The organism is Nitratireductor alexandrii (assembly GCF_004000215.1).
Lineage (GTDB): Bacteria > Pseudomonadota > Alphaproteobacteria > Rhizobiales > Rhizobiaceae > Mangrovimarina > Mangrovimarina alexandrii.
Window position 1 is genome coordinate 166,914 of sequence record NZ_RBVY01000009.1, and the last position, 55,960, is coordinate 222,873.

56 protein-coding genes (2 of these 56 only partly in view) are annotated in these 55,960 nt (G+C 65.9%); 33 read left to right on the forward strand and 23 right to left on the reverse strand.

Annotated elements, in window-relative coordinates; translation table 11 throughout:
- Together EP380_RS19365 and EP380_RS19370 are read left to right on the forward strand one after the other, a co-directional pair.
- A protein-coding gene (locus tag EP380_RS19365) for a hypothetical protein (RefSeq protein ID WP_127600148.1) crosses the window boundary here: on the forward strand, positions 1-57 show its 3' portion. 555 nt of this gene lie to the left of the window's left edge; only the last 57 of its 612 coding nucleotides appear in the window; its start codon lies off the left edge, out of view; the stop codon is at positions 55-57.
- A gap of 154 nt (positions 58-211) precedes the next feature.
- Positions 212-421 (forward strand): DUF1858 domain-containing protein, encoded by a 210-nt coding sequence (locus EP380_RS19370; RefSeq protein ID WP_106572686.1) that lies wholly within the window; start codon positions 212-214, stop codon positions 419-421.
- Between the two features lie 36 nt (positions 422-457).
- On the opposite strand, the gene EP380_RS19375 is transcribed toward EP380_RS19370, so the two are convergent.
- The gene (locus tag EP380_RS19375) at positions 458-1,159 is read right to left on the reverse strand and encodes a Crp/Fnr family transcriptional regulator (protein ID WP_106572554.1); all 702 of its coding nucleotides are present in this window, start codon (positions 1,157-1,159) and stop codon (positions 458-460) included.
- A gap of 132 nt (positions 1,160-1,291) precedes the next feature.
- Here EP380_RS19375 and EP380_RS19380 point away from each other — a divergent pair, with 132 nt between their 5' ends.
- Positions 1,292-1,741 (forward strand): pseudoazurin, encoded by a 450-nt coding sequence (locus EP380_RS19380; RefSeq protein ID WP_127600150.1) that lies wholly within the window; start codon positions 1,292-1,294, stop codon positions 1,739-1,741.
- Positions 1,742-2,066: 325 nt separating this feature from the next.
- On the opposite strand, the gene EP380_RS19385 is transcribed toward EP380_RS19380, so the two are convergent.
- From EP380_RS19385 to nirK, 4 genes are all read right to left on the reverse strand, one after another.
- Positions 2,067-3,311, reverse strand: a complete 1,245-nt coding sequence (locus EP380_RS19385) for an NnrS family protein (protein ID WP_127600152.1) — start codon at positions 3,309-3,311, stop codon at positions 2,067-2,069.
- Positions 3,308-3,715 (reverse strand): hypothetical protein, encoded by a 408-nt coding sequence (locus tag EP380_RS19390; protein ID WP_127600154.1) that lies wholly within the window; start codon positions 3,713-3,715, stop codon positions 3,308-3,310. Before EP380_RS19390 ends, EP380_RS19385 begins: the two co-directional genes overlap by 4 nt.
- A gap of 69 nt (positions 3,716-3,784) precedes the next feature.
- Positions 3,785-4,660 (reverse strand): SUMF1/EgtB/PvdO family nonheme iron enzyme, encoded by an 876-nt coding sequence (locus EP380_RS19395; RefSeq protein ID WP_106572550.1) that lies wholly within the window; start codon positions 4,658-4,660, stop codon positions 3,785-3,787.
- Between the two features lie 73 nt (positions 4,661-4,733).
- The gene (gene nirK / locus EP380_RS19400; protein WP_127600156.1) at positions 4,734-5,843 is read right to left on the reverse strand and encodes a copper-containing nitrite reductase; all 1,110 of its coding nucleotides are present in this window, start codon (positions 5,841-5,843) and stop codon (positions 4,734-4,736) included.
- Between the two features lie 252 nt (positions 5,844-6,095).
- On the opposite strand from nirK, the gene EP380_RS19405 reads away from it, so the two are divergent.
- The 4 genes from EP380_RS19405 to olsA all read left to right on the forward strand — a co-directional run bounded on the left by EP380_RS19405 (position 6,096) and on the right by olsA (position 10,381).
- Positions 6,096-8,255: a malate synthase G gene (locus tag EP380_RS19405; RefSeq protein WP_127600158.1), complete on the forward strand. Its 2,160-nt coding sequence runs from the start codon at positions 6,096-6,098 to the stop codon at positions 8,253-8,255.
- Positions 8,256-8,342: 87 nt separating this feature from the next.
- Positions 8,343-9,026, forward strand: coding sequence for a tRNA (adenosine(37)-N6)-threonylcarbamoyltransferase complex dimerization subunit type 1 TsaB (tsaB, locus tag EP380_RS19410; protein ID WP_106572547.1), 684 nt, complete (start codon positions 8,343-8,345; stop codon positions 9,024-9,026).
- Complete coding sequence (locus EP380_RS19415; RefSeq protein WP_106572546.1) at positions 9,026-9,523, forward strand: GNAT family N-acetyltransferase; 498 nt, start codon at positions 9,026-9,028, stop codon at positions 9,521-9,523. Before tsaB ends, EP380_RS19415 begins: the two co-directional genes overlap by 1 nt.
- 36 nt (positions 9,524-9,559) lie before the next feature.
- Positions 9,560-10,381, forward strand: coding sequence for a lyso-ornithine lipid O-acyltransferase (olsA, locus tag EP380_RS19420; protein ID WP_127600160.1), 822 nt, complete (start codon positions 9,560-9,562; stop codon positions 10,379-10,381).
- Here olsA and EP380_RS19425 read toward each other — a convergent pair.
- The 3 genes from EP380_RS19425 to EP380_RS19435 form a co-directional block, all read right to left on the reverse strand.
- Entirely contained in the window at positions 10,345-12,213 is a 1,869-nt protein-coding gene (locus EP380_RS19425; protein WP_164749922.1) for a putative bifunctional diguanylate cyclase/phosphodiesterase, read from the reverse strand. The genes olsA and EP380_RS19425 overlap by 37 nt on opposite strands.
- A 267-nt stretch (positions 12,214-12,480) precedes the next feature.
- Entirely contained in the window at positions 12,481-12,846 is a 366-nt protein-coding gene (locus EP380_RS19430; RefSeq protein ID WP_106572543.1) for a VOC family protein, read from the reverse strand.
- A gap of 34 nt (positions 12,847-12,880) precedes the next feature.
- The gene (locus EP380_RS19435) at positions 12,881-13,714 is read right to left on the reverse strand and encodes an alpha/beta fold hydrolase (RefSeq protein ID WP_127600164.1); all 834 of its coding nucleotides are present in this window, start codon (positions 13,712-13,714) and stop codon (positions 12,881-12,883) included.
- 241 nt (positions 13,715-13,955) lie between these two features.
- Between EP380_RS19435 and EP380_RS19440 the strand changes: the two genes are divergently transcribed.
- The 9 genes from EP380_RS19440 (at position 13,956) to trmB (ending at position 23,273) form a co-directional block, all read left to right on the forward strand.
- Positions 13,956-14,624: a TetR/AcrR family transcriptional regulator gene (locus EP380_RS19440; RefSeq protein WP_127600166.1), complete on the forward strand. Its 669-nt coding sequence runs from the start codon at positions 13,956-13,958 to the stop codon at positions 14,622-14,624.
- A gap of 91 nt (positions 14,625-14,715) precedes the next feature.
- Positions 14,716-16,113 (forward strand): tRNA (N6-isopentenyl adenosine(37)-C2)-methylthiotransferase MiaB, encoded by a 1,398-nt coding sequence (gene miaB, locus EP380_RS19445; RefSeq protein WP_127600168.1) that lies wholly within the window; start codon positions 14,716-14,718, stop codon positions 16,111-16,113.
- Between the two features lie 80 nt (positions 16,114-16,193).
- Entirely contained in the window at positions 16,194-17,186 is a 993-nt protein-coding gene (locus tag EP380_RS19450; protein WP_106572684.1) for a PhoH family protein, read from the forward strand.
- Between the two features lie 8 nt (positions 17,187-17,194).
- Positions 17,195-17,710 (forward strand): rRNA maturation RNase YbeY, encoded by a 516-nt coding sequence (gene ybeY, locus EP380_RS19455; protein ID WP_127600169.1) that lies wholly within the window; start codon positions 17,195-17,197, stop codon positions 17,708-17,710.
- 9 nt (positions 17,711-17,719) lie between these two features.
- Positions 17,720-18,784 (forward strand): hemolysin family protein, encoded by a 1,065-nt coding sequence (locus EP380_RS19460; protein WP_106572540.1) that lies wholly within the window; start codon positions 17,720-17,722, stop codon positions 18,782-18,784.
- A 147-nt stretch (positions 18,785-18,931) separates the two neighbouring features.
- Positions 18,932-20,527: an apolipoprotein N-acyltransferase gene (gene lnt, locus EP380_RS19465; RefSeq protein ID WP_127600171.1), complete on the forward strand. Its 1,596-nt coding sequence runs from the start codon at positions 18,932-18,934 to the stop codon at positions 20,525-20,527.
- Positions 20,528-20,664: 137 nt separating this feature from the next.
- Entirely contained in the window at positions 20,665-21,081 is a 417-nt protein-coding gene (locus EP380_RS19470) for a helix-turn-helix domain-containing protein (protein ID WP_106572682.1), read from the forward strand.
- Between the two features lie 182 nt (positions 21,082-21,263).
- Positions 21,264-22,562 (forward strand): methionine adenosyltransferase, encoded by a 1,299-nt coding sequence (gene metK / locus EP380_RS19475; RefSeq protein WP_127600173.1) that lies wholly within the window; start codon positions 21,264-21,266, stop codon positions 22,560-22,562.
- Positions 22,563-22,574: 12 nt separating this feature from the next.
- Complete coding sequence (gene trmB / locus EP380_RS19480; protein WP_106572537.1) at positions 22,575-23,273, forward strand: tRNA (guanine(46)-N(7))-methyltransferase TrmB; 699 nt, start codon at positions 22,575-22,577, stop codon at positions 23,271-23,273.
- Between the two features lie 6 nt (positions 23,274-23,279).
- Here trmB and EP380_RS19485 read toward each other — a convergent pair whose 3' ends face one another.
- Positions 23,280-23,717: an Lrp/AsnC family transcriptional regulator gene (locus tag EP380_RS19485; protein WP_127600174.1), complete on the reverse strand. Its 438-nt coding sequence runs from the start codon at positions 23,715-23,717 to the stop codon at positions 23,280-23,282.
- 131 nt (positions 23,718-23,848) lie between these two features.
- Here EP380_RS19485 and rocF point away from each other — a divergent pair, with 131 nt between their 5' ends.
- The 15 genes from rocF (at position 23,849) to EP380_RS19560 (ending at position 39,831) form a co-directional block, all read left to right on the forward strand.
- Positions 23,849-24,769 (forward strand): arginase, encoded by a 921-nt coding sequence (gene rocF, locus EP380_RS19490; RefSeq protein WP_106572535.1) that lies wholly within the window; start codon positions 23,849-23,851, stop codon positions 24,767-24,769.
- Positions 24,770-24,771: 2 nt separating this feature from the next.
- The gene (locus tag EP380_RS19495; RefSeq protein ID WP_127600176.1) at positions 24,772-25,830 is read left to right on the forward strand and encodes an ornithine cyclodeaminase; all 1,059 of its coding nucleotides are present in this window, start codon (positions 24,772-24,774) and stop codon (positions 25,828-25,830) included.
- 160 nt (positions 25,831-25,990) lie between these two features.
- Positions 25,991-26,626, forward strand: coding sequence for a ribosome maturation factor RimP (rimP, locus tag EP380_RS19500; RefSeq protein ID WP_127600178.1), 636 nt, complete (start codon positions 25,991-25,993; stop codon positions 26,624-26,626).
- Positions 26,627-26,672: 46 nt separating this feature from the next.
- Entirely contained in the window at positions 26,673-28,292 is a 1,620-nt protein-coding gene (gene nusA, locus EP380_RS19505) for a transcription termination factor NusA (RefSeq protein WP_127600180.1), read from the forward strand.
- 43 nt (positions 28,293-28,335) lie between these two features.
- Positions 28,336-28,986: an RNA-binding protein gene (locus EP380_RS19510; protein WP_127600234.1), complete on the forward strand. Its 651-nt coding sequence runs from the start codon at positions 28,336-28,338 to the stop codon at positions 28,984-28,986.
- Positions 28,983-31,544, forward strand: a complete 2,562-nt coding sequence (gene infB / locus EP380_RS19515) for a translation initiation factor IF-2 (protein WP_127600182.1) — start codon at positions 28,983-28,985, stop codon at positions 31,542-31,544. Before EP380_RS19510 ends, infB begins: the two co-directional genes overlap by 4 nt.
- 78 nt (positions 31,545-31,622) lie before the next feature.
- The gene (locus tag EP380_RS19520; RefSeq protein WP_127600184.1) at positions 31,623-32,171 is read left to right on the forward strand and encodes a YcxB family protein; all 549 of its coding nucleotides are present in this window, start codon (positions 31,623-31,625) and stop codon (positions 32,169-32,171) included.
- Entirely contained in the window at positions 32,164-32,562 is a 399-nt protein-coding gene (gene rbfA, locus EP380_RS19525; RefSeq protein ID WP_106572528.1) for a 30S ribosome-binding factor RbfA, read from the forward strand. Before EP380_RS19520 ends, rbfA begins: the two co-directional genes overlap by 8 nt.
- A 50-nt stretch (positions 32,563-32,612) precedes the next feature.
- Complete coding sequence (truB, locus tag EP380_RS19530; RefSeq protein WP_127600186.1) at positions 32,613-33,599, forward strand: tRNA pseudouridine(55) synthase TruB; 987 nt, start codon at positions 32,613-32,615, stop codon at positions 33,597-33,599.
- Between the two features lie 80 nt (positions 33,600-33,679).
- Positions 33,680-34,765, forward strand: coding sequence for a magnesium/cobalt transporter CorA (gene corA, locus EP380_RS19535; RefSeq protein WP_127600188.1), 1,086 nt, complete (start codon positions 33,680-33,682; stop codon positions 34,763-34,765).
- 31 nt (positions 34,766-34,796) lie between these two features.
- Positions 34,797-35,321: an SH3 domain-containing protein gene (locus EP380_RS23805; RefSeq protein ID WP_238719937.1), complete on the forward strand. Its 525-nt coding sequence runs from the start codon at positions 34,797-34,799 to the stop codon at positions 35,319-35,321.
- A gap of 124 nt (positions 35,322-35,445) precedes the next feature.
- Positions 35,446-35,829 (forward strand): hypothetical protein, encoded by a 384-nt coding sequence (locus EP380_RS19545; RefSeq protein WP_127600190.1) that lies wholly within the window; start codon positions 35,446-35,448, stop codon positions 35,827-35,829.
- Between the two features lie 102 nt (positions 35,830-35,931).
- Positions 35,932-36,303 (forward strand): 30S ribosomal protein S15, encoded by a 372-nt coding sequence (gene rpsO, locus EP380_RS19550; RefSeq protein WP_275069017.1) that lies wholly within the window; start codon positions 35,932-35,934, stop codon positions 36,301-36,303.
- Positions 36,304-36,556: 253 nt separating this feature from the next.
- Entirely contained in the window at positions 36,557-38,707 is a 2,151-nt protein-coding gene (gene pnp / locus EP380_RS19555) for a polyribonucleotide nucleotidyltransferase (protein WP_106572523.1), read from the forward strand.
- Between the two features lie 98 nt (positions 38,708-38,805).
- Positions 38,806-39,831 carry a class I SAM-dependent methyltransferase gene (locus EP380_RS19560; RefSeq protein WP_127600192.1) on the forward strand — a complete coding sequence of 342 codons (1,026 nt, stop codon included), beginning with the start codon at positions 38,806-38,808 and terminating at the stop codon, positions 39,829-39,831.
- Between the two features lie 46 nt (positions 39,832-39,877).
- On the opposite strand, the gene EP380_RS19565 is transcribed toward EP380_RS19560, so the two are convergent.
- The 4 genes from EP380_RS19565 to fabA form a co-directional block, all read right to left on the reverse strand.
- Positions 39,878-41,404 carry a putative bifunctional diguanylate cyclase/phosphodiesterase gene (locus tag EP380_RS19565; RefSeq protein WP_127600194.1) on the reverse strand — a complete coding sequence of 509 codons (1,527 nt, stop codon included), beginning with the start codon at positions 41,402-41,404 and terminating at the stop codon, positions 39,878-39,880.
- A gap of 97 nt (positions 41,405-41,501) precedes the next feature.
- Positions 41,502-42,302 carry an enoyl-ACP reductase FabI gene (gene fabI / locus EP380_RS19570; protein ID WP_106572520.1) on the reverse strand — a complete coding sequence of 267 codons (801 nt, stop codon included), beginning with the start codon at positions 42,300-42,302 and terminating at the stop codon, positions 41,502-41,504.
- Between the two features lie 10 nt (positions 42,303-42,312).
- On the reverse strand, positions 42,313-43,533 hold the full coding sequence (gene fabB, locus EP380_RS19575; protein ID WP_127600196.1) for a beta-ketoacyl-ACP synthase I: 1,221 nt from the start codon (positions 43,531-43,533) through the stop codon (positions 42,313-42,315).
- A gap of 48 nt (positions 43,534-43,581) precedes the next feature.
- Complete coding sequence (gene fabA, locus EP380_RS19580; protein ID WP_106572518.1) at positions 43,582-44,094, reverse strand: 3-hydroxyacyl-[acyl-carrier-protein] dehydratase FabA; 513 nt, start codon at positions 44,092-44,094, stop codon at positions 43,582-43,584.
- 236 nt (positions 44,095-44,330) lie between these two features.
- Here fabA and irrA point away from each other — a divergent pair, with 236 nt between their 5' ends.
- Positions 44,331-44,750 (forward strand): iron response transcriptional regulator IrrA, encoded by a 420-nt coding sequence (gene irrA / locus EP380_RS19585; RefSeq protein WP_106572517.1) that lies wholly within the window; start codon positions 44,331-44,333, stop codon positions 44,748-44,750.
- 182 nt (positions 44,751-44,932) lie between these two features.
- Here the strand turns inward: irrA and EP380_RS19590 are convergent, their stop codons facing one another.
- On the reverse strand, positions 44,933-45,424 hold the full coding sequence (locus EP380_RS19590) for an SH3 domain-containing protein (protein WP_420845881.1): 492 nt from the start codon (positions 45,422-45,424) through the stop codon (positions 44,933-44,935).
- Positions 45,425-45,663: 239 nt separating this feature from the next.
- Between EP380_RS19590 and EP380_RS19595 the strand changes: the two genes are divergently transcribed.
- A complete protein-coding gene (locus tag EP380_RS19595) occupies positions 45,664-46,665 on the forward strand; it encodes a 2-hydroxyacid dehydrogenase (protein ID WP_127600198.1) in 1,002 nt (333 codons plus the stop codon).
- A 34-nt stretch (positions 46,666-46,699) separates the two neighbouring features.
- Here EP380_RS19595 and EP380_RS19600 read toward each other — a convergent pair whose 3' ends face one another.
- From EP380_RS19600 to mutM, 9 genes are all read right to left on the reverse strand, one after another.
- Positions 46,700-47,122, reverse strand: a complete 423-nt coding sequence (locus EP380_RS19600; RefSeq protein WP_127600236.1) for an aconitase X swivel domain-containing protein — start codon at positions 47,120-47,122, stop codon at positions 46,700-46,702.
- Between the two features lie 2 nt (positions 47,123-47,124).
- On the reverse strand, positions 47,125-48,378 hold the full coding sequence (locus EP380_RS19605) for an aconitase X (RefSeq protein WP_127600200.1): 1,254 nt from the start codon (positions 48,376-48,378) through the stop codon (positions 47,125-47,127).
- Positions 48,375-49,145, reverse strand: coding sequence for a molybdopterin-synthase adenylyltransferase MoeB (locus EP380_RS19610; RefSeq protein ID WP_127600202.1), 771 nt, complete (start codon positions 49,143-49,145; stop codon positions 48,375-48,377). Before EP380_RS19610 ends, EP380_RS19605 begins: the two co-directional genes overlap by 4 nt.
- A 101-nt stretch (positions 49,146-49,246) precedes the next feature.
- Positions 49,247-50,404: a DNA replication/repair protein RecF gene (recF, locus tag EP380_RS19615; RefSeq protein ID WP_238719939.1), complete on the reverse strand. Its 1,158-nt coding sequence runs from the start codon at positions 50,402-50,404 to the stop codon at positions 49,247-49,249.
- Between the two features lie 28 nt (positions 50,405-50,432).
- Complete coding sequence (gene dnaN / locus EP380_RS19620) at positions 50,433-51,551, reverse strand: DNA polymerase III subunit beta (RefSeq protein ID WP_127600204.1); 1,119 nt, start codon at positions 51,549-51,551, stop codon at positions 50,433-50,435.
- 200 nt (positions 51,552-51,751) lie between these two features.
- Complete coding sequence (gene dnaA / locus EP380_RS19625; protein ID WP_106572511.1) at positions 51,752-53,281, reverse strand: chromosomal replication initiator protein DnaA; 1,530 nt, start codon at positions 53,279-53,281, stop codon at positions 51,752-51,754.
- Between the two features lie 855 nt (positions 53,282-54,136).
- Entirely contained in the window at positions 54,137-54,403 is a 267-nt protein-coding gene (rpsT, locus tag EP380_RS19630) for a 30S ribosomal protein S20 (RefSeq protein WP_106572510.1), read from the reverse strand.
- A gap of 151 nt (positions 54,404-54,554) precedes the next feature.
- A complete protein-coding gene (locus EP380_RS19635) occupies positions 54,555-55,328 on the reverse strand; it encodes an enoyl-CoA hydratase (protein WP_106572509.1) in 774 nt (257 codons plus the stop codon).
- A 38-nt stretch (positions 55,329-55,366) separates the two neighbouring features.
- Positions 55,367-55,960, reverse strand: partial view of a bifunctional DNA-formamidopyrimidine glycosylase/DNA-(apurinic or apyrimidinic site) lyase gene (mutM, locus tag EP380_RS19640; protein WP_127600206.1) — the 3' portion only. The gene runs 303 nt beyond the window's last position; only the last 594 of its 897 coding nucleotides appear in the window; its start codon lies beyond the right edge, outside the window; the stop codon is at positions 55,367-55,369.

The following is a 55,960-nucleotide window of genomic DNA, read 5'->3' on the forward strand; positions in this document are numbered from 1 at the left end:
GAACAGCGCATGGCGACCCTGTTCTACCCGGTCAAGGTCGTCTGCCGGGCGCGCTGAGCGCGGCAGGCGCCCATGGCCGGCGCCTTTCGGCGCGCTGTTTGCGTCAGCGCAACGAGGCTTGCCGCGCGTCGTGCTCTGCTGCCTCATGGGAAGCCGTTCGCTGCGCCAGAGGCCGCGCGGCGGCGGCTTCGGCAGCAAACGGACGCGTAGAATGGCAAGACACCCGCAAATCGATCCCGACATGAGCGTCGACGAGATCATGCGCCGCTGGCCGTCGACGATCGCCGTGATGATCCGCCACGGCATGCTGTGCGTGGGCTGCCCGATCGGCGGCTTCCACACCGTCACCGACGCCTGCCGCGAGCACGATGTCGAGGAAGACCGGTTCGTGCGCGAGCTGGAGGCCGTGATGGGCGCCTGAGGCGCGGCACCGATCACGTGAGGCGCGCCTTCGATCTCAGTCCCGGCGCCGGTGTTCGGCCACCAGCATCAGCCCGTGCGCGTCGGTCACCACCACTTTCTGGCGCCCGCTGCGCACCAGGCCGCGCTGTTCCCAGGCACTCAAAAGACGGCTCACCGTATGCAGCGTGGTGCCGGTCATCTCGGCGATGTCCTGGCGGGTGATCGGAAAGTCGATCTCGATCCCGTCCGCCGTTTTGCGCCCGGCCTGCTTGACCAGCCGCAGAAGGGCGTGGGCGATGCGCTGCTCGACCTGTTCGGTCGACATCTCCATCACCTGCGCCTGGGTTTCCTGCAGCCGCGCGCCGATGGTCTGGTAGGCGTTGGCACCGAAGGCGGGAAACAGCGTCTGCAGTTCGGCCCATTCGCGGTTTGGCCACGCCAGCGCCACGCAGTCGACCGCGGCAACCGCGCTGGCGGGAAAGCTAGTGCGGCCCATGGCGACCGCGATGCCGAACAGTTCGCCCTCGTTGATGTAGCGCGCGATCACCTGATGGCCTTCCGGCGAGGTGCGCACCACGCGAATATGGCCCGACAGCAGGAGATAGAAGTTTTCCGCCGTCTCGCCTTGAGAAAAGATCTCGCTGCCCTTGGGGTGGCGGGCCGAGCGGGCATGCACAAGCACGCGGTCGAGCGCCTGCTCCGAAAGCCCGCGAAAGGTCTCAAGCCCCGCAATCAGCGTCCTGTCGAGTCCCGTCATGCCGACCTCATCTGTCCCGCGGCTTTTCTAGCGCGTGTTTGTCAAAGCGCAAACTCGCCTTCCGCCGCATGGCGTATCTGCTTGGCAACGGCCGCGACAGGCCGTCCACCTCCCAGGAAGAAAGGAAAGACGATGAAAAAGCGGATTGCGATCATGGCCCTGGGCGCCGTCATGGCCATGGCCGGCGCGGCCGGCGCGGCCGAATTCGAGGTCAAGATGCTCAACAAGGGTGAAAAGGGCGCCATGGTGTTCGAGCCCGATTTCGTGCGTGCCGCGCCCGGCGACACGGTGCGCTTCGTGCCGACCGACAAGGGCCACAACGCCGAATCGGTCAAGGGCATGCTCCCCGAGGGGGCCGAGGCGTTCAAGGGCAAGTTCAACGAGGAAATCGTGATCACGCTCGATAAGGAAGGCGTCTACGGCATCAAATGCGCGCCACACTACGCGATGGGCATGGTCGCGCTGATCGAGGTCGGCGAGCCGGGCAATCTCGACGAGGCCGAGGCGGTCAAGCATCCCGGCAAGGCCAAGACCGTGTTCGCCGAGCTGTTCGGCCTCACCGTCGCGGCCAAACAGGACTGATCCGGAAAAGCGCCTGTCGTCCCGGCGATAAGGCGGCGCGGCACGCGGGGCCCGCGTGCCGCGCCTTTTTGCGTTGACGATCCGCACGCCGCAGGTGAGCGGAAGCGCAACCGTCTTGTTGGAGATAAGCGGACGCACATCCACCCGTGCCATGCTGGAAGGAGAAATCTGTCCGGGACCTCCGGTCGTTTGCGGTCGCGGCGCAATGGATCCCGGATCAGATCCGGGATGAGGCTGCGAGGGGCGGTTGGCGGTTATCAAGGGGCAGACCATCGCCGCGCCGTTGCGGACGTCGGCATCGCCATGCGCCCCGGCCGAAAAGGCGTCAGCCCTTGCGGGGTTTACACAGGATCGGCCCGTAGCGCAGCGCAAAAAGGAGGAAGGCCAGGCTCCAGAGCGTGCCGCCGGCCGTCAGCAGGGTGAGGTAGTGGGTATCGGAGAACGGGGCGGCGACGCGCAGCAGCGCCCCGGCGCTGACGGCGGCGTAGATCGCCAGCGTCCAGCCGTCGGCCTCGATCGCGCGTCCGGTATGGCCGAGGCTGGCGCGTGTCATCACGGCGAGCGTCATCGTGCCGACCGCGCCGGCCGTCAGCGCGTGGACCGCCGCGCTCGCCGGCAGGCCTGGGGCAAGGATCGCCGCGCCGAGGAGAAACACCGCCGCCGCCAGCCAGCCATAACCCAGATGAAGCACCAGCACGATCGGCTCGCGTATGGCGAGATCGCCGCGCCAGCGCGCCAGCCGCACGGCAAGCAGCGTGCCGGCGAGAACCAGCAGGCCGCCGCTCGCCAAAAGATCGGGCACGGCGACCCAGGCCGCGACGGCCGCAACGGTCGCCGCCAGCGCGGCCTTGTCGACGATCCCGAAAGAGGCCGGCAGCCGCCCGTCGCCGTTCCTGGCCAGCCAGTTGCGGGTGAAGCTCGGCACGATCCGCCCGCCGATCAGGGCGATCAGCACGGTCGCGACGCCGAGCGCGAGCCGCATGCCGGGGGCTGCGGCCGAAATCGCGAAGGCGCCGCTGTGATGCAGCCCGTTGGCAAGCGCGAACAGGGTCAGCATCGCCGCCACCGGCGCGTTGCGCCAGTTCCGGCCCGCCACCACCTCGCGCCAGACAGCCGCTGCCAGCACGAGAGGAAAGGCGAGATCGGCGGCCATCGCAAGCAGCGGATCGCCGACGGTCAGGTTGGCGGCGCGTCCCAGAAACCACAACCCGACCAGGCCGGCGAGCGGGCCTCCGCTCAGCGGCAGCCGTCCCGTCCAGTTGGGCACCGCCGTCAGCACGAAGCCGGCGATCACCGCGCCCAGATAGCCGAACAGCATCTCGTGCACGTGCCAGTCGAGCGCGGCGAACGGGCCGGCGGGCGTCCATCCCGTGCGGAACATCAAAAGCCAGGCCGGAATGGCCAGCCCGGCATGCAAGGCGGCCAGCAGGAAGAACGGTCGAAAACCATAATGCAGGATCGGCAGTGTCGAGGGAACGCGGCCGCGTCCGTCGCGACCATCATCGCCCGCCCCGCGCCGGCGCCGCAGCACCGAGCGGTCGGTGGGCCCATGCTGTTCCAAAACCGTCATTGCGTCAGTCCCGGCCTCGCACGTGGCCGGCGCCGCGCGCACAGGCGCGCCGCCGCCGCGCCATGGGCGGCGAAATCGCCGATATCGTCGAACAGATCCGCGATCTCGGAAAAGGCGGACCGGTCCGGCTCGTCCGGCTGCAGGGAATCGAGCTCGTCGAGCAGGGTCGTCACCAGCACGATCGCGTCGCGCATCTTGCGTGCGTCGGTCAGTGCCCCGGCGCGGGTGGCCAGGTCGTCTTCGGCGCCGATGCGCTCCAAAATGGCGTCGGCGCGGGCGCGGCAGCGGCAGTCGAGCTCGGCTTCCCGGAGCCCTTGCCGCAGGCGTTCGACGGCGGAACGTTCGCCCGCCAGCGCCTCTGGCGCGACGGGCGGTGTTTGCATCGGGCGTTTCGGCGTGACCATGGCAGCCTCCTTAGGGGGTGGCCGGACGGCGGGCCCGCCGCCGCGGCGTTGCGCTGCGCCGGCGGTTCGTCAACGCGCCAGCGCCTTCAGGCGGGCGAACCAGCCCGGCGCGTCGTCGCGCACCAGCCGGAAGCCCAGATTGTCGGGCGGCGCGCCGACGGCGCAGCCGCCGCTTTTGCCGTCCCGCACGAAGTCGGACATGTAGGTCCGGTGCCGGCCCTCGGCGACATGAACGCCGCAATTCTCGGTCGTGCGCGCGTTCGTTTCAAGCTCGGAGTCGAGCCGCACGCGGCTGTAACATGTCGACGTCCATTCCCAGACATTGCCGGCCATGTCCCGTACGCCGTGCGTGTTGGGGCCGTAATGGCCTAGCGGCTTGGGTTGCGGGTCGGGTTCGCGCCGCGCTGCGGCTTCTTCCTCGTAGCGGCGAATCCAGGCCACTGCGGGATTTTTTGGATCGTCGGCGACCGCGAACGGATCGCCGGCGAACCGCTCGCCGGCCGCGAACGCCCATTCGGCCGCGCTCGGTAGACGCCAGGTCTCACCGGTGGTCCGGGAATACCAAACGGCATAGGCCTCAGCGTCGAGATAGCTGACCCCCGTCACCGGAATGTCGGCCGCCCGCGCAGAATTTGTACCGTCGGCGGGACGGCACGCGCCCGCCGTCACGCATTCACCGTAGGCGGCGCGGCTGACCTGGTCGGCCATGATGTGCAAGGGGCGGTCGAAACGCACGCTGCGGCTGGGCGCGGCGGCTGGCCGGCCATCTGCGAGGAACTCGCCGGGCAGGGGAAATTCGATCGTGCCGGGAGCGATCGCCACCGTTTCCACGGCGCCAGGCACCGGTCCGGGCGTCGATCCGGCCCAGTCGACCAGACCGATCGCTACCGGCAGGGCCACGGCGGCGACGGCTCCGATAACGGCTTCGGCGACATGATGCGGCATGGTTTCTTCTCCCGAAAGCCATGGCCCGGCGCCTGTGCCGGGCCATGGCGACGCATCCTTGCGTGGCGGCGGGTCAGTTGGTCGGGATCGGACCCGGAGCCTCGACCTGCTTCATCAGATCGTCGTTCCACTCGCCGTCGACCACGAAATGGGCGGTGGCGCCGAGCTCGACGGCTTCGATCAGATTGTGGTTCACATAGGCATAGACGCCCGGCTGCAGGAAGGTGTAGAGCGCAGCACCCGCCGATCCGCCGCGGATGAACCAGGTTTCCAGGTTCTTGGCCGGAGGATTGTCGAACTTGCCCTCTTCCCAAACGTAGTCGCCATGGCCGCCGATCAGGTGTGGCCTTGTGTCCCGGTTGGCCTGGGAGTGAACGATCATGACGGTCTCGCCGACCTTCGCGCGCATGGCGTTGTCGCCGGTGAGCGCGCCCTTGGCGCCGTTGAAGACCACATGGGTGGGCACCAGCCCGCGCATGACCTCGACCGTGTCGGCGTAGGATTCGCCGGGGCTATCGTAGCTCTTGTAGGCTCCGGTTTCGTCGCGCGGCACGTAGAAGTCGTTTTCGCCGACATAGTAGATCCGGTCATAGGCGATGCGCTCGCCCTTTTCGTTCTTCAGCCCGTCGCGCGGCAGCACCATGATCGTGCCGCTCATGCCGGACACCACATGCCAGGGGATCATCGCGCCTTCGGGCGCGCAATGATAGACGAAGGTGCCGGAACGGGTGGCCTTGAAGCGCAGCTTGACCTGCTCGCCGGGCATGATCAGCGTCAGCGCTCCGCCGCCCAGCGCGCCCGTGGCGGCGTGGAAATCGATATTGTGCGGCAGCGAATTGCTGGCTGCGTTGATCAGCGTGAGTTCGACATAGTCGCCCTCATGCACCACCATCATCGGTCCGGGGATGGAGCCATTGAAGGTCATGCCGGGAAAGGTCGTGCCCTCGTCGTCGATAACGACCGGCTTTTCCTCGATCGGCAGCACGAACTCGACCACTTTCGGTCCGCTTGTGGCGACCTGTTCATGGGCATGCACGAACGGCGGCGCGACCAGCGTCACCTTCTCGCGCGGCAGGGTGGCGATGTCGGCTTCGCCTGTGCTGGCGACTGCCGTCATCGGGGGCATGGCGGTCAGCGCCGCCGTGGCGGCTGCGCCCATCAGTGCCTGGCGTCGCGTGAACATGTCTTTATCTCCTTCAGGTCCTTCGGTGTCGATGGCCGAACCCTAGCGGCGCCGGTGCGCGCGCTCTTTGTTCCCGCACAAACAAGTGCGAGAAAGGCGCATTCGCGTCGGAAACACCGATGCGGGAAGAGTGTTTTTCCATTTTGGAAAAAGTCTTTGATACCTATGACGAATTGACGCCTTCCGGCCCGGGGTGTTGAACGCGTTGACTTCGCGCCACGCATCGCGCGGGGACCGCAACGGAGAAGGCTGATGAGCGAGCGCATCGAAATCGAGGGATTGAGGATTGACCGGCTGCTGCACGACTTCTTAGCCCGCGAGGCCTTGCCCGGCACCGGCGTCGAAGCCGGCCAGTTCTGGTCGGCGCTGTCCAAGATCGTTCACGAGCTGTCGCCGAAGAACCGGGCGCTTCTGGACAAGCGCGCGCGCCTGCAGGCCGAGATCGACGCCTGGCACCGCGAGAATGGCGCGCCGTCCGATCTCGGTGCCTACAAGGCCTTTCTCGAGGAGATCGGCTATCTGCTGCCAGAAGGTGGTGATTTTGCCGTCACCACGGCCAATGTCGATGCCGAGATCGCGACCGTCGCCGGCCCGCAGCTCGTCGTGCCGGTCACCAATGCGCGCTACGCGCTCAACGCCGCCAATGCGCGCTGGGGCTCGCTTTACGATGCGCTATACGGCACCGACGCGATCCCCGAGACCGACGGAGCGGAAAAGGGCGAAGGGTACAACCCCGTCCGCGGCGCCAGGGTCGTGGCCTGGGCGCGCGGCTTTCTCGACGACAGCGTGCCGCTTGCCGGCGCGCGCTGGGCCGATATTGACGGTCTGAGCATCGAGGCCGGCACGCTGAAGGCGGGCGGTGCGGGGCTCGCCGATCCGGCCCAGTTCGCGGGCTATCGCGGCGATCCGGCGGCCCCCTCGACCGTGTTGCTGCGCAAGAACGGCCTGCATGTCGAGATTTCGGTCGATCGCTACCATCCGATCGGCAAGGACGATCCGGCCGGCATTTGCGACGTTGTGCTGGAATCGGCCGTCACAACCATCATGGATTGCGAGGATTCCGTTGCCACCGTCGACGCCGAGGACAAGGTTTTGGCCTATCGCAACTGGCTCGGCCTGATGAAGGGAGACCTCGCCGAGGAGGTGACCAAGGGCAAGACCTTCGTGCGCCGCCTGAAGGGCGACCGCGACTATACCGCGCCCGACGGCTCCGTCGTCTCACTTCCCGGACGGGCGCTGATGCTGGTCAGGAATGTCGGCCATCTGATGACCAATCCCGCGATCCTCGACCGCGACGGGGCCGAGGTTCCCGAGGGCATCATGGATGCCATGATCACGGGCATGATCGCGCTGCACGATGTCGGAAAGAATGGCCGCCGGGCCAACTCGCGCGCCGGGTCGGTCTACATCGTCAAGCCGAAAATGCACGGCCCCGAGGAGGTCGCGTTCGCCGTCGAGCTGTTCACCTGCGTCGAGGAGGCCCTCGGCATGGCGAAAAACACGCTGAAGATGGGCATCATGGACGAGGAGCGCCGGACCACGGTCAACCTCAAGGAGGCGATCCGCGCCGCCTCCGAACGGGTCGTGTTCATCAATACCGGCTTCCTCGACCGCACCGGGGACGAGATCCACACCTCGATGGAGGCCGGCCCGATGATCCGCAAGGGCGACATGAAACAGGCCGCCTGGATTTCGGCCTACGAGGCCTGGAATGTCGATATCGGGCTTGCATGCGGCCTGGCCGGCCATGCCCAGATCGGCAAGGGCATGTGGGCCATGCCCGACCGTATGGCCGAAATGCTGGAACAGAAGATCGGCCACCCGAAGGCCGGAGCCAACACCGCCTGGGTGCCCTCGCCGACTGCCGCCACCCTGCACGCCACCCACTATCACAAGGTCGACGTCGCCGCGGTGCAGCGGGACCTGAAGAACCGTCCGCGCGCCAAGATCGACGACATCCTGTCGGTTCCGGTCGCGACGCGGCCGAACTGGTCCGATGCGGACAAGCGCCAGGAACTGCGCAACAACGCCCAGGGCATTCTGGGTTACGTGGTGCGTTGGATCGATCAGGGCGTCGGCTGTTCCAAGGTGCCCGACATCAACGATGTCGGCTTGATGGAGGATCGCGCCACGCTGCGCATCTCGTCCCAGCACATGGCCAACTGGCTGCATCACGGCGTGGTCGGCGAGGACGAGGTGATGGCGGTGATGAAGGAGATGGCCGCGATCGTCGACCGCCAGAACGCGGACGATCCGCTCTACAGGCCGATGGCGCCGGATTTCGACAGCTCGATCGCGTTCCAGGCCGCCTGCGATCTCGTCTTCAAGGGGCGCGAGCAGCCCAGCGGCTACACCGAACCGGTGCTCCATCGGCGCCGGCTTGAGCTCAAGGCGCGCGAAGCCGCCGGCTGAGGCGGGTTCCCCGGTCGGGCCGCGTTTCGGATCGGCGCGCCACGCGGCGCTTGTTTGCCGGCCCGGTTTTGCCTATGCGGTTACCGCATGAAGGTCCTGGCCATCGACACCGCCGCCGAACTCTGCGCCGCCTGCGTCTACGACGCCGGCGCGGGCCGCGAACGCGGGCGTTCGGTGCGCGATATCGGCAAGGGCCATGCCGAAGCCCTGATCCCGGTCATGGCCTCGGCGCTCGCCGCCGCCGGCTGCGATTATCCCGATCTGGGCGCGATTGCCGTTGCGGTCGGTCCCGGCTCCTTTACCGGTGTCAGGATCGGGGTAGCGGCTGCGCGCGGACTGGCGCTCGCGCTCGACATTCCCGCCACCGGCGTCACGACGCTGGCCGCCCTGGCCCGCGAGGCCCGCGGCGCATATCCCGCTCGCGCCTGCCTGTCGGTTCTCGACGCCAAGCGCGGTGAACTCTACGTCGCGCTCTATGATGCTGCGGGCGGCGAGATCGAGGCGCCGATGATCGCCGATGCCGCGCGCACGGCGGCGCTGGCGCGCGCGCACGATGCCGTTCTGACCGGCTCCGGCGCCGGCCTGGTCGCCGAAGCGGCCGGCGGCCCGCTGCTCGAGATCGCCGGTGAGGGCCGCACGGCAGACATTGCCGCCTATGCCGCCTGCGCCGTCGATGCTGGGTTTTCGGGGCAAAAACCGAAGCCGGTCTATTTGCGCGGCGCCGACGCGCGGCCGGCTTCCGGTTTCGCCCTGCCGCGCCGGGAGGAATGATGCGTGCGCCGTTTTCCCTGCGCGGCCGCAAGCGCGAATTCCTGACGGAACGCTTGCTGCCCGCCGACGCGGCAGCGCTTTCGCACCTGCATGCGCACGGGTTTTCGCGGCCGTGGAGCGACGGCGAATTCGCCTCGCTTTTGGAACAGGACACCGTATTCGGTTTCGCCGCGCGTGAGGTCGGGCGTCCCCGCGCCGCGCCGGGCGGTTTCGTTCTGGCCCGCCAAGCCGCGGGCGAAGGCGAAATCTTGACCATCATGGTCGCGCCGGCCCTCAGGCGCTGCGGTCTCGGCTGGATGCTCATGGATGCGGTGATGCGCGAACTCTATGCCCAGCGCGCGCAGGCGCTGTTTCTGGAGGTCGACGAGACCAATCGCGCCGCGATCGGTCTTTATCGCAAGCTGGGTTTCAGCCAGGTCGGTGCCCGTCCGGCCTATTATGAGCAGCACGCGGCGCCGCGCACGACCGCGCTTGTCATGCGCCGTGATCTTGGCTAGCGCGTCGGGCAGCGGGGGAAGGGACGCACCGCAATCATGATGGCTTCGATCCGGGCGGCAACCGTGCTGGCCATCCTGTTGCCGGCGACGTTGGTCGCCGTGGGCGCCCAGATGATCACCCTGCGTCTCGGCGTTCCCGGCCCCGGCGTGGTGCCGGCCCGGTGGCACAGGCTGGTGCTGCGCCTGCTCGGCATTCGCGTCAGCATCCACGGCGTGCCCGACGCCCGCCGTCCGTTGTTGATCGCGTCCAACCACATTTCCTGGACCGACATTCCCGTGCTCGGCGCGATCATGCCGCTAGGCTTCGTCGCCAAGGCCGACATGGCCGGCTGGCCGGTGTTCGGTGCGCTCGCCAAATTGCAGCGCACCGTGTTCGTCGAGCGCGACCGCGCCCGGACATCGGCCATCCAGGCGGGCGCGCTGGGCGAGCGGCTCGCCACCGGCGAGGTGATGGTGCTGTTTGCCGAAGGCACCACGTCCGACGGCAATTTCGTCGCCCCGTTCAAGAGCACGCTGTTTGCTGCCGCGCAGGCCGCGCTGGATGCGCAATGCGACGATGGCGGCGACGGCGTCCCGCACGTGACGATCCAGCCCGTCGCGGTCGCCTATACCCGCCTGCACGGCATGCCAATGGGCCGGTTCCATCGCCGGCACGCCTCATGGATCGGCGATGCCGAGCTGATACCGCATCTTTTTGCCCTGATCCGCGAGGGTGGCATCGATGTCGAGGTGCATTTCGGAGAACCGGTCCGCTTTGAGCCCGGCGACGACCGCAAGCGGGTGGCGCGACGCATGGAGGCCGAAATCCGCGCGCTGATGGCTCAGGCGCTGCGCAGACCCGGTGCGTCGTCGCGCTGAGTTCCATCGCGCCCGGTCAGGCGGGAATAGGCGTCGATGGGCGCCGGTCGGCCGGTGAAATAGCCCTGCACCAGGTCGCAGCCCTCGGCGATCAGGAAGTCGAGCTGCTCCTGACGTTCCACGCCCTCGGCGGCGACTTCCAGCCCGAGCGCGTGGCCGAGGCCGACGACGGAGCGGATGATGGCCGCCGACTGCTCGACCCGGCCCAGATTGTCGGTGAAGGAACGGTCGATCTTCAGCGTGCTGAGCGGGAAGGCCTGCAGGTAGGACAGCGAGGAATAGCCGGTTCCGAAATCGTCGAGCGCGATGCGCACGCCGACATCGCGCAGTTTGCGCAGCATCGACATGGCCTGCTCGAAATCCTGGATCATGACGCCTTCGGTGATCTCGAGCTCGAGTCGGTCCGGCGCCAGGCCGGTTTCTTCCAGGATCGCCTGCACCGTGCCTGGCAGATCGCCGCTGCGGAAATGGAGCGGCGACAGATTGACCGCCACGCGCAGCGGGTTTTGCCAGGATGCGGCCTCGCGACAGGCGTCGCGCAGGATCCATTCCGACATCTCAACGATCGTGCCGCCGTCCTCCGCCAGCGGGATGAAATCGGCCGGTGCGATCATGCCGCGCGTGGGATGGCTCCAGCGCACCAGCGCCTCGAAGGCCACGGCCGTCCCGTCGGCCGCCATTTGCGGTTGGAAATGCAGCCTGAGCGCGCCGTCCCCGATTGCGGCGCGCAACTGGCTTTTCAGTAGTTGGCGGTCGCGGGCGGCCAGATCTTCGTTGGCATCGAAGAACGCGAGCGGGTCCGTCGTCGTCCGCCGGGCTCGCGTCAGCGCGCCGGCCGCATTGGCAACCAGGGTCGGGGCGTCCCGCCCGTCGGCGGGAAAAAACGCGCAGCCGATCGCGATCGTCGAGCCGGCTTCGCGCACGCGGCCGGTCCCTGCCGTTCCCGCCGAGCGCAGGGTTTCGGCAAAGCGGCGCAGGCCGTCGCGGCCGGGGGGCTTGGCAAGCACCAGGGCGAACGTGTCGGAAGCGATGTGAAACAGCGGCTTTTCGCCGACGGCCTTTTTCAGGCGCTGCGCGATGGCGCGCAGGGCCTCGTCGCCGGTCGCATGGCCGTACATGTCGCTGATATGGGTGTGGCCGGTCACGTTGATGCGCATCAGCGCGAAGGGCGCCTCGTCGCCGGCGCGGGCGGCGATCAACTGATCCAGCATCGTGTGGAAGGAGGCACGGTTGGGCAGGCCGGTCAGCGCGTCGTGGCACGCCAGATGGGCCGCTTCCTTTTCGGCGCGCTTGCGCGCGCTGATGTCGAGAAGAACGTTTACCGCGCCCACGATGCGGCCGGAGGGAACCCGGATCGGCGTTGGAAACGGCGCGAACGGAATCCGGGTTCCATCGGGACGTTCGGCGATCGCCTCGGCGCCGCGCACGGCCCGGTTTTCCCGGATCGCCAGCGCCATCGGGCAATTCTCGTGCTTGAGCGGCGATCCGTCGGGATTGTAAAGGCGCTCGGTGACGCACCAGCGATCGACGCCCAGCACCGGCTCGCGGCCGGCGAAGGTTACGGCGGCCTGGTTGAAATAGGTGAGGAAACCATCGGTATCGGTGGCGTAGACGGGCGCCGGCAGGGCGTCGAGCATCGAACGGACCCACACCTGATCCGCGCCATCCAGCGGCAGCTCTTGCGCCCTGCGCTTGCGCTGCGGGTCCGCCGCATGTGTGACGATCCGCGACAGCGCCGTCGCGATCTGCTCCGCGCTAATCCCCAACCCGCCAAGCGACAGCGGCGGTCCGTCCGCGGCGACATCCTTCGGGGCAGGGGCTTGGCTGTTCACGAGGGCTCCGCACCCGTCGCGCTTTCGGGCCGGCATGATCCGGTCGCCGATGCGGCCGTTTTCATGACGGTTTGCCGGGATCGTCGAGCCTGTGATCGCACGTCACGCGCTCCGCAAGTTCTTTTCGTCGGCGCTGGTACGACGGATGACCAGCCGTTTCAGAGCCCACAATAGGCGCAGAAGCTGAATCAATTTCTACCGCCGCATCCTGAAATTTCAGGGTAGGGCGGATCGCGGCAAGGCCGGCCGAGCGGTCAGGCGTGTTTGCTAGCGGCTGCCGATCACCATCCGGTTACCTTCTGCGTCGCGGAATTCGGCGACGACGCGCCCCGGTTGCCACGGTGCTTCCTGCGGTTCGGTGATGATCTCGACCCCCCGTGTCCGCAATTTCTCGACGGTGGCGGCGACGTTGTCGGCGACCAGCACCATGACCGGGTCGGTGGACGGCGCATCGTCGTTGCGCCGGATAAAATGCAGCGTGGTTTCCGCGCCGGGAAACCGCAGCTCGATCCAGCGCCAGCCGTCTGGCCCCATCGGCGCGTCCGCTGCGACCTCGCAGCCGAGATTTTCGACATAAAACGCCTTGGCGCGCTCCTGATCGAAGACCGGCAATTCGGCGAACTGTATATGCATGGCGGGAACTCCGTTGGGTGAGGTGAGGCCGGGATCAGCGCTCGTTTCGGCTGAACGCCGCATGCAGGATTTCGGCAAAGGCGTCGGCATACATGCCGTAACCGCCATGGTCGCCGGGAAAGGCGAGCGGCGCGAGGCCCAGCCTGGCGGCGAGGGCGCGGCCGGGGCCGGCGGCGTCTTGGTTGGATGCGTCGCCAATGCCGATCGCGATCGGCGTTTTGCCGTCGCGCAGCCGATCGATATCGGGTCGGTAGAGCGACAGCGGCATCAGCCCGTGAGCGATGAAATAGTCCATGTTCGCATCGATCCGGGCGAAGGTTTCCAGAACCTCAGGCGGCAGGTCGGCCGGTCCGCCGCCTTCGTCCAGCCCCGCCATCGCCATGAATTCCCGAACTGCGGCCTGAAGACCGTCGCGCCGGTAGGTGTCCAGGATCGCCCGGTCCTTGGCGATCGCCACCGAGGGGTCGTCCAGCAACAGGACGCAAGGCGGTTCGTGCGCGACCAGGCTGTGCACGCGTTGTGGATGGCGCGCGGTGAGATTGAGCCCGATCTGCGCGCCGCCGCTGGTGCCGAAGACAAAAGCCGGGTCGCCGTCGCCGAGCGCGGCGATCAGCCGGGCGGCGTCGTCGGCGTGAACATCCACGTCCTGGTCGGCGGGCGCGTCGTCGAGCGGACTGCGCGAATTGCCGCGCGGATCGTAGGTGGCAACCTTGTAGCGGTCGGCAAGCTGCCGCGCGAGATCGGTGAACACGCCGGCATCGGTCGGGCCGCCGGCAATCATCAAAAGCAACGGTCCCCGGCCGCGAAGCTCATAATAAAGCCGCGCGCCGGGAACCTTGAGTGTCGACGTTTCTGCGGGGTGGGGCATGGAGGGGGCTCCTGTCACGCGGCGCCGTGCGCCATCAGCGGCTTCGGTGGCTCTGGCCGGCATGCCGGCAGCGGCCAGCATTGCGGCGGCCAGGGCCAGAACGGATCGGCGGTTCGGCATTGGCAGTCCTCCCGGCGGCAAGCAATCGAAAGAGACTGGACGGTCCAGTTCTCCAATTTGCAAAAAACTAGACTGTCTAGTACTTTCCTGTCAACAGGCAGTCGAAGCGTAGGGAAGCAGCATGACCAGGCCGGTATCGGTGCGACCAACGGACGGCGCCGGCGGCGAGACGCGCTCGGCACAAAAGCGCCGTGCCATTCTCGACGCTGCCACCGAGGTCTTTCTGAAATGCGGTTATCCCGGCGCCAGCATGGACGAGATCGCCGCCTTGTCCTCGGTGTCGAAGCAGACGGTCTACAAGCATTTCGAGAGCAAGGAGGCGTTGTTCGTCGACATCGTCACCAGCATGACCGACGCGGCCGGCGATATGGTTCACGACCGAACGCCCGTCTTTGAGGCCGACGACGACCTCGCCGCCTATCTGCAGGACTACGCCTATCGCCAGCTTACCGTGGTGCTGACGCCGCGCATCATGCAGTTGCGCCGTTTGGTGATCGCCGAGGTGAACCGGTTTCCCGACCTCGCGCGTGTGCTTTACGGGCGCGGCCCCGCCCGGGCGATGGCCGCTTTGGCCGCCTTGTTCGAGCGTCTGGCCGCGCGCGGCCTTCTGGCACTCGACGATCCCGCCATGGCCGCGGCGCATTTCAACTGGCTGGTTATGTCCGAACCGCTCAACCGCGCCATGCTGTTGGGCGATGCCGCGATACCCGGCCCCGATGAACTGCGCCGCTGCGCGGTCGAGGGCGTGCGTGTCTTTTTGGCGGCCTACGGTACCGATCGCCGAGCCTGAACCGCGTTGCGCGCAGATCAGGCCGGAATCTCCGACGAGCGTCGAACGCAACCGCTTCCATCCGGCCTTGAAACGGTCTAGAAGCCCGGCCATGACCCACACCGACATTGCGGATACCGAAAAAGCAGGCGCGCGCCCGGGCGACGGCGGGCCGAAGAAGGTCTTCGTCAAGACCTATGGCTGCCAGATGAATGTCTACGATTCCCAGCGCATGTCCGATGCGCTGGCGGCTGACGGCTACGTGCCGACCGAGACGCTGGAGGAGGCCGATCTCGTCCTGCTCAACACCTGCCATATTCGCGAGAAGGCGGCCGAAAAGGTCTATTCCGAGCTCGGTCGCATCCGCAAGCTCAAGGACGAGCGGGCCCGCGACGGACGCGAGACGGTGATCGGCGTGGCCGGCTGCGTGGCCCAGGCCGAGGGCGAGGAGATCATTGCGCGCGCGCCCGTCGTCGACATCGTCATCGGACCGCAAACCTATCACCGCCTGCCCGACGCCGTGCGCAAGGCGCGCGCCGGCGGCAAGGTGGTGGAGACCGACTACGCGCTGGAGGATAAGTTCGAGCGCCTGCCGCAACTCCACAAGGGCGAGGTCAGGCGGCGCGGCGTCACCGCGTTTCTGACCGTGCAGGAAGGGTGCGACAAGTTCTGCACATTCTGCGTGGTGCCCTATACGCGCGGCGCCGAGGTGTCGCGTCCGGTGAGCCAGATCGTGGCCGAGGCCGAAAGGCTGGCCGAGGCCGGCGTGCGCGAGATCACCCTTTTGGGCCAGAACGTCAATGCCTGGCACGGCGAGGGCCCGGACGGCAGGCAATGGGGGCTGGGCGAATTGCTGTTCCGGCTGGCCGAGATTCCCGGTATTGCACGACTGCGCTATACGACCAGCCACCCGCGCGACATGGACGATGCGCTGATTGCGGCCCATCGCGACCTCGACGCGCTGATGCCCTATCTGCACCTGCCGGTGCAGACCGGCTCCGACACCATCCTCAAGGCGATGAACCGGCGCCATACCGCCGCTGACTATTTGCGCCTGGTCGACAGGATCAGGGCCGCCAGGCCAGACATTGCGCTGTCGGGCGATTTCATCGTAGGCTTTCCGGGCGAGAGCGATGCCGATTTCGAGGCGACGATGCAGATCGTGCGCGATGTCACGTTCGTGCAGGCGTTTTCGTTCAAATATTCGCCCCGGCCCGGAACGCCGGGTGCCGAGATGGGCGATCAGGTCGCCGAAGCGGTCAAGGATGAAAGACTGCAGTGTCTGCAGGCCCTCCTCACCACCCAGCAGCGCGCCTTCGCCGACACGCTGGTCGGGCGCAGGACCGACGTGCTGATCGAGAAGCCGGGTCGCGCACCGGGCCAGTGGGCCGGTCGTTCGCCTTGGTTGATGCCGGTGATTCTTGATGAAAAGCCGGGCGAAATCGGCGACATTGTCGATGTGCGAATCACGCGCACGGGCACCAACAGCCTGTTTGCCGTGACCGCTTGACCGTAGACACGCGGCAAGCCAGGGAGACGCGTTTGAACGCCGGCACGACTTTGAAGGCGAGCCCGTCCGGGGCCTCCGACATGGCCCATATCGTCCTGACCTTCGACAACAACAAACACGCCAGCGCGCTCTACGGCCAGTTCGACGAGAACCTGGCCAGGCTGGAGAAGCAGCTTTCCGTCGATATCCGCTCGAAGGGCAACCAACTCTCCATCCGCGGCGCCGCCTCGGCCGCCGAGCAGGCGCGCCGCGCGCTCGATTATCTGTATGACCTGGCGCAGAAGGGTGTCGATCTGACGTCGTCCGAAGTTGATGGCGCGGTGCGCATGGCGGTTGCCGCCGACGACCAGTTGACGCTGCCGACCCTGGAAAAGAAGGGCAAGATGGCCGCCGCCCAGATAACCACCCGCAAGCGCACGATCTACGCGCGCACGCCCAACCAGGACGCCTATATGCGCGCGCTCGACCGCGCCGAGCTCGTCTTCGGCATCGGTCCGGCCGGAACCGGAAAGACCTATCTCGCCGTGGCGCACGCCGCCATGCTGCTCGAGCGCGGTCTCGTCGAGCGCGTCATCCTGTCGCGGCCTGCGGTCGAGGCGGGCGAGCGGCTGGGTTTCCTGCCCGGCGACATGAAGGAGAAGGTCGACCCCTATCTGCGCCCGCTTTACGACGCGCTCTACGACATGATGCCGGCCGACAAGGTCGAGCGCGCGCTCGCCGCCGGCGTGATCGAGATCGCCCCGCTCGCCTTCATGCGCGGGCGCACGCTCGCCCATTCGGCGATCATCCTCGACGAGGCGCAGAACACGACGACCATGCAAATGAAGATGTTCCTGACCCGTCTGGGCGAGGGCGGGCGCATGATCGTCACCGGCGATCCGAGCCAGATCGACCTGCCGCACAACGCCAAGTCCGGCCTGGTCGAGGCCCTGCACGTGCTCGACGAGGTGCCGGGCATCGTCATGGTGCGGTTCGAGGACAAGGACGTCGTGCGCCATCCGCTCGTCGCCGAGATCGTGCGCGCCTACGACCGTCACAGCGTCGGGCGCGACCATCGCGGGGGCGACGTGTGAGCAACCTGTTGCCGGGCGGGGCCGCAAGCGACCCGCTCGCTGTCGAGGTGACGGTTGTCATCGCCGCCGGCGCGTGGGCGTCTCCGGAAAAGCTCGAACCGCTGGTCGGTGCGGCGACGGGGGCGGTGACCGCCGAACTGGATCTGCGTTCCGGCACCAGCGAGCTCGGCGTCACCTTCACCGACGATGAGTCGATCCGTGCGCTCAATCGGCAATGGCGCGGCAAGGATAAGCCCACCAACGTGCTCTCCTTTCCGGCGTTTCCCGATCCGGCTCCGGACCGGATCCCGCCCATGTTGGGCGACATCGTGCTCGCGTTCGAGACGGTGCGTCGCGAGGCGGCACTGGACGAAAAGCCTTTCGATCACCATCTCACTCATCTTCTGGTTCATGGTCTGTTGCATCTTTTGGGGTATGATCATGAAACCGACGACGACGCGGACCATATGGAAGCGGCCGAAAGACGCGTTTTGGCGCGCCTTGGCATTGCCGATCCCTATGCCGCAACTGACCGGAGCGAATGACCGACTGCGATGAACCAGCGTGAACAAGCCGTCGCCGCGCCCGAGGCGGGCGACGATGCGGGCTCGGGCGAACCGCCCGAGGAAAGCTCGAGTACCGAGGCGCCGCCGCAAAATGGCGGCCGGGGCCTGGTCCAGAGATTTGTGAGCCTTATTCGCGGGCGCAACGGGTCGACCTTGCGCGAGGATCTGGCCGACGCGCTTGCCGAGGACCAGCACGACAGTGCTCCGTTTTCGCCGGGCGAACGTGCCATGTTGCACAACATTTTGCGCCTGCGAGAAGTGCGGGTGGAGGATGTCATGGTGCCGCGCGCCGACATCGAGGCGGTCGAACTGTCGACCACGCTTGGCGAGCTTCTGAAATTGTTCGAGGAATCGGGCCATTCGCGTATGCCCGTTTATGCCGACTCGCTCGACGATCCGCGCGGCATGGTCCATATCCGCGATGCCGTCACCCAGTTGACGCGCTCCGCGCGCCCGAAAAAGCCCCGCGGCGCCAAGCGTGTGGCCGCAAAGACGGCCGACCTCGATCTTGGCCAGGTCGACCTGTCGCGTACGATCGGCGATCTGAGCCTGACGCGACCGGTCCTTTTTGTGCCGCCCTCCATGCTCGCCTCCGATCTGATGAACCGCATGCGGGCTGCCCGCACCCAGATGGCGCTGGTCATCGATGAATATGGCGGCACGGACGGGTTGGTTTCGCTGGAGGACATCGTCGAGATGGTCGTCGGCGACATCGAGGACGAGCACGACGACGAAGAGCCGATGATCACCAAGGCCGGTGACGGCGTGTTCGTCGTCGACGCCCGTGCCGAGATCGACGACGTCGCCGAGGCCATCGGCGACGGCTTCGCCGCCGAGGACCACAGCGAGGATGTCGACACGATCGGCGGCATCATCTTCAACACGCTCGGCCGGGTACCGGCGCGCGGCGAGGTCGTCCAGGCCGTTCCCGGTTTCGAGTTTCACGTGCTCGACGCAGACCCGCGCCGTGTGAAACGCGTGCGCATCGTGCAGTTGCGTGTGCCCGGACGCAGGGTGCGCTCCCTCAGGGAACATCCGGCCGACGAAGCCTGACGCAGGTTGCCGCCCGCAACGTGTCCGGCGGATGCGCCGGGCGCGCGGCAGGCTTTCCGCCGGCGCCGGTTTCGGGCAAGCCGCGTTTGGCAGTCTGGGGCCGGATTGCTAAGTCTCGGCCCCCTGATTCGCTGACTGGAAAGCTGGATGACCGACCTTGCCGCGCGTGTGATCTTGCTGTGGGGCTGGCGGCGGGCGGTCGTCGCCCTCCTGGCCGGCGCCTGTGCCGTGCTTGCGCTGCCGCCCTACGACTTCTTCCCGGCCGGCTTCGTCTCTTTCACCGTGCTCGTCTGGCTGCTCGACGGCGTGGCGCCCGACCCCGGAGACCGTCTCCTGCGGCGGTTGCGCGGCGCCTTCGCCGTCGGCTGGTGGTTCGGTTTCGGCTATTTCGTGGCCGGGTTGTGGTGGGTCGGGCGCGCCCTTTTGGTGGATGCCGACAATTTCGCCTGGGCGCTGCCGATCGCCGTACTTGGCCTGCCTGCCCTGCTCGCGCTCTTCTATGGCCTGGCCGCCGCGCTCGCGCGCCTGGCCTGGGCTGACGGCATCGGACGCATCGTCGCGCTCGCCGCCGCCTTCGGCATCGCCGAATGGCTGCGTAGCTTCGTCCTGACCGGCTTTCCCTGGAACGCGGTCGGCTACGCGGCCATGCCGTTGCCGGTGCTGATGCAGTCGGTGGCGGTGGTGGGGTTGTTCGGCATGAACGCGCTCGCCGTCCTGGTCTTCGCCATACCGGCGCTCACCGGCTTTCGGCGCCACCGCCTTGTCGGCGTCGCCGTGGCATTGCTTTTGATCGCAGCCCATATCGGTTACGGCCTCTTTCAGATTTACGGCACGGCGCCGGTCGAGGACGGGCGGCAGCTCCAGGTCCGTGTGGTCCAGCCTTCCGTGTCCCAAAGCGGCAAGTGGGACCCGCAGGAGCGCGCCCGCATCATGAAGTCCTTGCTCGACCTGTCGGCAAGGCCGCCCGCCGAGGGCCGGGAGCGGCCGGAGCTGATCGTATGGCCGGAGACGGCGCTGCCTTTTGTCATCACCGAAAGGCCCGACGCGCTGGCCGCGATCGGCACCATGCTGGAAACCGGCCAGACCTTGTTCCTCGGTGCGGTGCGTTCCGAGGCGGCAGCGTCGGCCCAGGATGCGCCGCGCTACTACAACGCCGTCGTGGCCATCAATGACGGCGGCGAGATCGTCGATGCCGTCGACAAGCTGCATCTGGTCCCCTTCGGCGAATATCTGCCCTTCCAGGAGTTGCTGGAGGGGTTTGGCTTCGAAACCGTGGCCGAGACGATCGGCGGCTTTTCGGCGGGCTCCGCGCGCCGGGCTCTGTCCGCGCCGGGTGGCATCGGCGCGTTGCCGATGATCTGCTACGAGATCATCTTCCCGGACCTGCTGGCCGGCTCGAGCGCACAAGCTGACATCATCGTTAACGTCACCAACGACGCCTGGTTTGGCGACACGGCCGGCCCCTATCAACATTTCCGCCAGGCACAGGTGCGCGCCGTGGAGGCCGGCATGCCGCTGATCAGGGCGGCAAACAACGGAATTTCGGCGATCGTCGACGAAAAAGGCCGGGTCGTCGATGCATTCGCGCTCGATACGGTCGGCGTTCTTGATGCAGCGCTTTTCGTTGCCGACGGGCGACACCAGAACACGATTAATGCCGGGCGCAATGGCTTATTGATTATATTGTTCTTTGCAACCTTAGCTTGTGGTATGAATATCAGTCAGCGGTTACGTTCCAATTGAGGTGCGAAAGTCGCTAAAGGCAGGCATGAATTGCCAAATCGCCCTCTCTCTCGCCGCCCGTGATTCTGGGGCCATGGGCATCTGGCGGGAATTCGTTGGAGCCAACCGAAAAGCCCGTGATAAACGGCGAGGACATCATGCCTGACAACAAGAAGAAGCCGAACCCGATCGATATTCATGTCGGGAGCCGCGTTCGTCTGCGGCGCAACATGCTGGGAATGAGCCAGGAAAAGCTTGGCGAAAGTCTCGGCGTGACATTTCAGCAAATCCAGAAATACGAAAAGGGAACCAACCGGGTCGGCGCCAGCCGGCTTCAGGCGATCGCATCGATCCTGAACGTTCCGGTAGCGTTTTTTTTCGAGGATGCGCCGGTCGAACATCTGCCGGGAAACAAGGGTTTTTCCGAAGATCGCTCGACCAGCTACGTCGTGGATTTTCTCAGCAGCGCGGAAGGGCTTCAGCTCAACCGCTCCTTCGTGAAGATCTCCGACGCCCGCGTGCGCCGCAAAGTGATCGACCTGGTCAAGGCCCTGGCTTCCGAAGACGAAGTGTAGCCACGGAGCAGGCCGAACCGGACGGGGCGACCGCGCCGAAAAGGCGCGGCGAGGCCAGGTATTTTTCCGTTGCGGGCGGCAAAAGCGATTGGTTTCTTGACGATGGCGCGCTCGTTTCGCTAACAGATGCCCCCGCGAAGTAGGCAATCCTGCCCTTCGTGTTCATTCCAGAGGGGACACCCGTGGCACGCCAGAACTATCTCTTTACCAGCGAATCCGTTTCCGAAGGTCATCCGGACAAGGTCTGTGACCGCATCTCGGACGAAATTGTCGATCTCGTCTACCGCGAAGCCAAAAAAGCCGGCATGGACCCGTGGAAGGTCCGCGTGGCCTGCGAAACCCTGGCCACGACCAATCGGGTCGTGATCGCTGGCGAGGTTCGCGTGCCCGAAACCCTGATCAAGAAGGACAAGGCCGGCGATGTTGTGATGGACGCCTCCGGCAATCCGGCCATCAACCCATCCAAATTCCGTTCGGCCGCGCGCCGGGCGATCCGTTCGATCGGTTACGAGCAGGACGGCTTCCATTGGAAGACGGCCAAGATCGATGTGCTGCTGCACGCCCAGTCGCCCGATATCGGCCAGGGCGTCGACAACGCCTCCGACAACCAGGGCCAGGAAGGCGCTGGCGACCAGGGCATCATGTTCGGCTATGCCTGCCGCGAAACGCCCGATCTCATGCCGGCGCCGATCTATTATTCGCACAAGATCCTCGAACTGCTGGCCGAGGCGCGCAAGTCCGGCGAGGGCGACGCCGCCAAACTCGGTCCGGATGCCAAGAGCCAGGTGACCGTGCGCTATATTGATGGCCGTCCCGCCGAGGTTACCCAGATCGTGCTGTCGACCCAGCATCTCGATCCGTCCTGGGACAACAAGAAAGTGCGCCAGGTCGTAGAGCCTTATATCCGCGAGGCGCTGTCGATCGGCGACCTGTCGATCGCCGACGACTGCAACTGGTATATCAACCCGACCGGCAAGTTCGTCATCGGCGGTCCCGACGGCGATGCCGGCCTGACCGGCCGCAAGATCATCGTCGACACCTATGGCGGCGCGGCTGCCCATGGCGGCGGCGCCTTCTCCGGCAAGGACACCACCAAGGTCGATCGTTCGGCGGCCTATGCGGCACGCTATCTGGCCAAGAACGTGGTCGCCGCTAAGCTCGCCGAGCGCTGCTCGATCCAGCTTTCCTACGCGATCGGCGTCGCCCAGCCGCTTTCGGTCTATGTCGATATGCAGGGTACCGGAAAAGTGCCGGAGGAAGTGGTCGAAAAGGCGATTCGCCAGGTGATGGACTTGTCGCCGGGCGGCATTCGGCGTCATCTCGATTTGAACAAGCCGATCTACGCCAAGACGGCGGCCTATGGCCATTTCGGCCGCAAGGCCGGTCGCGACGGGTCGTTCTCCTGGGAGAAGACGGATCTCGTCAAGGCGTTGAAGGACGCTGTCGCCGACGAGGAACGCAAAGCCAAGATCGCCGCCTGAGGCGATATCGCGATGACGGAAGAGGGGCGCGGCAGCCGGGCCACCGAGGCCTTTTTCGGCCGGCGTCGCGGCAAGACCCTCCGGTCGCGGCAGGCGGCCCTCGTCGACCGCCTGCTGCCGCGTCTGGCCCTCGACCTTTCGGCCGAGGCGCCGCCGCCGGCTGAACTGTTCGACGCCGACATTGCCGAGATCAGGCTGGAGATCGGCTTCGGCGGCGGCGAACATCTCCTGCATGAGAGTGGGCGTTACCCGCAAACCGGCTTCATTGGCGTCGAGCCGTTCGTCAATGGCATGGCCAAATTGCTGTCGGCGCTGGATGAGAACCCACGGCATAATATTCGCGTTCATGACGACGATGCGACCGAATTGCTCGACTGGCTGCCGCCGGCGAGCCTCGCCGGCATCGACCTGCTTTATCCCGACCCGTGGCCCAAGCGCCGCCACTGGAAACGTCGCTTTGTCAGTTCAGCCAACCTCGACCGTTTCGCGCGGGTGCTGCGGCCGGGAGGGCGTTTCCGTTTCGCCTCCGACATCGATAGCTACGTCAACTGGACGCTGCTGCACTGCCGTGCCCATCCCGCCTTCGACTGGCAGGCGGCTTCGGCAGAGGACTGGCGTACGCCCTATGAAGGCTGGCCGGGCACGCGCTACGAGGCCAAGGCCGTGCGCGAGGGCCGCGTTCCGGCCTATCTGACCTTTACGCGGCGTTGAGCGCCGTCAAAGCCGTGCCTTCGTCGAGCGCGGCGTCGCAAGCAACAGGCTGGTCTCGCTGCCGGTGATGCCGGGTATCAGCCGGATGCGCCGCAGCACGGCGTCGAATTCGCTCAGCGTGGCCGTGCCGAGCTCGACCACCAGGTCCCAGCGCCCGTTGGTCGTGTGGACGGTGGCGACTTCGGCAAACCCGCCCAGCACCCGGATCACCCGGTCGGCGGCGTGCCCCTCGATTTCGATCATCATGATGCCGCGAATGCGCTGGTCGACCGCGTCGGCGCGCAGGATCACCGTATAGCCCAGTATTTCGCCGCTCCGCTCCAGGCGTTCTATATGGGCGCGCACGGTCGCCCGCGAGACGCCGAGTTCGATGGCGAGATCGGAGATGCTGCGCCGGGCGTCGTGCCGCAGCAAGGTGATCAATTTCCGATCTAACGTGCCCATATTTTGACCGAAATGAAAAAATTCTTTGCCGAAACGATAAAATATTCTGCAAAATATGCCAAATAAACCTGTTCACTCTGCCGGAATCCCGGGCTTCACTGCCAAGATGAGGCTTAGCGGGAGTTTTGGCGATGCGCTGCAGGATCGTGGGCGCGCCGGTCGAGGACGGCGCCGGCCGCATGGGCTGCGAGATGGGGCCGAGCGCGCTGCGCACGGCCGGCCTGCTGGCGGCGCTGCGCGAACTCGGCCACGAGGTGATTGACATGGGCGCCGCGCGCCGGGCGCCGACAAGGACGCTGCACCACGCCAATGCCGCGCTCAAGGCCCTGCCCGAGATCGCCGCCTGGACCGAAGGCCTCGGCGAGGCCGCCTATCTTGCCAGCGCCGACGCGATGCCGATCTTTCTCGGCGGCGATCATTCGATCTCCGCCGGCACGATGTCGGGCGTGGCGCGGCGGGCGGCCGAAAGCGGGCGCCCGCTCTTCGTGCTGTGGCTCGACGCCCACCCCGATTTCCACACGCTCGACACCACCGCCAGCGGCCATCTGCACGGGGTCCCGCTCGCCTATGCCAGCGGCCAGCCCGGTTTCGAAGGCTATTTCCCCGATTTGCCGGCGCCGGTCGATCCGGCGCGAATCTGCGCCTTCGGCCTGCGCAGTGTCGACCCGGCCGAACGCCGCGCGCTGACGGCCGCCGGCGTCACGGTACACGACATGCGCGCCATCGACGAGCACGGCGCCGCCCCGCTGATGCGCGACTTCATCGCCCGTGTCGCCGCCGGCAACGGTCTTTTGCATGTCAGCCTCGACGTCGATTTCCTCGATCCAGGCATCGCGCCTGCGGTCGGCACGACGGTGCCCGGCGGCGCCACCTTCCGCGAGGCGCATCTGGTGATGGAGATGCTGAGCGACAGCGGCCTGGTCACCAGCCTCGACCTGGTCGAACTCAACCCTTTCCTCGACGAGCGCGGCCGCACCGCCACCTTGCTTGTCGACCTGACCGCCAGCCTGCTCGGCCGCCGGATCATGGACCGGCCCACACGGAGCTTTTGACCATGGGATATGCCCCTTCCGACCTCGCGCTGGTGCCCTTCGTCAGCGTCGAAAACATGATGCGCATCGTGCACGCGACCGGCATCGAGCGCTTTCTGAGCGAACTGGCCGGCTATATCGAGGAGGATTTTCGCCGCTGGGAGCTGTTCGACAAGACCCCGCGCATCGCCTCGCATTCGCGCGAGGGCGTGATCGAGCTGATGCCGACCAGCGACGGCGAGGCCTACGGCTTCAAATATGTCAACGGCCATCCCAAGAACACCAGGGAAGGCCGCCAGACCGTGACGGCGTTCGGCGTCATGGCCGAGGTCGACACCGGCTATCCCGTCCTGATCACCGAAATGACCATCCTCACCGCGCTGCGCACGGCGGCGATGTCGGCGCTGGCCGCCCGTCATCTCGCGCCCGACGGCGCCGCCACCATGGCGCTGATCGGCAATGGCGCCCAGTCGGAGTTCCAGGCGCTCGCCTTCAAGGCGCTGGTCGGGGTCGAGCGGCTTCGGCTCTACGATATCGACAGCCAAGCCAGCCGTCGTTGCGCGCGCAACCTTGCCGGCCGCGGTCTCGACATCGCACTGTGCGGGGGCCCGCAAGAGGCGGTCGAGGGCGCCGACATCATCACCACCGTGACCGCCGACAAGCAATATGCGACCATCCTCACCGACAACATGGTCGGCCCCGGCATCCACATCAACGCGGTCGGCGGCGACTGTCCGGGCAAGACCGAGCTCCACCGCGACATCCTGATGCGCGCCTCGATCTTCGTCGAATATCTGCCGCAGACCCGGGTCGAGGGCGAGATCCAGCAGCTTTCCGCCGACCATCCCGTCACCGAATTGTGGCGGGTGATCGCCGGCCGAACTGCCGGCCGCACCGCGCGCGACGAGATCACGCTGTTCGATTCGGTCGGCTTCGCGGTTGAGGATTTTTCGGCTTTGCGCTACATGCGCGACCGGCTTTCCAGCTTGCCTTATTTCGACAGGCTCGACCTGCTCGCCGATCCCGACGATCCGCGCGACCTGTTCGGCATGCTGATGCGCGCCGAGCCGCAGGCCGCCTGAGGCGCCGGCCGGGACGGGACGGCGTCGCGGCCGCACCGCTTGCCCTTGCATTTTGCCCCCGCGGGGACTATATCGGCTTCAAATTCTTGGTCGCGATGACGAAGAGTGGGTCCCGCCGGTCCCGCTCTTTTTTGTTACCGGCGGCCCTGTCGGAGACTTCATGACGCACGAAGAAAGCGCCGCGACACGTGATGATGACCGCCTGATCCGCGAAAGCGGTCTCGAGGCGCGTATTGCCGTGCTGATCTGGCCGCTGCTGCGCTCCATGGGCTTTCGCCTCGTGCGGGTGCGGCTTTCCGGCCAGAACGGCCTGACGCTGCAGATCATGGCCGAGCGCGAGGACGGCACCATGACGGTGGCGGATTGCGAGGAACTGAGCCGCGCGGTCTCGCCGGCGCTCGACGTCGAAGACCTGATCGACAAGGCCTACCATCTCGAAGTGTCCTCGCCCGGCATCGATCGGCCCCTGGTCAGGGTGGACGACTTTGCGGCCTGGCAGGGCCATCTCGCCAAGATCGAGACCGTCGTGATGGTCGCCGAGCGCAAGCGGTTCCGTGGCCGCATCGCCGAGGCCGGCGCGGACGGGATCGTGTTGGAGCGCGACCAGGCTAGCTATGGCGACGAGCCCAGCGTGGCCATCCCCTACGACACGATCGCCGACGCCCGACTGATCCTGACCGACGAATTGATCCGCGACGCGCTGGCCAAGGACAAGCAGGCGCGCCAGGCGGCCAAAAAGCTGCGCGGCGACGAGGCCGACGGCGATAACGATAACGACAACGAACCGCAGACATGACGAAAACGGATCGGCAGGACGCCGGTCCGCGTGAAGGGAGACTGAAATGGCAGTCAGTGCAAACCGTCTCGAACTGCTGCAGATCGCCGACGCTGTGGCGCGCGAGAAGTCGATCGACAAGGAGATCGTGCTCGACGCGATGGCCGACGCGATCCAGAAAGCCGCGCGCTCGCGCTACGGTCAGGAGACCAATATCCGCGCCGACATCAACCCGCAGACCGGCGAGATGAAGTTGCAGCGGCTGATGGAAGTTGTCGAGGCGGTCGAGGAATCGGCCCGCGAGATTTCCATTCAGGAGGCGCGCGAGCGCAATCCCGACGCTCAGGCCGGCGACTTCATCGCCGAGCAGCTGCCGCCGATGGATTTCGGCCGCATTGCCGCCCAGTCGGCCAAGCAGGTCATCGTGCAGAAGGTGCGCGAAGCCGAGCGTGACCGCCAGTACGACGAATACAAGGATCGTATCGGCGAGATCGTCAACGGCTCGGTCAAGCGCGTCGAATACGGCAACGTCATCGTCGATCTCGGCCGCGGCGAGGCCATCATCCGGCGCGACGAGCTGATCCCGCGCGAACTCTTCAAATATGGCGACCGCGTGCGCGCCTATGTCTACGACGTGCGCCGCGAGCAGCGCGGCCCGCAGATTTTCCTGTCGCGCACCCATCCGCAATTCATGGCCAAGCTGTTCACCATGGAGGTGCCGGAAATCTATGACGGCATCATCGAGATCAAGTCGGTGGCGCGCGATCCCGGCTCGCGGGCCAAGATCGCGGTGATCTCGCGCGATTCGTCGATCGACCCGGTCGGCGCCTGCGTGGGCATGCGCGGCAGCCGCGTGCAGGCGGTCGTCGGGGAACTGCAGGGCGAAAAGATCGACATCATTCCCTGGTCGCCCGACGCGGCATCCTTCATCGTCAATGCGCTGCAGCCGGCCGAGGTCGCCAAGGTCGTTCTCGACGAGGACGCCGAGCGCATCGAGGTCGTGGTGCCCGACGAGCAATTGTCGCTGGCCATCGGCCGGCGCGGCCAGAATGTGCGCCTCGCCTCGCAGCTCACAGGCTGGGATATCGACATCCTGACCGAGGAAGAGGAATCGCAGCGCCGGCAGAAGGAGTTCGTCGAACGCTCCAACCTGTTCATGGACGCGCTCAATGTCGACGAGATGGTCGGCCAGGTCCTGGCCTCGGAAGGCTTCACCTCGGTCGAGGAAGTGGCTTATGTCGAGGCTGACGAAATCTCCTCGATCGACGGTTTCGACGACGACACCGCCGCCGAGATCCAGGCCCGGGCGCGCGAATATCTGGAGCGTATCGAGGCCGAGAACGACGCCCGGCGCCGGGAGCTGGGCGTCTCCGACGATCTGCGCGAAATCCCCGGCGTGACCACCGCCATGATGGTGGCCTTTGGCGAGGACGGCGTCCAGTCGCTGGAGGACTTTGCCGGCTACGCCGTCGACGACCTGGTCGGCTGGAAGGAGCGCAAGGACGGCGAGACCAAGCTTTATCCAGGCATTCTCACCGATTTCGACGTGTCGCGCGAAGATGCCGAGCAGATGGTGGTCGTCGCCCGCATGAAGATGGGCTGGATCACCGAGGACGATCTTGCGCCGCCGGCCGAGGACGCCGAAGAGGTCGGCCAGGATGGAACGACGGAAGCTGCCGGCGCATGACCGCGCCGCGCCGCAACTGTGACGGGAGCGCTTTTTGGACTCGATGGGCGAGCGGACATGCATTGTGACGCGGTGCACGGCGGAGCCGGAGGATCTGATCCGGTTCGTCGCAGGGCCGGACATGTCCGTCGTTCCCGATCTGAAGCGCAACCTTCCCGGTCGCGGCTGCTGGGTGACCGCCGCACGGGCGCGGGTTGACGAGGCGGCTAGGAAGAATATCTTCCGCAAGGCGCTGAAGACGCCGGTCACTGCCGATCCGGACCTCGGCGCGCAGGTCGACAGATTGCTTGTGAAAGCCGCGCTTGGCGCGCTTGGGCTTGCGCGCAAGGCCGGGATCGTGGCATTGGGTGCGGCAAAGGTCGATGCCGCCATCCGGAGCGGGCGAGCGCTGTTTGCGCTACACGCAGCCGAAGCCTCGGAAGACGGCATCCGCAAACTGAATCAGGCCCGGCGCGCGGTGTTGCTGGCCGGCGGCCCCGAAATCCCGGCGTTCAGGCTCTTTTCGGAAGCGGAAATGAGTTTGGCATTCGGCGGGGCAAATGTGATACATGCTGCCGTGCTCGGTGCGGAAACGAGCGCGGCGGCACAAAGGCGCGTTGTTGCGCTGGACCGGTACCGGGGCGGACACCCGGAAAGCCGCGAGACAGTTGACGGCGAGTCCGCGAGGACGGCGTCCCACAAGGATACGGAATGACGGATACGAAATCGGGCGACGACAAGACGCTGAGCATGAATACCAAGAAGACCCTGACCCTGAAGCGGCCGGGCGTCGAGCAGGGCACGGTACGCCAGAATTTCTCGCATGGGCGCACCAAGTCCGTGGTCGTCGAAACCAAGAAGCGCAAATTCTCCGTCCCCGGCGAGAAGCAGGAGCCGGCGGCGCCGGTCGCGCTCGCGCCGCGCGCCCAGCCGGCGCCCAAGCCCGCGCCCGCTCCGGTCGCCAAGGAACAGCCCAAGCCGGTCGCTGCCGAAGGACGCTCCGGTCTGGTGCTCAACGAGCTGTCGAGCGAGGAGATGGAGGCGCGCCGCCGCGCCCTCGAAGGCTCCAAGGCCCGCGAGGTCGAGGAACGACGTCGCGCCCAGGAGGAGGCCGCCCGCCGCGCCGAAGAGGATGAGCGCCGCCGCAAGGAGCGCGAGGAATCCGCGCGCCGTCAGGCCGAGGAGGAAACGCGCCTGAAGGCCGAGGCCGAAGCACGCAGCCGTGCCGAGGAAGAGGCGCGCCGCAGGGCGCCTGAACCCGCCCCGGCGCCCGACGCCGACGATGATCGCGATGCCAAGCGCAAGGCCAAGCCGTCGCTTCCGCCCAAGCGCATCGCCACGCCCGAACCGGCCCGGCCGGCCCGGCCGCGCGGCGGCGAGGATCGTCGCCGCGGCAAGCTGACGCTCAACAGCGCGCTTGCCGGCGACGAGGCGCGTGGCCGTTCGCTGTCGGCGATGCGTCGCCGCCAGGAGAAGTTCAAGCGTGCCCAGCACCAGGAGAGCCGCGAAAAGATCGCCCGCGAAGTGATCCTGCCGGAAACGATCACCATCCAGGAACTGGCCGGCCGCATGGCCGAGCGCGCCGTGGACGTGATCAAGTTCTTCATGAAGCAGGGGCAGATCCTCAAGCCCGGCGACGTCATCGACGCCGACACCGCCGAACTGGTCGCGGTCGAATTCGGCCATACGGTCAAGCGCGTTGCCGAATCCGACGTCGAGGAAGGCCTGTTCAACATTCCCGACAAGCCGGAAAACCGCGAAACGCGACCGCCCGTCGTCACCATCATGGGCCATGTCGACCACGGCAAGACGTCGCTGCTTGATGCCATCCGCCACGCCAACGTGGTTTCCGGCGAGGCCGGCGGCATCACCCAGCACATCGGTGCCTACCAGGTCGAGCAGGACGGGCAGAAGATCACCTTCATCGACACGCCCGGCCACGCCGCCTTCACCCAAATGCGCGCCCGCGGCGCGCAGGCGACCGACATTGCGGTCCTGGTCGTCGCCGCCGATGACAGCGTCATGCCGCAGACCGTCGAATCCATCAACCACGCCAAGGCGGCCGGCGTTCCGATCATCGTGGCGATCAACAAGATCGACAAGCCGGAGGCCGATCCGCAAAAGGTCCGCACCGAGCTGCTTCAGCACGAGGTGTTCGTGGAATCGATGGGTGGCGAGGTGCTCGATGTCGAGGTGTCCGCCGTCAAGGGCACCAATCTCGACAAGCTGCTCGAGGCGATCCTGCTGCAGGCCGAACTGCTCGACCTGAAGGCCGATCCGGAGCGGACCTCGGAGGGCGTCGTCATCGAGGCCAAGCTCGACAAGGGGCGCGGTCCGGTTGCCACCGTTCTAGTCCAGACCGGCAAGCTCTTGCCGGGCGACATCATCGTCGCCGGCAACGAATGGGGCAAGGTGCGCGCGCTCGTCAACGACCGCGGCGAGCAATTGTCCGAGGCGGGTCCGTCCATGCCTGTCGAGGTGCTCGGCTTGCAGGGCACGCCCCAGGCCGGTGATCGGTTCGCCACGGTGGAAAACGAGGCCCGCGCCCGCGAGATCTCGGAATACCGTCAGCGCAAGGCGCGCGAGATGGCTGTCGCCAAGCATGCCGGCCAGCGCGGCTCGCTCGAGCAGATGATGTCGCAATTGCAGTCGAGCGGGCTCAAGGAGTTCCCACTGCTGATCAAGGGCGACGTCCAGGGCTCGATCGAGGCGATCGTTGCTGCGCTCGACAAGCTCGGCACGGACGAGGTGCGCGCGCGCATCGTCCATTCGGGCGCCGGCGGCATCACCGAGAGCGACATCTCGCTTGCCGAGACGTCGAACGCGGCCATCATCGGCTTCAACGTGCGTGCCAACCGGCAGGCACGCGACGCCGCCGAGCAGGCCGGCATCGAAATCCGCTATTACAACATCATCTACAACCTCGTGGACGATGTGAAGGCGGCGATGTCGGGCCTGTTGTCGCCGGAACGTCGCGAGACCTTCCTGGGCAATGCCGAGATTCTCGAGGTCTTCAACATCACCAAGGTCGGCAAGGTCGCCGGCTGCCGTGTCAGCGAAGGCAAGGTCGAGCGCGGCGCGGGCGTGCGCCTGATCCGCGACAATGTCGTCATCCACGAAGGCAAGCTGAAGACGCTGAAGCGTTTCAAGGACGAGGTCGCCGAAGTGCCCGCCGGCCAGGAATGTGGCATGGCCTTCGAGAATTACGAGGATATCCGCGCCGGCGACGTCATCGAATGCTTCCGCGTGGAAGAGGTGGCGCGCACGCTCTAACGGCGTTCCGGCGCGAAGCTGTCCGGCGGCGCGGCCCGCAAAGGCCGTCGTCGTCGGGATCCTCTGCGGGAGCCCGCCATGCTTGCACCACACATGCCGGATGAGGGCGGGATCGAAATCCGCTACCGCCTGACCGAGCAGGACTATCTTGCCATGATGGAGGCAAGGACGCGCTGGCGCACGGGGCGGTTCGGCCGTGCCGTGCTGTGGTCGGCGGTGCTTCTCAACATTGGTGTCGGGGCCTGGTTGCTGGTGGAGGCGCTTGTCGGCGCAGCGCCGCTTGCCGTCGAGCATTTTCTCAATCTCGGCCTGGCCGCGCTGATCGTCGCCTGGCTGTTTGTCTATCTGCCCTGGCTGCGCCGCAGGAATTTCCGCCGCATGAAGCTTGCCGACAAGCCCGTCCGCCTGGTTGCCGACCGCAAGGCGGTGTCGCTTCAGATCGGCGACGACGACAGCCGTACCGCGTGGCGCGACTTCGAGCGCGGCCAGCGCACGGCGGCGCATTTCTTCTTCTGGCTCAATCCCGCCATCGCGCTGATCGTGCCGCGGCGCGCCTTTCCCGACGATGCACTCGACGAGCGCTTCTGGCGCCTCGCCCAGGACGGAGTTTCCACGACCCATGGCTGAAAAACCGCCCTCCCAACGTCAGCTTCGCGTCGGCGAGCAGGTGCGCCACGCCCTTTCCGACGTGCTGCAGCGCGGCGAGGTGCGCGACGAGCTGATCGAAAATACCGTGATCTCGATCTCGCAGGTAAGCATGTCGCCGGACCTGAAAATCGCCACGGCCTTCGTTTCGCCGCTCGGCGTGACGGACAATCATGCGGTTATCAAGGCACTCGCGCGCAATGCGAAATTCATTCGCGGGCGTGTTTCGGGTGCACTCAGGCAATTGAAATATATGCCGGAATTCCGTTTCCGGCTCGATACGAGCTTCGACAACATGGCCAGGATCGACGAGTTGCTGCGCTCTCCCGAGGTTGCGCGCGATCTCGGCCATGACGAGGACGGCGAGGAATGAGGGGATCGGATTTGCGGCGTTTGGCGGTTTTGGTGGGGGCGGCGTAGGCGATGGCGCGGCGCGGCAAGAAAAAGGGGCGTCCCGTCTCCGGCTGGCTGGTGTTCGACAAGCCCGTCGGCATGGGCTCGACCGAGGCGGTCTCCAAGGTCAAATGGCTGTTCAAGGCCGACAAGGCCGGCCACGCCGGCACACTCGACCCGCTCGCCTCCGGCATGCTGCCGATCGCGCTCGGCGAGGCGACCAAGACCGTGCCCTACGTGATGGACGGGGCCAAGGTCTATCGCTTCACCATTGCCTGGGGCGAGGAACGTTCGACCGACGATCTTGAGGGCCATGTGACGGCCACGTCGGACCTACGTCCGAGCGAGGCCGAGATTCGCGCCCTGTTGCCCAACTATACTGGCGTCATCATGCAGGTGCCGCCGCAATTTTCCGCCGTCAAGATCGCCGGCGAACGCGCCTACGACATCGCCCGCGAGGGACAGGCCGTCGACATCCCCGCCCGCGAGGTGGAGATCGGCCGGCTCGATCTCATCGAACGCCCGGACGAACACAGCGCGGTTTTCGAGATCGAATGCGGCAAGGGCACCTATGTGCGTTCGCTCGCCCGCGATATGGGCCGCGACCTGGGCTGCCACGGCCACATCGCCGTCCTGCGCCGGGTCGAGGTCGACCCCTTCGTCGCCGACGATCTGGTGACGCTGGAAGCGCTCGAGGCCGCGGCCGCCGCGGCCCGGCCGCAAGGCGAGCCGGCGGAGGACGGCCGCATCGCCGACCCGCGTCCCGACAAGGAGCGCTTCGCCGCGCTCGACGCGTTGCTGGTCGACACCGGCGCCGCGCTCGACTGCCTCCCCGAAATCGCCATCAGCGACGACGCCGCACAGCGCATCCGGCTCGGCAATCCGGTCATCATCCGCGGCCGCGACGCGCCGGTGGAGGCGCCGGAAGCCTATGCCACGGCGCGCGGCCGTCTGGTCGCGATCGGCGCCGTGGAGGCGGGCATGTTCAAACCGAAGCGGGTTTTCGCCGGTCGCTGAAACCTACCGGTGGCGGCCTGCCGTCGGCCGCCGGCGCATTTGCCCTTGCGACGGCGGCGATTTTTCCGCCTACTTGCCGCATGAGCGGGAAGACCAAGAGCAAGGCGAAATTCGTCTCGCGCCATCGCGCACCCGTCGGCGCGCCGCCCGGCACGCTGGTGCATGACGAGCGCGCCTCACCGACCGGAATCCGCCTGACCGTGATTTCGAACGACCATGTCGAGGAAGTCGCCGACGCGTCGCTGGCGGCGATCGAAAAGGCCATGAAGTCGGGCAAGCGGCTGTGGGTCGACGTCACCGGCCTGGCCGATCTCGAGCTTTTGAGCGCGATCGGGGCGCTTTTTTCGATCGAGGAACTGGCGCTCGAGGATATCGCCAACACCAATCAGCGCCCCAAGGTCGACACCTACGAAAAGCACGCTTTGATCGTCGTGCATATGTTCGACGGCAAGAGCGTGGATTCCAAGGAACAGTTTGCGATCCTGTTCGACGGGCGCCATGTGGTGACCTTCCAGGAGCGTCCCGGCGATTGCCTCGAGCCTGTGCGCAAGCGGCTGCGCCAGCCGGCCGGGCGGATCCGTACGCGCGGGGCGGCCTATTTCGTCTACGCGATCCTCGACACGATCCTCGACGCCTATTTTCCCATGCTCGAGACGATCGGCGACGAGCTCGAGGATCTGGAGGACAAGATCACCAAGGACCCGCATCCGCGCGATGTCGGGCGCCTGCATCAGCTCAAGCGCGAACTGCTCGTCGTTAAGCGCGCGCTGTGGCCGGCGCGCGAGATGCTGTCGGCGATGAGCCGCGAGGAGCTCGGCCTTATTCCCAGCGAGGTGGGCTACTTCCTGCGCGACACCTACGACCACGCCATCCAGCTGATCGACATCGTCGAAACCTATCGCGAGCTCGCGACCGGGTTGCTGGACCTTTATCTGTCGAGCGTGTCGACCAAGATGAACGAGGTGATGAAGGTGCTCACCATCATCTCCACCATCTTCATTCCGCTTTCTTTCCTGGCCGGCATCTGGGGCATGAACTTCACGCCGGATTCGAGCTGGAACATGCCCGAATTGCGCTGGCGCTATGGTTATCCGGTCGCGCTGACGATCATGGTGCTGATCGCGGTCGGGCTGTTATATCTGTTCCGGCGCAAGCGCTGGCTGTAAGCGGATCGATTGAAAAACCAGGGGGACCGGCATGCGATACACGACCTGTTTTGGCCTCACAATGTTGTTTGCCATGCTTGCCGTCGGTGCGGCGCGCGCCTGCGGCGGTCCGCCCGTGTGCACGGTCGTTGACCCGACGGGTACGCCGCTCAACGTGCGCGAAGGACCCAACGGGCGCATCCTGTCGACGCTGAACAAGGGCGCCAAGGTCGAGATCGTCGCCCACCGCGACCACGACGGTACGCGCTGGGCGCTGGTCGGCAAATATGCCGAAGCCTGGGGCTGGGTGTTCGGCGCCTATCTCGATTGCACGGGCGAGGACGGGATCGGGCGCGTGTGCACCGTCGCCGATCCGACCGGCACGCCGCTCAACATCCGCGAACAGCCGAATGGCGCCATCCTCGGCACCTGGGCGAACGGCGTGCGCGTGCGGCCCTATGAGGAGCGGCTGCACAACGGCAAGACCTGGTACGCGGTCGAACGGCTTGCCGAAGACAATGCCGTCGGCTGGGTCTACGATCCCTATCTGCAATGCGAGGAGGACGAGGCGCATTGAATTTCGCGTGGTGATCCGGTCTCCGGGTGTGCGGGGTTGCGTGCTTGACAGGCTCCGGCCGCGGGCCGAAGATTTGTCGGGGCAGGCATGGGACGACGAAGATCGTCCGGCAGGGGAAGCGATCATGGCGAAAACATCGAACGTTCGCGCGCTGGCGTCAGCGGCGTTTCTCGCGGCAATGGCGGTATCCGCGCAGGCCGGACCGGTCGCGCCCCTCTCCGGGATCGGCTCGCCCGGTCTGCCGCTCGTCGCCGTTCAGGCCTGCGGCTGGTACGTCATCCTCGGCTGCCACAACCGTCATGCCGACGCCGCGGCGCTGGTCGAGGAACTCGGCGGCCCGTTCGCCGGCGGCGGGGCGGGGCTCCATGTCCTGCACACCGACGACTATCCGAATTTCCGCGACGGCTATTTCTGCGTCGGCGACGGCCCGTATGGGTCGCATGGCGACGCGGCCAGCATCGCCTGGAACGAGGCCGTGCCGGACGCCTATGTCAAGAACGGCTGCTGACGGCCGGCAGGGCGTCGCCGCTCCCGCCAGAGCCGCGCACAAGGCCGCCCGGAGCCGGGCGGGCGTGAATTTGCGCTGGCAATCCGCGCGATTTTACACTATATGCGCCGCAGCATCGCGCTTGGCGCATGCACAAATGGCCCCCGCTGGACGACATCCTGGCCGTGGGCGACTTTTCCTGATCAAGAACAGAAAGGATGCACGATGTCGATTACCGCCGCGCGCAAGCAGGAATTGCTGACCGAATACGCGACCCAGAAGGACGATACCGGTTCTCCGGAAGTCCAGGTGGCGATTCTTTCGGAGCGCATCAAGAATCTGACCGAGCATTTCAAGACCCACGCCAAGGACAACCATTCCCGGCGCGGTTTGTTGAAACTGGTGTCGCAGCGTCGTTCTCTTCTCGACTATCTCAAGAAGAAGGATGTCGCCCGCTACCAGACCCTGATCGGAAAGCTCGGTCTGCGTCGCTGATGTTCAAACGGCGGGTCCCGCATGGGGTCCGCCGTTTTGAATATCATGGGCCGGACGTAAGAGGCCCGATCGGTTTCCGCCGCCAAGCAACGGCGCGAAACCGCCCATGGGCAGGTCATGGGGCAGGATTGCAGGACGCCCGGATTGCCGGACGTCGCGCTGTCTTGCCCATGGCTCGTCCGCAACGAAGCCAGACGGAAACGGTCCGCGCATTTGCGTCGCGGATCGACGTTTCCGCATATGAGAGACACACATGTTCAATCACCACAAAGTGGAAATCGAATGGGGCGGTCGTCCGCTCATCCTCGAAACCGGGAAGATCGCACGCCAGGCCGACGGTGCCGTGCTCGCCACCTATGGCGAAACGGTCGTGCTGGCGACCATCGTGTCGGCCAAGGAGCCGAAGCCGGGTTTCGATTTCTTCCCGCTGACCGTCAACTACCAGGAAAAGACCTTCGCCGCCGGCAAGATCCCGGGTGGCTTCTTCAAGCGTGAAGGCCGTCCGAGCGAGAAGGAGACGCTGACCTCGCGTCTGATCGACCGCCCGATCCGCCCGCTTTTCGTCGACGGCTACAAGAACGACACCCAGGTCGTTCTGACTGTCCTGCAGCACGATCTGGAAAACGATCCCGATATCGTTGCCATGGTCGCCGCCTCGGCCGCGCTCACCCTGTCGGGCGTGCCGTTCATGGGGCCGATCGGCGCGGCGCGCGTCGGGTATATCGGTGGCGAGTATGTGCTCAACCCGCATCTCGACGAGATGGAGGAATCCAAGCTCGACCTCGTCGTCGCCGGTACCGGTGAAGCCGTGTTGATGGTGGAATCGGAAGCTCAGGAATTGTCCGAGGACGCCATGCTCGGCGCGGTCATGTTCGGCCACAAGAATTACCAGGCGGTGATCGACGCGGTCATCAAGCTGGCCGAGGTCGCCGCCAAGGAGCCGCGCGAATTCAAGCCGACCGATCTTTCCGAGCTCGAAGCCGAGATGCTGAAGATCGCCGAGACCGAGCTGCGTGCGGCCTACAAGCTGACCGACAAGCAGGAGCGCTACAACGCCGTCGACGCCGTCAAGGCCAAGGTCAAGGCGGCTCTGCTGCCGGAAGGCGAGGAAGAGCCCAAATGGACCGGCGAGCAGATCGGCACCGTCTTCAAGGGCCTGCAGGCCAAGATCGTGCGCTGGAACATTCTCGACACGGGCAACCGCATCGACGGCCGCGACCTTGAGACCGTGCGCCCGATCGTCGCCGAAGTCGGCGTCCTGCCGCGCACCCACGGTTCGGCCGTGTTCACCCGCGGCGAAACCCAGGCCCTGGTCGTCGCCACGCTCGGCACGGGCGAGGACGAGCAGTTCATCGACGCACTGACGGGAACCTACAAGGAAGCCTTCCTGCTTCACTACAATTTCCCGCCTTATTCCGTCGGCGAGACCGGCCGCATGGGCTCGCCCGGTCGGCGCGAGATCGGTCACGGCAAGCTGGCTTGGCGCGCCGTGCATCCGTTGCTGCCGGCGCCCGATCAGTTCCCCTACACGCTGCGCGTCGTCTCCGAGATCACCGAATCCAACGGTTCCTCGTCCATGGCGACCGTCTGCGGCACCTCGCTGGCGCTGATGGATGCCGGCGTGCCGCTCGCCAAGCCGGTCGCCGGCATCGCGATGGGCCTGATCAAGGAAGACGAGCGTTTCGCGGTCCTGTCCGACATTCTCGGCGATGAGGATCATCTCGGCGACATGGACTTCAAGGTCGCCGGCACCGACGAAGGCATCACCTCGCTGCAGATGGACATCAAGATCGATGGCATCACCGAGGAGATCATGAAGGTGGCGCTCGGTCAGGCCAAGGGCGGTCGCCTGCACATTCTCGGCGAGATGTCCAAGGCGCTGTCGGAAAGCCGCGGCGAGCTCGGCGAATTCGCGCCGCGCATCGAGGTCGTGACCATCCCGACCGACAAGATCCGCGACGTGATCGGCGCCGGCGGCAAGGTGATCCGCGAGATCGTCGAAAAGACCGGTGCCAAGATCAACATCGACGATGACGGCACGGTCAAGATCGCCTCGTCCAACGCCAAGGAGATCGAGGCGGCGAAGAAGTGGATCCACACCATCGTCGCCGAGCCGGAAGTCGGCGAGATCTACGAGGGTACGGTCGTCAAGACCGCCGATTTCGGTGCCTTCGTCAATTTCTTCGGCCCGCGCGACGGCCTCGTGCACATCTCCCAGCTCGCCAATGAGCGTGTCGCCAAGACCACGGATGTGGTCAAGGAAGGCGACAAGGTGTTCGTGAAACTGATGGGCTTCGACGAGCGCGGCAAGGTGCGCCTGTCCATGAAGGTCGTCGACCAGGAGACCGGCAAGGAAGTTGCCAAGGAAAAGAAGAAGGAAGAGACCGAGGAAGCCGACGCCTGAGCGCCGGATCTCTGACGGACTTCACGGGCGCGCCTCGCAAGGGGCGCGCCCGTTTCCTTTCAAACGTCGACGCCTCCGGCCGCGCGCCAAGTGGGATCATGAGCGAAAACGCCACGAAAACGCTGTTTCATCCGTTCGAAAACGGAACCCTTCCCGTGCCGGGTGCCAAGCAGCGGGCGCTTTTTCTGGGAGCTGTGCCCGGCTTCCGGCTGCCGGACGGTTTTGCGGCCAACCTGCAAGCGGTGCAGGGATTTCGCCCGGATTTCCTCGCCTTGGACCGTCACGGCGTGGCGGTGACGCCCGAGCCGCAGGGGGATGGCTACGATCTGGCGCTGGTGCTGCTCGGTCGCCATCGCGGTCAGAACGAGGCTCGTATCGCCGAGGCCTATGCCCGCACGAAAAACGGCGGTCTCGTGCTGGTCGCCGGGGGCAAGAAGGATGGCGTCGACAGCCTGCGCAAGCGTCTCGGCAAGTTGATCGCCCTCGATGGCAGCCTGTCCAAGCATCACGGCATCGCCTTCTGGTTTGCCAGGGCGGAGGCGGCGGCACCCGTTATGGCCGAGTTGGCGTTGAGCGGGCGCGCTGTGACGGTCGACGGCCGCTTCCGGGCCGCGCCCGGCATGTTTTCACACGATCGCATCGATCCGGCCTCGCGCTTGCTGGCGGACCATCTTCCCCAGGATCTCGCCGGCCGGGCCGCCGATTTTGGCGCCGGCTGGGGCTATCTCGCGGCTGCGCTTCTGGAGCGCGCCGGACAGCACCTTTCCGGCCTCGATCTTTACGAAGCCGACCACGCGGCGCTGGAGGCGGCCAAGACCAATCTGGCGTCCCAGGCCGGGCGCACACCGCTTGGCTTTCACTGGCGGGATCTTTTGAGCGAACCCGTGCCGCGCCACTATGACGTCGTGGTGATGAACCCGCCCTTCCACCACGGGCGGGCGGCCGAACCGGCGATCGGAACGGGCATGATCCGGGCGGCGAGCGCTGCGCTCAAGCCGGGCGGGCGGCTTTTCCTCGTCGCCAATCGGGGCTTGCCTTACGAGACCGACCTGGCGGCGATGTTCGCCACCTCCGGTGAGACGCTGCGCGACACACGTTTCAAGCTGCTTTGGGCCCGCCGCTGACGGCTGGTCGGGCAAGCCGCTTCGGGCGGCATCCGGTGCCGCCGGCTCAGTGGACGGCGTGCCGAACCTCGACTGCCTCGTCCCCGCGCACCATCAAAGGTTGCGGCTTGCCGAACAGATAGCCCTGGAACACGTCGCAACCGGCCGCGCGCAGCAGGGTTGCCTGATCCTCGGTCTCCACGCCTTCGGCGATCGTGTCGACGCCCAGCGCGCGCGACAATCCGACAATGGTCGACACCACCGCGCCGCCATTGTTGCGGTCGATGCGCGAGACGAAGGAGCGGTCGATCTTGAGCTTCTGGAACGAGAAATCGATCAGATAGGACAGGTTCGAATATCCGGTCCCGAAATCATCGACGGCCACCGTCAGGCCCATGGCGGTGAATTCGCGCAGGATTTCGGCGGCGCGCGTGCGATCCTGCATCATCGCGGTTTCGGTGACTTCGAGCTCCAGCCGCGACGGCGGCAGACCGGTGTCCTCCAGCACCCGTCTAACCAGGCTGGCGAAATCCTTGGTCATGAACTGCACCGGCGAGATGTTGACGGCAACGAAGCAATCGTCCGGCAAAGCGTGCGCGTCCGTGCAGGCCTTGCGCAGCACCCACTCGCCGATCGGGCCGATGATTCCGGTCTCTTCCGCGATCGGAATGAATTCGGTCGGCGAAATCATGCCGCGAGCCGGGTGGGTCCAGCGGATCAGGGCTTCGTAGCCGACGACGCGGCCTTTCATGTGATCGAATTGCGGCTGGTAGTGGAGATCGAAATCGCCACGGTCGAAGGCGGTGCTCAACTCCGCTTCGATCCACTGCCGGTAGTCGGCCACCTGTCCCATTTCCGGCTGGAACACCGCCCAGTTGCCCATGCCATTGGCGCGCGCGTGCTGCAGCGCCAGGTTGGAGCGGCGCAACAAGACGATCGGGTCGTCACCGTCCTTTGGAACGGCCACGACGCCCACCGACAGGTTCAGCGACTGCAGATGCGAAGGCAGCTGATAGGGTTCCGTCATCTTTTCGATCAGCGCGTCGATCATCGTGCCGATCTCTCCGTCGACCAGGCTGTCGGGCACCAGGGCGGCGAATTCTCCAGCCCCGATGCGCCCGATTTCGGCGCCCTCCGGCAGGCAGGCTTTCAGCCGCTGCGCAAAGGCGCGGATGACCTGGTCGCCCTGGCTGTAGCCGATGGCATCGTTGATTTGCTTGAAACGGTCGATGTCGAGATCGATCAGGAAAACGGGTTCGCCCAGCCTGGTGCTGGTCGCCACGGCCTCGGCGGTCTTGCCGATCAGCGCGTTGCGGGAATGAAAGCCGGTCAGTTTGTCGATCTGCGTTTCCCGGAACACGTAACCGGCCGATTCGTCGACACCGGCGAAGAAGGACAGCGCCGCCCCGCCCGCCGCCAGCGCACACAACGCCGCCACGCTCGCGCCGACGATCTCCGGCGGCAGGCCGGCCAGGTTTCCGCCGAGCCCCGACCGCAATGCCCACAGGCCGATAATGAAGCTGCCCAGACCCGAGCTCGCTATCGTTATCATCCTGAAGATCGGTGACCGGTTCGGATCCGGTGCGTCACGCATGGCAAATCCCTCACTCGCCATGTACCAAAGCACAGGCGCATTAAGGTTCGTTGCGTGACTTCGTTCGAATTTTAGCGAAATCGTGTCGCAGGCGCGCTCATTCGGACTTCTTGAGTTCCTCGAGGCTCGGCATCGACACGATATGATAGCCGGAATCGACGTGATGGATTTCCCCCGTCACGCCGGCGGAGAGATCGGACAACAGATAGAGCGCCGAATTGCCCACCTGGTCGATGTCGACACTGCGCCGCAGCGGGGAATTGCGCTGCTGAAAGGCGAACATGTGGCGGGCGTCGGCGACGCCTGCCCCGGCGAGCGTACGCACCGGTCCGGCCGACAGCGCGTTGACGCGGATGCCGCGCGGGCCGAAATCGGTTGCCAGATAGCGCACGCTCGCTTCCAGCCCCGCCTTGGCCACGCCCATGACGTTGTAATTGGGCATGACGCGCGTCGAACCCGCATAGGTCAGCGTCAGCATCGCGCCGTCATCGTTCATCATCGCCGCGGCACGGCGCGCGACCTCGGTAAAGGAAAAGCACGAAATCACCATGGTGCGGGTGAAATTGGCGCGCGTGGTGTCGGCGTAGAGACCCTTGAGCTCGTTCTTGTCGGAAAACCCGATCGCATGCACGATGAAATCGAGTGTGCCCCATTCCGATTTCAGCGTGTCGAACACGGCCTCGACCGAGCTTTCGTCCTCGACGTCGCAGGGAAGAACCAGCTTCACGCCGGCCTGTTCGGCGAGCGGCTTGACCCGCCGACCGAATGCCTCGCCCTGATAGGTGAACGCCATTTCGGCGCCGTGCTCGAACGCCTTTTTGGCGATGCCCCAGGCGATCGAGTGATCGTTGGCCACGCCCATGACGAGGCCGCGCTTGCCCTTCATCAGCCCTTCCATGTGCGCGCTCCTACCCGGAATGCCGCTGGAAGACGAGGGTCGCGTTGGTGCCGCCGAAGCCGAACGAGTTTGAAAGCAGGGTGTCGATCCTGGCGTTGTCGATGCGTTCGCGCACGATCGGAGCGCCTTCGAATTCCGGATCGAGCGTGTCGATATGCGCGCTTTTGCCGATAAAACCTGCCTGCATCATCAGGATCGAATAGATCGATTCCTGCACGCCGGCCGCGCCCAGAGAATGGCCGGTGAGCGATTTTGTCGACGCGATGTGCGGCATCTTGTCTCCGAAAACCTCGCCGATCGCGGCGATCTCTCGCGAATCGCCGACCGGCGTCGAGGTGCCGTGCGTGTTGATGTAGTCGACATCGCCCTCGACGGTCGCCAGTGCCTGGCGCATGCAGCGTACCGCGCCCTCGCCGGAGGGGGCGACCATGTCGAACCCGTCCGACGTCGCGCCGTAACCGACCAGTTCGGCATAGATCTTGGCGCCGCGCGCCTTGGCGTGTTCCAGCTCTTCGAGAACCAGCACGCCGGCGCCGCCGGCGATCACGAACCCGTCGCGGGTAACGTCATAAGCGCGCGAGGCGGTGGCCGCCTGGTCGTTGAACTTGGACGACATCGCGCCCATGGCGTCGAACAGGTTGGACATCGTCCAATCCAGATCCTCGTGTCCGCCCGCGAACACGATATCCTGCTTCCCCCACTGGATGAGCTCGGCCGCGTTGCCGATGCAGTGCGCCGAAGTCGAGCAGGCCGAAGAGATCGAATAATTCACGCCATGGATCTTGAACCAGGTCGCAAGCGTCGCCGAGGCGGTCGAAGACATCGCCTTCGGTACCGCGAACGGGCCGATGCGCTTGGGGCTGTTGTTCTTTTCCGTGATCGCGGCCGCTTCCACGATGGTGCGCGTCGACGGGCCGCCGGAGCCCATGATGATGCCGGTGCGCTCGTTGGTGATGTCGGTTTCGGCCAGGCCGGAATCGGCGATCGCCTGTTGCATGGCGACATGGTTCCAGGCGCCGCCCTTGGACAGGAAGCGCATCGCGCGCCGGTCGACCAGTTCGGCGGGGTCGAGCGTGGGGGCTCCCCAGACCTGGCAGCGGAAGCCGTGCTCGGCGAATTCATCCGAAAAGCTGATCCCCGAGCGCGCATCGCGCAGCGAGGCTTCGACCTCGCCGGCATCGTTGCCGATTGACGAGACGATACCGAGTCCGGTTACGACGACACGCTTCATGTCGTTCTCCCTGGAATTGTTCAACGGGCCATATCAGGCCGGGCTAAGTTAGGCTTCCTGCTTGGCCAGGCCGACCTTCAGGTCGGAGGCCGTGTAGATCGTTTCGCCGTCCGCCTTCAGCCAGCCGTCGGCGATGCCCAGCACCAGTCGGCCGCGCATGACGCGTTTGAAGTCGACGCCGAATTCGACCCGTTTGACGTCCGGCGTCACCATGCCCTTGAACTTGACCTCGCCGGTGGACAGCGCCATGCCCTTGCCCGGCTCGCCGAGCCAGCCCAGGAAAAAACCCGTCATCTGCCACATCGCGTCCAGGCCGAGGCAGCCCGGCATCACCGGATTGCCGATGAAGTGGCACGGGAAGAACCAGAGATCGGGCTTGATGTCCAGTTCCGCGCGGATCATGCCTTTGCCGTATTCGCCGCCGGCCTCATCGATCTCGGTGATCCGGTCGAACATCAGCATGGGCGGCGCCGGAAGCTGGGCGTTGCCCGGTCCGAAAAGCTCGCCCCGCGCGCACGCCAGGAGCTCTTCGTAGCCGTAGCTGGATTTCCGCTCTGCCATTAAACCCTTCCCGCTTTGCCAATATGGCCGGCCGCCAGTGCCCGCCCGCTTCTACGTCCGGTCGTTGTGACCGACCGCAAGAAACCTATGCCTGCGCTTATCGCGATGTGCTGCACGGGTCAATGTGCCGCTATTGATCTGGATTTAAGGAGAAGTTATATCCTGAAGTGTGAATTTGACGCCGGACCCGGTGCGCTGGGGGCGTGCGTGGGCAAGGCGCCCCGAAACGAGGTGAAATGCTGGACACATTGTCTCTGGCGAAGAGGAAGGTGCGCACGGCCGGCTTGCGGCCGACGCGGCAGCGTGTCGCGCTTGCAGACCTCCTGTTTGCCAAGGGCGACCGGCACCTGTCAGCCGAAGAACTGCATGAGGAAGCGGTAGCCGCCGGCGTTCCCGTCTCCCTGGCGACCGTCTACAACACGCTGCATCAGTTCACCGAAGCCGGCATGCTGCGCATCCTCGCCGTTGAGGGCGCCAAGACCTATTTCGATACCAACACCTCCGACCACCATCACTATTTCATCGAGGGCGAGAGCCGCGTCGTCGATATCCCCTCCGGGCCGGTCACCGTGCATAACTTGCCCGAGCCGCCCGAGGGCATGGAAATCGTGAATGTGGATATCGTCGTGCGGCTGCGGCCCAGGCGTTACGGCTGAACCGACCACCGCGTTCCGGTATTTTTTGGCAATGCCATGGCTGCCGTGAGGCGTGCCAGCTCGTCGTCCGCAAGACCGTGTCGGGCCGTCCGCCGCCGGTTCGGCGGGGCGAGGCGCCCGCATGTTGCTTGAGGCTCTCGGACCTGACCCGCGCTGTCGCCGAGCGCCCGGTTGGGCTGGCCTCAGTCCTCGATGGTTTCTCCGGGATAGGCACCCCAGACTTGTTGCTGGCGCACCCAGCCGGTGTGGCCGTCGAAATCCATCCGGCACCAGTCGCCGTTGCAGGTGCGGATTTCGCCGACCGCGCCTGGTTCCACGAGCGCGACCGTGCGCGCGTCGTCATAGGGCTCCTTGCGCAGGGCGATTTCCGCCGCCTTGCCGCGCTGCCAGGGGGCGGCGATCCCTGTGCGACGGCCCGACAGCAGCGAGCCGCTGATCCAGCCTTCGACGCCTTCCGAATCGCGCACCCGGCGCCAATTGTCGTATTCTTGGATAATCTCCATCGGCAGGCCGCTGCGCAGATAGAGCCAGTCGACGGCATAGCTGCGACCGGGCCCGATCCGCAGATTGACCCGACTCGCCTTGAGGCTCACGAAGCGCGGCAGCGGCAGGCCGCTTGGCCCGCGGGCGACGGGTTGCGAGGCGCCGGCCGTCCAGGCGGGCGTGGCGGACATGAAGGATGCGGTTGCCGTTGCCAGGAGAGCAGCCCCAACGGCCAGGCCAAGCGACACGAAACGCGACACGGTCAGTCCCTGAATTTCGAACTTCTCGCGGCTGCAAAGCATGCCGGCAAGGTCCGGTTTTTCTTTGTCTTCAACGGGCCCAGTTGTTACACAGGGCCGGGTCGATCACGCTGGCCAGTATCGCCCGTCTTGGTTAAAGAGGTCTCAACAGGACCCGGAACGAGGAAACGATGGCGGGCAGGAAAAAGCCTCTCGTGGTGATCACGCGCAAATTGCCGGATCCGGTGGAAACGCGCATGCGCGAATTGTTCGATGCGCGGCTGATCGTCGAGGACAGGCCGATGACGCAACCCGAACTGGTCGCCGCGGTGCGCGAGGCCGACGTTCTGGTGCCCACCATCACCGACCGCATCGACGCGGCGCTGATCGCCCAGGCCGGCGAGGGGCTGAAACTGATCGCCAATTTCGGCAATGGCGTCGACCATATCGATGTCGAGGCCGCGGCGCAGAAGCAGATCACCGTCACCAACACGCCCAACGTGCTGACCGAAGACACGGCCGACATGACCATGGGCCTGATCCTGACCGTGCCGCGGCGCCTGATCGAGGGCGCGGGCGTGCTGAAGGGAGACGGCAAATGGAGCGGCTGGTCGCCGACCTGGATGCTCGGGCACCGTATCTGGGGCAAGCGACTCGGCATTATCGGCATGGGCCGGATCGGAACGGCCGTGGCGCGGCGCGCCAAAGCCTTCGGGCTGTCCATCCACTATCACAACCGACACCGGGTCGCGCCCGCGATCGAGGACGAGTTGGAGGCGACCTATTGGGAAAGCCTCGACCAGATGCTGGCCCGCATGGACATCATCTCCGTCAATTGTCCCTCCACGCCCGCCACGTTCCATCTGCTGTCGGCGCGGCGCCTGGCGCTGATGCAGCCCGGCTCCTATATCGTCAACACGGCGCGCGGCGAGATCATCGACGAGAGCGCGATGATCGACATGATCCGTGAGGGCAGGCTTGCCGGTGCCGGCCTCGACGTGTTCGAACATGAGCCGGCGGTCAATCCGAAGCTCGTCAAGCTTGCCGAAAAAGGCAAGGTCGTTTTATTGCCGCATATGGGATCGGCCACGATCGAGGGCCGTATCGACATGGGCGACAAGGTGATCATCAATATACGCACGTTTTTCGACGGTCATCGCCCGCCCGACCGGGTGCTTCCGGGCCGGCTGTGAGCAAGCGAAGCCTGCTGCCCGGCGCGGACGCGGCTTAGCTCTGGTCGTCCAGCACCTGCAGCGTACCGTCGTTTGCGACCGTGACAATGCGGTCGCTGAACGCGGAAAATTGCTCCGGATCGAGCCGCACCGCGACCGGCGGCTCCCAGCCCATCTCGCGCGCCACGACCAGTCCCAGAAGCAGGATCGCGTCGGCCTCGCCGATGATCAGCGCCGCCGGCGCCACGCCGGCCCTGACAAGCTCCAAAAGCACGGACGAGGCCGATGACGAGCCGATCGTCGCCGGCACGAACAACACTTTCGCAGCCACGACTGCACCATGTTGCGGGTGGCGCACGTCGATGATCCTGCCGTCGCGCGGATCGACCCCGCCCCAGAAGCTGATCGGAGCCTGCAGGACGAGCGCGGGGCCCTGGCCGGGCGCGCCGGGAACCAGCACCTCGCCCTTCGCCTGCACCGTCAACCCTGTGGCTCCGACAGCACCGGCCGCCCGCTGACTGCGCTTTCCACGCAATCGGCAAGCGAGCCGTACAGTGTCGCGTACCCGGTATTTCCCGGCGCGTAATGCGCGAATTTGCCGGAATTGGTCATCAACACACCCCCCTTGATGTCCGCCAAAATCGGCGTGACCACGACGCACGTGTCGGCCACGATCGTCACGCCTGCCTCTTCCAGCGAGGTCCGCCGCCGCTGATCCCCGAGTGCTTCCAGAACGTGCCGGGCGGTGCAGGCGAACAGCGGCACCTGCAGGCGGCGCCCCGCAATAAGGCTTTCGAGCCGGTCGAACTCGGCCAGCGACAAATGCGGGCTGCCGATCGCGACCGCGTCGATGCGGTCGGCGCGCGCGGCGGTCGAAAGCCGCCGGCGGCTGTCGGCAACCATCGCCGCGGTCACGACGATGCGCGTTTCCGGCTCCAGGCCACCGGTGGCGGTGGCGAGATCGGGCGCTTCCGGCGTCAGGCCGACAATATGGAACAGCCCGACCGCGCCGGATGAGGCGGCCGCCGCGCCGAAGGCTTTGAGCGCGTCCTCGTCGGGGGCGCCGCGCACTCCGGTGAGCACGCCGACGGCGTTGCCGACCAGCCGGCCGTAGAGGCTGCCCAGCACCGGCCATGCCGTATCGTCGGCGAAAAACCGGTCCGACAGTCCCGAGACGTCGACCACCACCCGGGCGCGGCGGTTCTCAGCCCGGTGCAGGCCGCAATCGGGCGCGCGCCCGGCCACCGCGCAGGCAATGTCGAGGAAGTCGCCGTAGCGGTTGGTGCGCGCGCCCAGAACGGAATTGCAAAACACCACCGCGTTCGATTCGCCCCAGGCGACGTCCTCGCCGCGCGCCGGACGATGCCCGGCCTGATACGGCGCGCAGGTCCAGCTCGGTTCGCAGCCGAGCGCCACATAGGCCCGCATCATCCGCTGCGCCATGCCGCGCTGCGGTTCGGCCAGTCGCACCGTGCAGCCGCCGGCGAGATCGAGCGCGCCGACATTGAGCGTCGCCCGCACGGCGACCCGTGCGCCCTCGGTGACGAGTTTTTCGGCGAAGAGCGTGCCCGAATCCCCGTGATAGAGGCCGCCGTCAATATGGGCCGATGTGATCGGCAGCAGCCGGCGCGCGCCGAGAAGCCGTGCGCTTTCGGCAACGATGCGCATCGCCATCGCCTTGCCGTCCCGTCCAGCCGCGAGCGCGCGTTCGTCGTCTGCCAGCATCACGTTCATGTCTGGCTCCGGCCGTATTTCATGGTCTCGAACCGGGCGCCGAGCCCGTCATACAAAAGCAGCCTCCCCACGAGCGGCTCGCCGATCCCGGTGATCAGCTTGATCACCTCCATTGCCTGCAGCGTGCCGATCACGCCCGTTAGCGCCCCCACGATGCCGGCCTCCGCGCAGGACGGCACCATGTCCGCAGGCGGCGGTTCGGGAAAAAGGTCGCGATAGGAGGGCAGGGGCGCGCCGTCGGCGCCGTGCGCATAGGGTTTGAGCACCGTCAGCGAGCCGTCGAAACGTCCGACGGCGCCGGTAACCAGCGGTTTGCCCGCCGCCGCGCAGGCGTCGGCCACCGCATAGCGGGTCTCGAAATTGTCGGACCCGTCGGTGACGATGTCGTAGCCGGCGACCAGCTCGGCGGCACCGGTGGCGGTCAGGCGCAGCCGGTGCTTTTCCACCGCCACGTGCGGGTTGATCGACGCGATCGTGTCGGCGGCGCTGTCCACCTTGGCCTTGTCGAGCGCGTCGGTGCGATGGATGATCTGCCGTTGCAGGTTTGACAAAGACACGATGTCGTCGTCGACGATCCCGAGCGTGCCGACGCCGGCGGCGGCGAGATAGCTGAGCGCGGGCGCGCCCAGCCCGCCCGCGCCGATGACGAGCACCCGCGCGCGTTTCAGCCTCTGCTGGCCTGCGCCGCCGATCTCCGGCAGGACGATGTGACGCGCATAACGTTCCAGCTCGCTGTCGCTCAGGGGCCGTGTCGTGGCCTTGTCCATGCCTGTCCGCCTTTTTAACCTGTCGCGTGTCGTGACCGGTCGCCCTCTCGCGCCGGCGCGCCGTAACGCTACGTCAACATGGCCGGAAATGCGACCGGGTGTCAGCCGCGACCGCCGGCGGTGAGCGTGCCGCCGGAAACCGACACGAACTGGGCTCGTTCGGCGATCGCCGAAAACAGTTCCGGCTCGGTGCCGGTCATGAAGACCTGGCCGTTGAGATCGTGCAGGATGTCGAACAGGGCGGCGCGGCGGCGATGGTCGAAATGGGCCGCGATCTCGTCGAGCAGCAGCACCGGTGCCATGCCGGCCATCTCGCCGGTCAGCCGCGCATGCGACAGCACGATGCCGACCAGCAAGGCTTTTTGCTCGCCGGTCGATGACAGCGCCGCCGGCATGTTCTTGGGTCGATGGCGGACCAGGAGGTCGGCGCGGTGCGGCCCATCAAGGGCCCGGCCGGCGGCGCGGTCGCGCTCGCGCTCGGTGGCCAGCCGGTGGCGAAACAGTTCCTCGGCCTCGATTGCCGGGCGGTCGGCGAGCATCTCCTCCACGAAGCCCGACAAGGCCAGATCGGCGCGCGGAAAGGTGTCGCCGTCGGGCGCGCGTTCGATCATGGCGCTCAACAGTCGCACCATTTCGACACGCGCGGCCGCGATCGCCGTGCCGGTCTCGGCCATCTGCGCCTCGATCGCGGCGAACCAGGTCTGGTCGCGCGCGTTCTCGGCAAACAGCCGGTTGCGTCCGCGCATCGCCTTTTCAAAGGCGAGCGCGCGGCGCCCGTGCGCGGGATCGATGGTCAGCACGAGCCGGTCGAGGAAGCGACGCCGGTCCGCGGTCGGACCGGTGAACAGCCCGTCCATGGCGGGGGTCAGCCACATGACCCGCAGCCATTCCTGCATGGCGTCGGCCGAGCGCGCCGGCGCGCCGTTGATGCGCACGCGCCGGCCGGTTTCGGCCTCGCCGTTTTCCGTTCCGCCGGCACCGGTGCCGATCTCGACCGGTCCGTCCGGCCAGTCCAGCCTGGCATGGAGCGCGAAACCGCCCGACGCTCCCTCGCGTGTCATGTCGCCATAGGTCGCCCGGCGCAGGCCGCGCCCCGGCGCGAACAGCGATATCGCCTCCAGGAGGTTGGTCTTGCCGGCCCCGTTTTCCCCGGTCAGCACCACCGCGCCATTGTCGAACCTAGCGCTGAGGGCGGCGTAATTGCGAAAATCGGTAAGTGTAAGCTTACCTATTCGGATCTGGGGCGGTTTGTCCGTCACGGTCGCCGGATCGCGGGCGGCGTTCCGGTCACACCCGCATGGGCATGAGCACGTACAGGGCCTGCTCGTCGGCCATGTCGTGAATGAGCGTCGGCGATCCCGCGTCGGCCAGCAGGAACTTGGCTTCGCTGCCGCTCAACTGGCCGGCGACGTCGAGCAGATAGCGCGCGTTGAACCCGATCTCGATCGGGTCGGCGTCGTAGTCGGCGGCGATTTCCTCGACCGCGCTGCCGGAGTCCGGATTGTTGACGGTCAACGTCACCTGGCCGTCCGAAATCGCCAGCTTGACCGCGCGGCCGCGTTCCGACGAGATGGTCGAGACACGGTCGACGGCATCGGCGAAGCTTTGCCGGTCGATGACGAGTTTTTTGTCGTTGCCGGTCGGGATGACGCGCTGATAGTCGGGAAAGGTGCCGTCGATCAGCTTGGAGGTCAGGATGACGCTGCCGATGGTGAAGCGGATCTTGGTTTCCGACAGTTCGACCGCCACCTTGACGTCGGGGGCGTCGACCAGCTTCTGCAGCTCGTTCACCGTCTTGCGCGGAATGATGATGCCGGGCATGCCTTCCGAACCGGCCGGCGCCTCCATGTCGGCGCGCGCCAGGCGGTGCCCGTCGGTCGCCACCGCGCGCAGCACTAGCGCGCCGGCGCTTTCCAGCGTGTGCAGGAAGATGCCGTTGAGATAATAGCGGGTTTCTTCCGTGGAGATCGCAAACTGGGTCCTGTCGACCAGGCCCTTGAGCGCCTCGGACTCGATGCGGAAAATGTGCGAGAACGACCCCGCCGTCAGCTCCGGGAAGTCGGATTGCGGCAGGCATTGCAGCCGGAAGTTGGACCGCCCGGCGATCACCGACATCGAGCGTCCGTCTTCGTCGGTCTTCAGCATGACTTCGGCGCCGTCGGGCAACTTGCGTACGATGTCGTAGAGCAGATGGGCGGGCACCGTCGTCGCGCCGGCCTGTTCGACCTGGGCGGCGGTCGCCTCGGTGACCTCGATGTCGAGGTCGGTCGCCTTCATCTCCAGCACGGCGCCCTCGGCCCTGAGCAGAACGTTCGACAGGATCGGAATGGTGTTGCGGCGTTCGACCACGCGATGGACGTGGTTGAGCGACTTCAGGAGGTTTGAACGTTCGAGTGTGACACGCATGACTTCGAGGTCTCATACCGGGCGGGCTTCGCGGGAAGCGCAGAAGGAAACGGCCCGCAACGGGCCGGAATCAAACCAAAATGACAGGAAAATTCCGGCAAACGCAAGCCCGCGCGCCGGCCGAACGCTCGACCGGCGCGTATTCTTCGGGGATAACGGGTCCGCGAACCGCAAAGCCGGCGGCCGGGCCCTGAATCCGGTCAGGCCTGGTCGCTGATCAGTCGGCGCAGAAGCTCCAGCTCCTGGGCCAGCGTGTTGTCGTCGCCCGACAATTGCTCGATTTTGCGCACCGCGTGCAACACAGTCGTATGATCGCGGCCGCCGAAGCGCCGGCCGATCTCCGGCAGCGAGCGCGGCGTCATGACCTTTGACAGATACATGGCGACCTGCCGCGGCTTGACGATGGTGCGGGTACGCCGGTTGGACAGCAATTCCGTCTTCGAAACGTTGTAATGGCGCGCCACGATGCGCTGGATGTCCTCGATGCGCACCCGTTTCGGGTCGCCCGGACGGAACATATGGCCCAGAAGCTCGTCGATGCGTTCGATCGACAATTGCGGCTCGAAGGAGCGGCGGAACAGCAACTGGTTGAAGGCGCCCTCAAGCTCGCGCCCGGAGCCGGTAACGGCGCGCGCGACATGTTCGAGGATCTCTTCGGGGATCGTCAGCGTCTGGTCTTCCGTGCGTGCGGCCTCCAGGCGCTGCTGAAGCATGCGCAGGCGCATGTCCATGTCGGGCGCGGCCATTTCCAGCGAAACCCCGCCCTGCAGCCTGGAGCGCACGCGCGGCTCGAGCGATTCCAGCTCCGAGGCCGGCCGGTCCGCGGCCACCACGACCTGCTTGGCACTATCAAGCAACATGTTGATAAGATGGCAGAATTCATGCTGGATCGATTTGCCTTGCAGGAACTGCATGTCGTCGATGATCAGCAGATCGATGTCGCGCAATTGCTCTTTCAGCGTCAGCGCGTTGTTGTCGCGGATCGCGGTCGCGAACCGCCACATGAAATATTCCGCGGTCAGGTAGACCACCCGCGACTGCGGGTTGCGCGCCAGCGCCTCGGCGGCGATCGCCTGCAAGAGATGCGTCTTGCCGAGACCGACGGAGGCGTGGAGGAAGAGCGGATTGAAGCGCAGCGACGCGGTCGGGTTTTCCGCGACGGTGCGGGCGGCCGCGAAGGCGACGCGATTGGGTGGTCCCTCGATGAACGACTCGAACGTGTAGCGGCTGTCGAGCGGCGAGCCGAGAACGTTTTGTCCCCGCGCGGACTCGACCGCGGGACGGCGCGGCTGGCTCGGCCTTTTCTGGCTGATCGTTCCGCTCGCCAGCGCCGTGCCCGCGGCGTGCGATGCCGGGCCGGCATCGGTCGTTTCGCTCTCGCTGGGCCGCGTGTTGCGTGTGGCGGTGCGCACAACGATCTCCAGGCGCAGCAGGCCGGGCTCTTCGCGCCGCCACAACTCCGTGATCAGGTCGAGATAATGGCTGTTGATCCAGGAGCGCAGAAAGGCGGTGGGCACGGACAGGCGGACAAGCCCGCGGGACGCCTCGGCGAGCTTCATGCGCCCGAACCAGCTTGAATAGACCTCCATGCCGAGCTGCGCGCGCAACTGCACCCGGATGCGTTCGAAAATCTCGGAAGCGGACGAACCGGTTTTCATATCATGAACGTCCCCGCCTGCCCTCACGAAAGGAAGCCCCGCCTTGACCTCCGTTCCCATGCCGCCCTGCATCCCAACTTTCCTTTTCATAACGATATGCATTCCCGTCGCGCGCAGGCTCTGGCCGCGAGCGTCCACGTTCTGACGCAACGGCGCATCGCACCGCCCGCCACTTCACTCGAATACAACCGACCGCATCTGGTCAGCCCACCCCCCTTTACGTCCCAGCGCGCGGACGCGCGGAGACTGCTTGAACATAGGCCGCAAAGTTCCCCGTGCCGGCGGAAGATGCCGGTCCGTTCCTCGTCACTCCTCGACCTGAAACACGCCGGACTGGCGGCGTGACGAAAGGCAAAAACCTATCGCTCGCGAGAGATGTTTCCCGCGCTGAAAACGGTAGATTTTCTGGGTATTGAGGCCCGAGGGCCTTGTCCCTTCCGATGGGTGGACATTACAAAATGTGACGGCTGAAGGGCAAGGCCGCGGGTAAGGGTTTTTTAATTTGTAGGGCGGTTGGGGCCATGTCCCCGATGGAACGAATCAAGGGGCGGCGCCCCTAAACCGTTTTGAATCAAACCCTTTTCTCGGACCGTTTCTTTCGTGGCCGGCTACATAAAAAATCTATTTTTTTTCGCTTGACACAATTTCGGCAAAGCCGGTCCACCGCACATGTGGAGAAGCTGTGTATGACCTCTGGTAAGGTATTGATTTAAAAAGATATTACCTGTGGATCGAGCCTGAGCCGCCGCGGCTCGTCAAAGGGTCGTCCAGCGTCAAAACCGCCTGTGCCGGCAAAGCAATTGACGCGAATTTTTCACGCCGCGTTTGCCCGTAACGGACAAGTGCTTGGCAGTAAAACAAAAAAGCCCGGCTCAGACGGCCGGGCATTCCTGCAACTAGACGGGGCGGCTGTGCCCGATGCTGCCTTCAGGCTGAAAGCGCCTTCACGCGCTGCGCCAGACGCGACACTTTGCGCGAGGCGGTGTTGCGGTGCAGGACGCCTTTGGTCGCCGCCCGCATCAACTCGGGCTGAACGGCCTTGAGCGCCGTTTCAGCAGCGCTTTTGTCGCCGGTAGCCAGCGCCTCTTCAACCTTGCGCACGAAATTGCGCACGCGCGAGCGACGGCTCTTGTTGATCTCGGTCCGGCGCGCGAGCTTGCGCGTGGCCTTTTTGGCCGAAGTGGTATTGGCCATGGTGCCTCTCTGGTTATCCTGACGTTCGTGCCGCGCCCGCAAAGCCGGTAGGCACGAAAACAATCGGGCGGCCGCAGGGCCGCCTCTGTTGGCGCGGCTTATAGTGCAGCTTTTTTCCCACGTCAACGCCCTTTGATGGCAGGCGCCCGTGTCAGCGATTGCGGAAGTTCGGCGTGCGTTTTTCCGCGAAAGCCGCCATGCCTTCCGTCTGGTCCTCGAGCGCGAACATCGAATGGAACACCCGCCGCTCGAAGCGCAGTCCTTCCGAAAGCGTGGTCTCGTAGGAGCGGTTGACGGCTTCCTTGGCCATCATCACCGCCGGCAGCGAGAAGGAGGCGATCTTGCCGGCCGCCGCCAGCGCCTCCTCGAGTAGGTCGCCCGTCGGCACCACCCGCGAGACCAGGCCCGCGCGTTCGGCTTCGGCGGCGTCCATCATCCGCCCGGTCAGGCACATATCCATCGCCTTGGCCTTGCCGACAAAGCGTGTCAACCGTTGGGAACCGCCCATGCCGGGCATGACGCCGAGCGTGATCTCCGGCTGGCCGAATTTCGCGTTTTCGGCGGCGATGATGAAATCGCACATCATCGCCAGTTCACAGCCGCCGCCGAGCGCATAGCCGGATACGGCCGCCACGATCGGCTTGCGGATCCGCGTCAGCGCCTCCCAACCGGCGAAGAAGTCGCTCATGAAGGCGTCGACGAATTCCATCGACTGCATCTGTTTGATGTCGGCTCCGGCCGCGAAGGCCTTTTCCGACCCCGTGATCACGATCGCGCCGATGCCGGCATCGGCCTCGAAGGAGTCGAGTGCCGCGATCACCTCCGCCAACACCGTGGTGTTGAGCGCGTTGAGCGCCTTCGGCCGGTTCAGCGTGATGAGGCCGACCCGCGCGCGCGTTTCGACCAGGATCGTTTCATAGGCCATCGGGTATCTCCTCCGGTTTTGCGAGCATGTGCTCTAGCCTAGCGCTGGCACGCGGGGCAATAAAAAGTCGAGCGGCCCGACTGCACGGTGCGCAAGACGACGCTGTCGCAATCCGGCTGGACGCACGGCTCGCCTTCGCGGTCGTAGACGGCGAAACGGTGCTGGAAATAACCGAGTGCCCCGTCGGCATGGACGTAATCGCGCAGCGACGAGCCTCCGGCCTCGATGGCGTCCGCGATCACCGCGCGGACCGCCGCGGCGAGCCGGTCGCAGGCTGCCGTCGCACCGCCATGCTTGTTCACGATCGACCCGGCCGCGCGGTCGGGCGCGAGCCCCGCTCGCCACAGGGCCTCGCACACATAGATGTTGCCGAGCCCGGCGATCAGGCGCTGGTCGAGCAGGGCGGCCTTCAGCGGTGCGCGCCGGTTGTGAAACAGGGTCGCGAGCAGGGCGCCGTCGAGCCTGTTTCCGGTCGGTTCGGCGCCGAGCTTGCCGATCAGCGGATGCGCGGCCAGTTCCCCTTCCTCGGCGAAAGCCATGAAGCCGAAACGGCGCGGGTCGTTGAAGACGATCCGGGCGTTTGTGCCGGTCTTCGGCGCGAGATGGAAGACGACGTGGTCATGCGCGGCATT

Coding starts and splice junctions, on each gene's coding strand:
- olsA (WP_127600160.1), top strand. CDS start 9,560: ATGATGGCTTCGATCCGGGCGGCAACCGTGCTGGCCATCCTGTTGCCG.
- EP380_RS19590 (WP_420845881.1), bottom strand. CDS start 45,424: ATGTCCGCCACGCCCGCCTGGACGGCCGGCGCCTCGCAACCCGTCGCC.
- dnaA (WP_106572511.1), bottom strand. CDS start 53,281: ATGCAGGGCGGCATGGGAACGGAGGTCAAGGCGGGGCTTCCTTTCGTG.
- EP380_RS19430 (WP_106572543.1), bottom strand. CDS start 12,846: ATGCATATACAGTTCGCCGAATTGCCGGTCTTCGATCAGGAGCGCGCC.
- EP380_RS23805 (WP_238719937.1), top strand. CDS start 34,797: ATGCGATACACGACCTGTTTTGGCCTCACAATGTTGTTTGCCATGCTT.
- corA (WP_127600188.1), top strand. CDS start 33,680: ATGAGCGGGAAGACCAAGAGCAAGGCGAAATTCGTCTCGCGCCATCGC.
- infB (WP_127600182.1), top strand. CDS start 28,983: ATGACGGATACGAAATCGGGCGACGACAAGACGCTGAGCATGAATACC.
- EP380_RS19405 (WP_127600158.1), top strand. CDS start 6,096: ATGAGCGAGCGCATCGAAATCGAGGGATTGAGGATTGACCGGCTGCTG.
- EP380_RS19520 (WP_127600184.1), top strand. CDS start 31,623: ATGCTTGCACCACACATGCCGGATGAGGGCGGGATCGAAATCCGCTAC.
- EP380_RS19390 (WP_127600154.1), bottom strand. CDS start 3,715: ATGGTCACGCCGAAACGCCCGATGCAAACACCGCCCGTCGCGCCAGAG.
- truB (WP_127600186.1), top strand. CDS start 32,613: ATGGCGCGGCGCGGCAAGAAAAAGGGGCGTCCCGTCTCCGGCTGGCTG.
- EP380_RS19510 (WP_127600234.1), top strand. CDS start 28,336: ATGGGCGAGCGGACATGCATTGTGACGCGGTGCACGGCGGAGCCGGAG.
- EP380_RS19375 (WP_106572554.1), bottom strand. CDS start 1,159: ATGACGGGACTCGACAGGACGCTGATTGCGGGGCTTGAGACCTTTCGC.
- EP380_RS19460 (WP_106572540.1), top strand. CDS start 17,720: ATGAACCAGCGTGAACAAGCCGTCGCCGCGCCCGAGGCGGGCGACGAT.
- EP380_RS19435 (WP_127600164.1), bottom strand. CDS start 13,714: ATGCCCCACCCCGCAGAAACGTCGACACTCAAGGTTCCCGGCGCGCGG.
- EP380_RS19485 (WP_127600174.1), bottom strand. CDS start 23,717: ATGGGCACGTTAGATCGGAAATTGATCACCTTGCTGCGGCACGACGCC.
- EP380_RS19470 (WP_106572682.1), top strand. CDS start 20,665: ATGCCTGACAACAAGAAGAAGCCGAACCCGATCGATATTCATGTCGGG.
- nusA (WP_127600180.1), top strand. CDS start 26,673: ATGGCAGTCAGTGCAAACCGTCTCGAACTGCTGCAGATCGCCGACGCT.
- trmB (WP_106572537.1), top strand. CDS start 22,575: ATGACGGAAGAGGGGCGCGGCAGCCGGGCCACCGAGGCCTTTTTCGGC.
- fabA (WP_106572518.1), bottom strand. CDS start 44,094: ATGGCAGAGCGGAAATCCAGCTACGGCTACGAAGAGCTCCTGGCGTGC.
- EP380_RS19545 (WP_127600190.1), top strand. CDS start 35,446: ATGGCGAAAACATCGAACGTTCGCGCGCTGGCGTCAGCGGCGTTTCTC.
- EP380_RS19415 (WP_106572546.1), top strand. CDS start 9,026: ATGCGTGCGCCGTTTTCCCTGCGCGGCCGCAAGCGCGAATTCCTGACG.
- EP380_RS19560 (WP_127600192.1), top strand. CDS start 38,806: ATGAGCGAAAACGCCACGAAAACGCTGTTTCATCCGTTCGAAAACGGA.
- EP380_RS19380 (WP_127600150.1), top strand. CDS start 1,292: ATGAAAAAGCGGATTGCGATCATGGCCCTGGGCGCCGTCATGGCCATG.
- fabI (WP_106572520.1), bottom strand. CDS start 42,302: ATGGAAGGGCTGATGAAGGGCAAGCGCGGCCTCGTCATGGGCGTGGCC.
- miaB (WP_127600168.1), top strand. CDS start 14,716: ATGACCCACACCGACATTGCGGATACCGAAAAAGCAGGCGCGCGCCCG.
- rpsO (WP_275069017.1), top strand. CDS start 35,932: ATGCGCCGCAGCATCGCGCTTGGCGCATGCACAAATGGCCCCCGCTGG.
- pnp (WP_106572523.1), top strand. CDS start 36,557: ATGTTCAATCACCACAAAGTGGAAATCGAATGGGGCGGTCGTCCGCTC.
- EP380_RS19440 (WP_127600166.1), top strand. CDS start 13,956: ATGACCAGGCCGGTATCGGTGCGACCAACGGACGGCGCCGGCGGCGAG.
- fabB (WP_127600196.1), bottom strand. CDS start 43,533: ATGAAGCGTGTCGTCGTAACCGGACTCGGTATCGTCTCGTCAATCGGC.
- rbfA (WP_106572528.1), top strand. CDS start 32,164: ATGGCTGAAAAACCGCCCTCCCAACGTCAGCTTCGCGTCGGCGAGCAG.
- EP380_RS19565 (WP_127600194.1), bottom strand. CDS start 41,404: ATGCGTGACGCACCGGATCCGAACCGGTCACCGATCTTCAGGATGATA.
- lnt (WP_127600171.1), top strand. CDS start 18,932: ATGACCGACCTTGCCGCGCGTGTGATCTTGCTGTGGGGCTGGCGGCGG.
- EP380_RS19395 (WP_106572550.1), bottom strand. CDS start 4,660: ATGCCGCATCATGTCGCCGAAGCCGTTATCGGAGCCGTCGCCGCCGTG.
- nirK (WP_127600156.1), bottom strand. CDS start 5,843: ATGTTCACGCGACGCCAGGCACTGATGGGCGCAGCCGCCACGGCGGCG.
- tsaB (WP_106572547.1), top strand. CDS start 8,343: ATGAAGGTCCTGGCCATCGACACCGCCGCCGAACTCTGCGCCGCCTGC.
- EP380_RS19495 (WP_127600176.1), top strand. CDS start 24,772: ATGGGATATGCCCCTTCCGACCTCGCGCTGGTGCCCTTCGTCAGCGTC.
- rimP (WP_127600178.1), top strand. CDS start 25,991: ATGACGCACGAAGAAAGCGCCGCGACACGTGATGATGACCGCCTGATC.
- EP380_RS19610 (WP_127600202.1), bottom strand. CDS start 49,145: ATGGACAAGGCCACGACACGGCCCCTGAGCGACAGCGAGCTGGAACGT.
- irrA (WP_106572517.1), top strand. CDS start 44,331: ATGCTGGACACATTGTCTCTGGCGAAGAGGAAGGTGCGCACGGCCGGC.
- EP380_RS19450 (WP_106572684.1), top strand. CDS start 16,194: ATGGCCCATATCGTCCTGACCTTCGACAACAACAAACACGCCAGCGCG.
- EP380_RS19385 (WP_127600152.1), bottom strand. CDS start 3,311: ATGACGGTTTTGGAACAGCATGGGCCCACCGACCGCTCGGTGCTGCGG.
- EP380_RS19595 (WP_127600198.1), top strand. CDS start 45,664: ATGGCGGGCAGGAAAAAGCCTCTCGTGGTGATCACGCGCAAATTGCCG.
- EP380_RS19635 (WP_106572509.1), bottom strand. CDS start 55,328: ATGGCCTATGAAACGATCCTGGTCGAAACGCGCGCGCGGGTCGGCCTC.
- dnaN (WP_127600204.1), bottom strand. CDS start 51,551: ATGCGTGTCACACTCGAACGTTCAAACCTCCTGAAGTCGCTCAACCAC.
- rocF (WP_106572535.1), top strand. CDS start 23,849: ATGCGCTGCAGGATCGTGGGCGCGCCGGTCGAGGACGGCGCCGGCCGC.
- rpsT (WP_106572510.1), bottom strand. CDS start 54,403: ATGGCCAATACCACTTCGGCCAAAAAGGCCACGCGCAAGCTCGCGCGC.
- EP380_RS19370 (WP_106572686.1), top strand. CDS start 212: ATGGCAAGACACCCGCAAATCGATCCCGACATGAGCGTCGACGAGATC.
- EP380_RS19605 (WP_127600200.1), bottom strand. CDS start 48,378: ATGAACGTGATGCTGGCAGACGACGAACGCGCGCTCGCGGCTGGACGG.